Consider the following 56063-nt stretch of genomic DNA (forward strand, 5'->3'; position numbering starts at 1 on the left):
GTCTTGCTGCGGCTCACGTCGAAGACAACATATCCTTCTGACCTTAATTCACTCATAGGGATCTGTCCCTGTCCGGGCTCGAGGGCTTGGGCATACGGAGCCCACCTGGCTACCCAGGTCGAGAGGATTTAAACGTTCTTCACGGTTCGCGCGGCGCCGCCACCTTCTCTCTGTGATGTGCTATCGCTCGCCGCGCGGCGGCTCCCTGCATGAGCACGCGTAGGGGCGGTTCGATGATCCAGGACAAGCATGAACTTCGATCGGCCGCCCGCGCCTTGCGCAAGCGTCTGGCTGAGGCCGATCCGCTGGCCGCCAGTCGGGCGGCGCACAATGCTGATGCGCTTCCTGCCGCTCGGATCGTCGCGCTCTATTGCGCCATGGGGTCGGAGCTGGATACCGACGCCTTGGCTGCGGCGCTGGAGGCGGCGGGCCGCCGACTGTGCCTGCCGGTCGTGGTCCAGCGCGACGCGCCGATGGAGTTCCGCGCCTGGTCGCCCGGCGAGCCGCTGGAGATGGACGCCGCCGGATGCCCCGCGCCGATGCCGCTGGCGGAAGTCGTCATGCCGGACCTGATCCTGACGCCGCTGCTGGCCTTTGACGATCATGGCGGGCGCCTGGGGCAGGGCGGCGGCTATTACGACCGGACCTTCGCCGCCCGACCCGACGCCATCCGCATCGGTTTCGCCTATGCCGGCCAGAAGGCTGAGCGGCTGGCGCTGGAGCCTCACGACATTCGACTGCATGGCGTTCTGACCGAGACCGGCTATACGGCTTTCCAATGAGACTGGCATTTTTCGGCGACGTCATCGGCAAGTCCGGCCGTGACGGCATCAGCGATCATCTTCCGGGCCTGAAGCGGGATCTGAAACTCGACTTCGTGGTCGTGAATGCGGAGAACGCCGCGGGCGGCTTCGGCATCACCGAGAACACGGCGCGCGAGCTGTTCATGGCGGGCGCCGACTGCCTGACGCTGGGCAACCACAGCTGGGACCAGCGCGAGGCGCTGACCTATATCGTGCGCGAGCCGCGCCTGATCCGGCCGGCCAACTATCCGCGCCTGATGGATGCGCCGGGCGCCGGGGCCAATCTGTTCGAGACCCATTCGGGGCGCACGGTCTTGGTCATGAATGTGCTGGGCCGGGTGCACATGGACCCGATGGACGATCCGTTCGGCGCGGTGGAGCGCGAGCTGGCGGCGGCGCCGCTGGGCGCGGTGGCGGACGCCGTTATTGTGGACATGCATGCCGAGGTCACGTCCGAGAAGATGGCGATGGGCCACTTCTGCGACGGGCGCGCGTCGCTTGTGGTCGGCACCCACACCCATGTGCCCACCGCCGACTGCCAGATCCTGCCCGGCGGCACGGCCTATCAGACCGACGCCGGTGGCTGCTGCGACTACGACAGCGTGATCGGCAACGAAAAGGAAGAGCCGCTGCGCCGCTTCACCACCCGGATTTCTGGCGGTCGCTACATGCCGGCCTCCGGACCAGCGACGGTATGCGGGGTCTTCGTTGAGACGGACGACAGGACAGGCCTGGCAGTGCGGGTCGAGCCGATCCGGGTCGGCGGGCGGTTGTCTCAGGCGATCCCGGTCGTCTGACGCGCCCGGCGACGGTCGATCACCGTCTGGCGGACGGCCATCAGCTCGGCCGCGCGGCGCTCGGGCGTATGGGTCGCCAGCACATAGGCCTGGGCGGATTGCGCGAGCGCCAATCGTTCCACGGGTGACGAGATCAGCCGATCCATCGCCGCCGCCAATGTCTTCGGCGTCACCGCATCGACGTAGAGGGCGTGCGGCCCGCTGGCTTCACGCAGACCGCCGCGCCCGGACGAGATCAGGGCCGCGCCTGCCGCATGGGCCTCGATCGCCGTCAGGCCGAACGGCTCGTCCCAGACGGATGGCGTCAGGGCGATGGCGGCCGTCTGCATCCGTCGCCGCACCTCGCCCATAGGCGCGGACTTCAGAACCTCGACCCGGTCGCCATACTTTTCCAGCGGCGCGACATGTCGGGCCACCCAGCGCGCATGATCGTTCCAGTCGTTCAGCATCAGCACGGCGCGCCAGTCAGGATGGGCGTCCAGAACGCCGGGCAAGGCCGCGCACAACACATCGACGCCCTTTTCGGGCATGGCGCGCCCGGCGAAGGCGATCACCGCCTCTCGATCCTCGGGCGAGGCCAGCCAGGCGCCGGCGTCGATGGGGTTGGGCACCGCGAACGCCCGGTCATTCAGATCGGGGAAGGTGCGCACGAAGGCGTCGCGTTCGGCGATGCTGACGAAGACCAGGCCGTCTAGCCGCTCATAACGCGCCCGATAACGCCATCGGTCGATGGGATGGCGCGGCGGGCGCAGGGCGTTGTGGCGATAGAGCAGATGGGCGGTGTCGGGCAGGGCCTGCTGCACCGCCAACGCCTGTTTCACCTGCTGATGATGTTCGATCACATCAGGTCGAAAGGCGCGCAGCCGTTCGATAAGCGTCGGCATGCGGCTACGCCCCGCCGGCAGGGCGTCCACGCTCGCTGAAAAGCCGTCGTCCGCGCCTTGGCAGCAGAAGATGCGCGTCTCGCCACCCTGATCGACGCCCGCCATCGTCCGCACCACCGTCTCCATCGAGTTCGGCTGAGCTTCGGAAAACAGGCATCCCGGCGGGAGCAGTATGGCGGTGCGCAAGGTCGCCTCCAGTGGGAAAGTCGGCGCGACCTATAGACGTTTCGTGGCGGAACGGCGACGGCGCCTTAGCTGTTCGGGTAGCCCAGTTCCGGCTCCATCCTCTCGAAGGTGCGGTTCATGGCGTAGGCGTCCAGATTGGGCAGGGCGATATGGCCGAAGCGCAGCGACAACTGGTCCTCTGCGGCGGACTCTCCGCCCTTCGATACCGCCGCGACGTAGAAGGCCGACGCTAGCCCGGTGCGATCCGATCCGCCGGCGCAATGGATCAAAAGGGGTTTTGGTGCATCGCGCATGATGGCGATCAGGGTGCGGACCTCCTGCGGCGTCAGCTCTTCCTTGGCCGACATGCGAAAGTTGATGTGCTGGATGCCCAAGCGACGACTTTCGGCGACCTCGTCGTCATACCAGGGTGAGCCGGGGTTGTGGCCCCGCAGGTTCAGCACGGTGCGGATGCCGTACTGGCGCTCCATCCGGTCCAGCAGGCCGGGGCGCGGCTGACCGGCCCGATAAATCTCTCCGGTGATGACGGTGTGGACATTGCCGCTCACGGCGACGCCGATGATGTAGGCGATCAGGCAGACGAGACTGACGGCGGCCGAGATCAGCACGAGCTTCAAGGGTGAGAGCCGGCGGATCACGCGGGGCGCGCTCCCGTAAACCATTTGCGATAGTTGGCCGTGGTGGCGATCAGCAGCACGACCAGCAGGCCGAGCAGCGCCGCCGTCGATCCGATCGTGCCCAGGTCCAGTCCGCCCTTGGCGTGCGATTTCGTCAACAGGTCACCCATGGTGGCTCCGAAGGGGCGGGTCAGGACGAAGGCGATCCAGAACAGGACGGTGGTCGAGATGCGGGTGAATTTCCAGGCTAGGATCGTCAGGACGATGCCGCCCGAGATCACGGCGTTGCTCCACAGATACCCCAGGCCCGAGGTGTCGGCCAGAAAGTCGCCCAGGGCCGTACCCAGCGTGTTCGACGCCAGGATGGCCAGCCAGTAGAAGGTCTCCACTCCCGGCTCGCGAATATGATCGACCTTCAACGAGCCATAGGTCAGCCGCCAGGCCGCCAGAACGGCGATCAGGACGCCGGCGATGATCGTCGCACCCGTGGCGTAACCCAGGCCCAGGCTGCGATCCATGAAGTCGGACAGGGTCGTGCCCGCCGTGCTCGTGGCCAGGATCACCAGCCAATAGAGGGCGGGGTGAAACCGCTTTGACCGCAACTGGGCGATCAGGGTGATGACGAAGAAGCCCAGCAGGATCAGCGAACTGACGGCATAACCGACCTTCAGCGTCATCGAGACCAGATCGCCGCCGGTCTCGCCGACCGTGGTGGCGCAGATCTTCATGAGCCAGAAGGCCAGGGTGACCTTAGCCACCTTATCGACCGCGCCCGTGGGCAACTGTTCAGCAGACGTGGCGCTCATCGTGGCGATCCGTGTTCGACAGGGCTGACGACGCGCCGGATTTGCGGCCAAGTTTGGGCTGGATCAGCCGTTGCGCCGCGCCCTCAGCCGCAATCGCATCGGCTCGCGGCTGCGCAGGGTGATCTGGTGGACCGGACGGGGTTCCGCCGTGGTCAGGGCCTCGACATCGGCGACGCCAAGGATGGCGGCCAGGGCGATCATCGCCTCCTGCAGGGCGAAGGCGGCGCCGATGCAGACGCGGGGTCCGGCGCTGAAGGGAATGTAGGCGTAGCGATCGATGGCCTTGCGGTTCTCGGGCAGGAAACGCTCGGGCTGGAAGGCGTCGGGGTCGTCCCACAGCAGCTGGTGACGCTGAAGAATCCACGGCGAGATGATGACGGTGGCGCCGGCCTTGATCGTCTGTCCGCCAATCTCGTCGTCGGCCAGGGCCTTGCGGGCCATGGTCGGGGCGGGCGGAAACAGGCGCATCGTCTCCTCCAGCACGGCGCGGGTCCAGGGCAGGGCCTCGGCCCATTTCGGATCGGAGACGTCGAAGGCGTCGGCCTCGACCTGGAGCCGGGCCAAATACTCCGGCTGGCGCGACAGCAGATGCAGGGTCCAGCCCAGGGCGCGGGCCGTGGTCTCATGCCCCGCCAGGATGAAGGTCAGGATGTTGGCCGCGACCTCTTCGTCGGTCAGGCCCGGACCGCCGTTCTCATCCCGCGCCAGCAGAAGCGCGCTGAGCAGGTCGTCGGGCGGCGCCTCGCCCGTTCCGGCCCCACGCTCGATCCGGGCGCGGCGGGCTTCGACCAGTTTGGTGACGCGCTGCTCGAAGAAGCGGGCCGAGCGGAAGCTGGCCAAGCGGCCCAGGCGCGGGGCCCAGTCCGGCGCGCCCAGCACGTCCAGCGGATCGATGCGCGCGCCATTGGCCAGGAACTGGTTCAGCGCCCGCTCGAACCCGCGCGCTTCGCCGCCCAGCTCGTCCGAGAACATGGTCGCCGACAGAATGTCGAAGGTCAGGCCCGACATTTCGCTGTCGATATCCAGCACCCGCCCGCGCGCCGACAGCGACCAGGCGGCCACGCGCGCGTGACAGACCTCGGCCATTCGGGCGTTCAGCGTCGCCATCTTGGCGGGGGTGAACAGGGGCGCGAGGATACGCCGGGCGCGACGCCAGACCTCGCCCTCGGTCAGCAGCAGGCCCTCAGCCAGCATCGGCCCCAGCACACGCCGTTGCAGATCGCCCTTCACATAGTTGGCGGCGTTCTCGGTCAGGACGTGCCGCACCCCCTCGGGATGGCTGACCACCAGGATTTCGCCAAAGGCTGAGGATCCATGCAGTTGCGGCTCGGTGAAATGCCGCTCGGACCACATCTGGATCGGATCGCGCCAGCTGATCCACAGGAAGGGCAGCAGCGACAGCGGTTTGCCCGCGCGCCGGGGCGGTATGGCAGGGCGGAAGATGGTGTCGGCGGTCGTCGCGTCCATCAGACGCTCCCTGTTCAAGTCGCCGGTTCAGCCAGGCGTATCGCTTCTGAAACGCGCCATCCGGCTCCTGCGTTCATGCGGGATCAATGCTACGTCAACGCGGCGTCAACGCGACGGGCGCGCCCTGCCGATCGCGGCGAGCAACCTCGTCATATCTTCGGCGGCCGGGTCTTTCGCGCGCTGGCTGGAGACGGCAGGTTTCGAAGCCGTCGCTACGGGGGCCGCGGCTTGAGCCGCTCTCTTCTTTTCGCGCCGTTCGAACAGAAAGCGTTGAAGACCCCATACGAGGTGAGGCGTCCACGGCTGGCCGCAGGCGGTGCTCTTGCCGGCCTTGTTCAGCAGGCCGGCGACCTCGTTGGGCCGGGTGAAGCCGCTCTTGAAACAGGCGCGGAGCAGGGGGTCCAGCTCGTCCAGAAACGCCTCTTTGGAGCGATCACGAAAGGCGAAATGCTTCAGTTCGTCTCTGGTGATCTGCGAAGGCTTGGAAGACGGCCGCCCAGTCGACGGGGCCTTGGTGCGGGTGGGCCCCGCTGGCTTTCCGCCGCCGCGATAGGGTCCCTTCGCCAATCTCAGTTCGCCGGAGGGGCGGTCAGCGCCCAGGCCTTCATCTCGGCGACCTCGCGCGTCTGTGTGTCGACGATGGCCTGGGCCATGCGTCGAATTTCCGGGTCGCGGCTGTCGCGCAGGGCGACCTTGGCCATGGCGACGGCGCCTTCGTGGTGAGCGATCATCTTGGCGACATAGGCCTGATCGATCGTCTGACCCGAGGCGGCGGCCATCTTGCGGTGCATCTCGGCTTCGGAGGCGGCGAAGGCCCGATCTCCAGGCGTGGCTCCGGGGGTAGGGCCGCCCATGGCGTGACCGTCATGACCGGCGGCCTGCATCTGTTCGGTCGTGCGCGCCGCCGCGGCCTGGTGGGCGGCTGAAGTGTCACGCAGCGCCTGTTGCACCGGATCGCCGCCGCCGTCGCAGGCGCTCAGCACGCCGAGCAGGGCAAGCGGCGCCAGGACGCGGATCATGCCGCGTCGCCCAGCCAACCCGGCATCCAGCCTTCGTGCCATTCGCGCAGGTGGGCGACGGGGATGCTGAACAGTTCGCCCTTATCGCCCTTGGAGGCGAAGGCGGCGCCGCCCGCATGGCCGACGACCGAAGCGTGCAGACCGGCCTCCCGCGCCTTGGCGATGATGGCGTCAGCGTCAGGGACAGCGACCAGGTAACGGGCCTGGTCCTCGGCGAACAGGAAGATGTGGGCGTGGGCCGCGCTGGAGGCGTCCAGGGTCACGCCGACATCGGAGGCCAGCACCAGATCGGCCGCGGCGCCGATCAGGCCGCCGTCCGAGAGGTCGTGAACCACGGTTAACTCGCCCTGCTCAATCCGGTCGCGCACGAAATCGCCGGTCTTCTTTTCGAGCTTCAGATCGACGGGCGGCGGTGCGCCGTCCTCGCGGCCCAGGACCTCGCGCAGATAGATGGAGGCGCCCAGTTCGCCCTGGGTCTGGCCGATCAGGACCAGCGCATCGCCCTCGGCCATGGTCGAAAAGCCAGTCACCACGTCGTAGTTGGGCAGCAGGCCGACGGCGCCGACGGTCGGGGTGGGCGGAATGGCGACGCCGTTGGTCTCGTTATACAGCGACACGTTTCCGCTCACGACCGGGAACACCAGTTCGCGGCAGGCCTCGGCCATGCCGTCGATGGCGCGCACGATCTGGCCCATGATCTCCGGGCGCTGTGGATTGCCGAAGTTCAGGTTGTCGGTGATGGCGATCGGACGGCTGCCGACGGCCGTCAGGTTGCGCCAGGCCTCGGCCACCGCCTGTTTGCCGCCCTCATAGGGGTCGTTCTGGACATAGCGGGGGGTGCAGTCCGAGGTGACGGCCAGACCCTTGTCCGTACCATGCACGCGCACCACGCCGGCGTCGGCGCCGGTCGACGAGTCCTGCAGCGTGTCGGCCATGACGTGGCGGTCGTACTGTTCCCAGATCCAGCGCTTGGAGGCCATGTCGGGGCAGGCGACGACCTTCATCACCGCATCGGCCCAGTTCTCGGGCGCAGGAATGTCCGAGTGGTTCAGCTTGGGCTCAAGCTCCGGCTGGACCCAGGGACGGTCATACAGGGGCGCGTCGTCGAACAGCGGCGCCAGCGGCACGTCGCAGACGGTCTCGCCGTGATGCTTCAGCACCAGATGGCCGGTGTCGGTGGTCAGGCCGATGATGGCGAAGTCCAGGCCCCACTTCTGGAAGATGCGATAGCCGACGTCTTCATAGCCGGGCTTCAGCACCGCCAGCATCCGCTCCTGGCTTTCCGACAGCATCATCTCATAAGCCGTCATGCCGGTTTCGCGCTGGGGCACCTTGTCGAGGTTCAGTTCGATGCCGACGCCGCCCTTGCCCGCCATTTCGACGGAGGAGGAGGTCAGGCCCGCCGCGCCCATGTCCTGAATGGCGGCGACGGCGCCGGACGCCATCAGCTCCAGTGTCGCCTCGATCAGCAGTTTTTCGGCGAAGGGGTCGCCGACCTGAACCGTGGGGCGTTTGGCCTCCGACTCGTCGTCGAACTCGGTCGAGGACATGGTGGCGCCGTGGATGCCGTCGCGACCGGTCTTGGAGCCGAAATAGACGACGTCATGGCCTGCTTCCGGCGCGGCCGAATAGTAGATTTCGTCGGCGCGGGCCAGGCCGACGCACATGGCGTTGACCAGGATGTTGCCGTTGTAACCCTTATGGAAGTTGGTCTCGCCCGCGACTGTTGGCACGCCGACGCAGTTGCCATAGCCGCCGATGCCCGAGACGACACCTTTGACCAGACGCTTGGTCTTCTCGTGGCTGGGATCGCCGAAACGCAGGGCGTTCAGCAGGGCCACCGGCCGCGCGCCCATGGTGAAGACGTCGCGCATGATGCCGCCCACGCCCGTCGCCGCACCCTGGTAGGGTTCGATGTAGGAGGGGTGGTTGTGGCTCTCCATCTTGAAGATGCAGGCGTCGCCGTCGTCGATGTCGATCACGCCGGCGTTCTCGCCCGGCCCGCAAATGACGCGATCGCCGGTGGTGGGGAACTTGCCCAGGTGGATCTTGGAGGACTTGTAGGAGCAGTGCTCGGACCACATGACCGAGAAGACGCCCAGCTCGACGTGGTTGGGCTCGCGCCCCAGCCGGTCGAGGACGACCTGATATTCATTGGGGGCCAGGCCGTATTCGGCGGCCAGTTCAGCCATGGTCTTCTGCGGAGCGCTCATGGGCGGCGCTTCTAGCCGCAGATGCGCCGAATGTCAGCCCGCGCGGCGCAAGATCGGGGAACATCGTCCATCGCAGGTGGTTGATTCCGTCGACAGCCAAAGGAGCCGCCATGACCGACACGCCCATCGACCCCGCCGCTACCCCCGAAGACGACGACCTGCCCGAAATCGCCGCCGACGACGCCGGCGCCTCCGCCCTGGCCGAACGGGCTCAGAAACAGGCCGATGACGCCGGGGAGGACGAGGCGTGAGCAAGCCGCACACCGACCGCATCGTCCCGGCCTCGGGCCAGCAGATGGATCGTTCGAATGATCCTGAAACCACCGCAGAGATGGACGTCGCGGCGCCGCAAGCGGCTCTGGCCAGCCGTCGTCAACGGCTGACCGGTTCGGCCGTCGGGGTCGGCAGCGTCGGCTTCGATGAAACCGGCGCCTTCGACGTGGGCGCCGATGACCACGCGCCTCAGGATGACGCGGTCACCGACAAACCCTGAGGCTTAGCGAGCGCGTTCGACGCCGGGTCGCAGGCGGAAGGTCAGCAGCAGGCCGCCAATCAGCAGGACGATCGCGCCGGCCAGGGCCGTGAAGGCGACGGTCGGCTTGTCCGCCTGTTCGGCGACGAACGCGCCCAGAAGGCCCCAGGCCGTCGGCAGCGGATAGGCAAGGGTGCGCAGCACCGCCGTCACCCCCAAGGCGAAGACCGTAACGGCGACGATGGCGACGATGGCCCACAGGTCAGGCGACAGGGCGGCGGGCAGGGCGTTGAACGCGGTCGCCGTCGTGATCAGGTTCAACGGCGCAGCCACCGTCAGCCACCCCGCCAAGGCCGCCAGCGGCCAAACAAGGAGGATGCGCTCGCGGTCGAACATCCGCAGCGCGCGGATGTGGCCGGATACGGCGAGCATCGGCAGCAGCAGCGCGATCAGCGAGGCGAAGATCACGCCCACGCTGGCGGCTTTCAGGTTCAGGGCCGCGACGATGATCCAGAAACCGATGCCGAAAAAGGCGACGGCGGACGGCAGCCCCATCCGGCCCAGCAGCGGGCTTTCACCCGTCTGCGGCAGGGCCTGACGGATCGCATAGGCCAGAATGCCGATATAGATCAGACCCCAGATCGAGAAGGCGTAGCCCGCAACGCGCAGGGTGCTGTTGCCGTCCGCAGCGAACTCGGACTGCGTGAGGCCCAGGCCGGACAGGTTCTGAACCAGGGGCACGATGATCGCGAAAAGGGCGGCGGCCAGGACGACCAGACGACGGGTGCGTTGGCGGGGCGTGGGACGGATGATGGAGGACATTCGATTTCCGATGCGACGCTTGTTCCCGCCTTTACGCCTCGCCACGCCAGAAGGTTCACCGCGGCCGGCAGAAAAGTGAAGCTTGCATCGGCGGCCGGCGGCTTCATCCTGACCGACATGACGCTCAAAGCCTCCCTGCCGCCTCTGTTGATCGCGATCGTCGTGGCAGCGGGCCAGGCGTCCGCCCAGACGAGCGGAGCGCCCCTGCCGGCCTCGGTCCAGACTGCCTGGTCACGTGTTCGCGCAGCCCTAACGGCTCAGCAGCAGGCCAATGAGGTGCGGGGTTTCCTGTCGGCGCTCGCCAACGAGAACAGGCGGCCGACGATCCCGGCGCTGGATGCGCGCGATATCGCCTCAGGCCGCGCCGTGTCACTTGATGACCCTGCCCTGGTGCAACGTCCGCAAGCGCATGAGGTCACGGTGACGGTGGATGGTCAGTTCCTGACCTACCGCCCGCTGTCGCGCGCCAGTCTGGAACCGTTTTTCGGCCGTTAGGAACAATCGGCTCGACCGCGTGGTTGTCAGGGGCAGTCCATACTCAAGGAGCCCATCATGGCCGATATCGACAACACTCAGCCCTCGCTCGAAGACGAAGTCGCCGTCAACCGCGCCATTGAACAGGGCCTCGGCGTCGGCGCCCGCGAACTGGCCGCCCAGCGCGAACCGGGCGGCGTGGTTACGCCGGACGAGGACGAAGGTTCTGAAGACGGGATGTCGACCGACGCTGGCGAGCTGGACGAAAGCCTGGCCGTTCAGGGCGTCGACGACGCCGACTGATCAGGCAGCCGCGTAGATGCTCTGGAACAGGGTCGCGCCGTCGGCGGAGCCGAGTTCGGCTTCGAAGGCGCGATCCGGGTGGGGCATCATGCCCAGGACATTGCCGCGCGCGTTCTGGATGCCGGCGATATCGTTGACCGAGCCGTTGGGGTTGTCGACGTAGCGGAAGACGACCTGACCTTCGCCCTCGATCCGGGCCAGGGTTTCGGCGTCGGCGAAGAAGTTTCCGTCGCCGTTGCCCTGGGTCATCGTCACTTCGCGCTGACCTTGATAGCCGGCGGTGAAGCGGGTCTGGCCGTTTGCGACGGTCAGGGCGATGGGCTTGCAGACGTATTTCAAACCCTTGTTGCGCAACAGGGCGCCGGGCAGCATTCCGGCCTCACACAGGATCTGGAAGCCGTTACAGATGCCGACCACGGCGACACCGTCGTCCGCCGCCTTCTTGACCGCCTGCATGACCGGCGACTGGGCCGCCATGGCGCCGCAGCGCAGATAGTCGCCGTAGGAGAAGCCGCCGGGAATGACGATCAGGTCCAGGCCCTGGGGCAGGTCGGTCTCGGCGTGCCACACCATCGAGACCGGCTCGCCGGTGGAGCGTTCGACGGCGACCTTGCAGTCGCGATCACAGTTGGAACCGGGGAAGACGATGACGGCTGCGCTCATGGCGCGGGCCTTTAGCAGGGTTCTTTCGCCTTGTCAGGCCGTCGCGCGCGCCCGACCGGTCAACCAGGCGATCAGGAAGATGACGAATCCTCCCAGCGACAGGCCCATGCCGACCCAACCGGTCGAGGCCCAGCCATAGCCGGCCGCGATCGCCATTCCGCCCAGCAGCGGGCCGATGGCGTTGGCCGTGTTGAACGCCGAGTGATTCAGCGCCGCCGCCAGGGTCTGGGCGTCGCCGGCGACGTCCATCAGCCGTGTCTGCAGGATCGAACCCAGACCGCCTCCGCCGCCGATCAGGAAGACCACGACCATCACGGCCCACAGGTGCGGCGCCGCCAGCGGATAGAGGGCCAGCGCCGCTGCACTCCATAGCAACAGGCCGCCGGCCGCCTTGAATCCCAGATGATCCGCCGCCCAGGCCCCCAGGATGTTGCCGACGAACATGCCGATGCCGAACACGGCGAAGACCCACGGCATCAGGGCTGGGCCGATGCCTGTGACGGACTGCAAGGTCGAGGCGAGATAGGCGTAGACCGCGAACATGCCGCCAAAGCCGATGGCGCCGACGCCCAGCGTCAGCCAGACCTGGCTGCGCTTTAACGCGCCCAGCTCGCGCCACGGGCTGGCGTCGTGATGGGCCGGATCGCGCGGTGCGAACAGGGCGACCAGGACCATGGTCAGAACCGCCAGCATGCCGACGATGGCGAACGTCCAGCGCCAGCCGTGGGCATGGCTGATGATGTTGACGACGGGCACGCCCAGAACGGTGCCTACCGTCAGTCCCATCAGGATGGTAGAAACCGCGCGCGTGCGGAAATGCAGGGGCACGATGGAGGCCGCGACCAGGGCCGCCACGCCGAAATAGGCCCCGTGCGGCAGGCCGCTGAGGAAGCGGAAGACCAGCATCCAGTGATAGGTCGGGGCCAGGGCGCTGGCCACATTGCCGATGGCGAACAGGGCCATGAAGGCGATCAAAAGCAACCAGCGTGGATACCGTGCGCCCAGAACCGCCAGGATCGGCGCGCCGACCACGACGCCGGCGGCATAGGCGCTGATGACATGGCCCGCAGTGGGCGCATCGACGCCTAGACCCGCAGCGAAGTCCGGCAGGACGCTCATGGCGGCGAACTCGGTCACGCCGATCGCGAATCCGCCCATGGCGAGGGCGATCAGCACGAGGGCGACCGCCCCGCGAGAGCGGACGGGAAGGGCGGTGTCGAGGGCGGCGTTTGTCATGTTGCGCTGCACACTAATCAGCGTTCATGACGCCACAAGGGCGACGCCGCCCCGCACCGATCACGCCTTGTTTTCGTAGGTCGCGGTGATCGACGCCTTGGCCAGGGTGTGGAAGTGCAGATTGAAGCCGAACACGGCGCCGGAATCGTCGGCCGTGACCTCCAGGCTCTCCACATCCACGGCGAAGACGGTGAAGATGTAGTGGTGCGGACCATGGCCGGGCGGCGGGGCGGCGCCGCCAAAGCCTGGCTGACCATAGTCGGTGCGGCCCTGGACGGCGGTATGCGGCAGATGCCCGCCCGGCGAGCCGGCGCCGGCCGGCAGCTCGGTCACGTCCGCCGGAATATTGGCCACTGTCCAGTGCCAGAAGCCCGAGCCGGTCGGCGCATCGGGATCATAGCAGGTGATCGCATAGCTCTTGGTCCCCTCCGGCGCGCCGGACCAGGAGAGCTGAGGCGAGGTGTTGCCCTTGGCGTGAACCTGGGCGTCCGGCAGCACGCCGCCGTCCTGGATATCGGTGGAGGTAAGGGTGAAGGTCATGGGCGCTCCGTCAATCAAGCCGTCTGCTTAACTGGCGTCGATATCGAAGGATGCAACTGCCTCCTTCCCGCGACATGGGAAGGGAGACAGCAGAGTTTACGCCGCCTCGATGCGGTAGCTTTCGATCACCGTATTGGCGAGCAGCTGCTCGCACATCTTCCTGGCTTCGCCTTGCGGGTCTTCGGCGCCGGCGAGGTCGAACTCGATCAGCTTGCCGACGCGGGCGTTGGAGACGCCCGACCAGCCCAGGCCCTGCAAGGCGCCTTCGACAGCCTTGCCCTGAACGTCCAGGACGCCGGGCTTGAGGAAGACGTGAACTTTCACCTTCGCCATCAGTGCAGACCTCCCTGGATCACCGTCGGCATGCCCTTCATGATGCCCAGGCGACGCGCGACTTCGGTATAGCTCTCGATGACGTCGCCCAGATCGCGGCGGAAGCGGTCCTTGTCCAGCTTCTCACCCGAGGCCGTGTCCCACAGGCGGCAGCTGTCGGGGCTGATCTCGTCGGCCAGCAGGACGCGGCTGAAGTCGTTTTCCCACACCCGGCCGAACTCGATCTTGAAGTCGACCAGGGTGATGCCGACGGCGCTGAACATGCCCGACAGATAGTCGTTCACCCGCACCGTCATCGCCAGCATGTCGTCCAGCTCCTGGGTCGAGGCCCAGTTGAAGGCGGTGATGTGCTCTTCGGTGACCATCGGGTCGTTGAGCTCATCCTTCTTGTAGTAGAATTCGATGATCGAGCGGGGTAGGGGCGTGCCTTCCTCGATGCCCAGGCGCTGGCTCATCGAGCCGGCGACGATGTTGCGGCACACGACTTCCAGCGGAATGATCTCGACTTCGCGGATCAGCTGCTCGCGCAGGTTCAGACGCTTGATGAAGTGGTTGGTCACGCCGATGCCGTTCAGGCGCGACATGATGAACTCGCTGATCTGGTTGTTCACCACGCCCTTGCCTTCGAGAACGGCCTTTTTCTGCGCGTTGAAGGCGGTGGCGTCGTCCTTGAAATACTGGATCAGGGTGCCGGGCTCGGGTCCTTCGTACAGGATCTTGGCCTTGCCTTCGTAGATCTTCTTGCGCTTGCTGTTCATGGTCCGGTCCCGGCTTACGGGCGCCCTCCAGAAACAAAAATCGCGCGGCCATATGTGGAGGGGGAAGACCCGGTCCTGGCGGCGCGTTTCGGAATCGTTCGGGCAGTCAATCTCGTTCGGGGTCTCCTTAGCCGAAGGCGGCCCTCGATACAAATGAGGATGGCCGGCGCCGCAATCATTGGGGACAGGATGTCCATGCGACGGAAGTCAGGTTGCGTTCACGGGCGGGCGGTCTATAGACGGCGCTTGCCCCGACGTTAGCGGGGTGGACGGAGCTTTGCTGAGCGAAATGACGACCTTCGACGATCGGGAAAAGGCCTTCGAGGCCAAGTTCGCCCTCGATCAGGAGCAGGAGTTCAAGGCCATCGCCCGGCGCAACCGGATGCTGGGCCTGTGGGCTGCCGAAAAGATGGGGCTGTCCAGCGAAAGCGCGGACCAGTACGCCGCCGCCGTCGTGCGCGCCGATTTCGAACAGCCGGGCGACGAGGACGTGTTCCGCAAGGTCGCCGGCGACTTCAAGGCCTCGGGCCTGTCAGTTTCGGAGGGCGAGATCCGCTCCAAGATCGACGAGCTTGCCTCCATCGCCCGCGAGCAAATTCGCGCCGGCGAGTAATCGCCTCGGGTATTTGGACTGATCTGAGAATTCGAAAGGGCCGCACCCGGGGGAAAGTGCGGCCCTTTCTTCTTGCCGGGGACGTTGGGGGATGTCTCACCCGGCGTACTGTGCGTCTCGCGCCCCTGAAGAACACAGGGGACAAGATTTGGTTTCAGGCGTCGCCGCCCGAAACCAAATATTTTTTACGGCATCAGAACCGTGTCGACGACGTGGACGACGCCGTTCGATTGGCCCACGTCGGCTTGGGTGATCGTGGACTTGCCGCCCTTGGCGTCGGTGATGACCCAAGTGTTGTTCGGGCCGGCCGAAACCTTCAGTTCTTCACCCTGAACCGTCTTCAGCGTGGCGGTGCCGCCGTTGGCCTGGGCCTGGGCGGCGATATCGGCGGCCGTCAGGCGACCCGGCACGACGTGATAGGTGAGGATCTTGGTCAGATCCGCCTTCATCGCCGGCTGCATCAGGCTGGTGCGGGTCGCCTCGGGGATCTTCTCGAAGGCGGCGTTGTCAGGGGCGAAGACCGTGAACGGGCCGGGACCCTGCAGCGTTTCCACCAGGCCGGCGGCTTGGACGGCGGACACCAGGGTGCTGAGGTTCGAGGCCTTGGAGGCGTTGGCGACGATGGTCTCGTTGGGGCTCATGGCTGCGCCGCCCACCATCGGATCGGTTGCTGGAGCCATTGCGGCGCCCTCAGCCGGAGCCATGGCGGTGGACTCGGCCGGGGTCGTGGCGGCTGGTTCGTTGTTGTTGCAGGCGCCCAGCGCCATCAGCGCGCCGCCGGACACGGCGACGAGCATCAGATTGCGAAGATTTGTCATTGTGTTTCGTTCCCTTGGGGCCGCTCTCAAGGCGGTAACAGGAACGTTACGCGTCAGACCGAACAATGGATGCGTGTCGCGCGACAAGTTATCGCAGCTTGACCATTCAAATACTATGCGCAGTTTCTTTTGCTGATTTGCAGCGAAAGACTTAGGTCGAGACGATATCTGTCAACGAATTCCACGAGCTGGCCTTGATTGTCATCCCCACCGCATGAGCGGGACTGGACGATGGCAGATCAATCAAGCGAACACCGTTGACGTCGCCAATAATGCGTCGCCCCAGCTTGGCTGCCAGCTTTCCATTGAAGGCTACCGCCCTCAGCGCAGGCAGGCCGTCGATCAGACTTCTAAGATCGGCCGCCTCCGGTGAGCGGATCGCCGCATCCAGACTGCCCGACCGCTCCGCCGACGCAATCACGTCCCATAGACCGACGCCGCGCGCCTTCAATCGGTCGATACGCTGCTCGTAGGGCAGGACCGTAAGGTCTTCGCCCAAAACGCCGCCGATCAGGGGCCAAAAGGCGTTGCGCGGATGAGCGTAGTACTGCGCCGCCTTCAGCGAGGCGTCGCCTGGCAAGCTGCCCAGGATCAAGAGGCGTGTGGCCGCATCGACGACGGGCGGGAAGCCGATGCGGCGATCTGCCGGCAGGGCGGGGGTCACCCCTCTCCGAACACCCGCTTGAACACCACGTCCACGTTCTTGGTGTGGTAGCCGAGGTCGAACAGGGCTTCGAGCTGGTCGGCGGGCAGGGTGACGCGGTCGTCGGCCTTCAGGAAATCCAGGAAGGCGCCTTCGCCACGCCAGACCTTCATGGCGTTTTCCTGAACGGCGGCATAGGCGTCTTCGCGCGACACGCCGGCCTGGGTCAGGGCCAGCATCACCCGCTGCGAGTGCACCAGACCGCCCAGGCGGTCGATGTTTTTCTGCATGTTCTCAGGGTACACGTTCAGCCGCTCGACCACATTGGCCAAACGGTGCAGGGCGAAGTCTAGGTGGATAGTGGCGTCCGGGCCGATACCGCGTTCGACCGAGGAGTGGCTGATGTCGCGCTCGTGCCACAGGGCGACGTTTTCCATCGCCGGGGTCACGGCCGAACGGACCAGACGGGCGAGGCCCGTCAGGTTCTCGGTCAGGATCGGGTTGCGCTTGTGCGGCATGGCCGACGAGCCCTTTTGACCCTTATCGAAGAACTCCTCCGCTTCGAGGACTTCGGTGCGCTGCAGGTGTCGGATTTCTACGGCGAGACGTTCGACCGAGCTGGCGACGACGCCCAAGGCGGCGAAGAAGGCGGCGTGGCGATCGCGCGGGATGACTTGGGTCGAGACAGGTTCGACCGTCAGGCCCATCTGGTCGGCCACATACTGCTCCACCGCCGGATCGACATTGGCGAAGGTGCCGACAGCGCCCGAGATGGCGCAGGTGGCGATCTCTTCCTTGGCGGTGATCAGGCGGCGTTTGGCGCGCTGGAACTCGGCATGATAGCCGGCCAGCTTCAGGCCGAAGGTGACGGGCTCGGCGTGGATGCCGTGCGAACGGCCCACGGTCGGGGTGTATTTATGCTCCTTGGCGCGGGTCTCCAGCGCGGCCAGAACCCGGTCGACGCCCTCGATCAGCAGGTCCGACGAGCGCGCCAGCTGAACCGCGAAACAGGTGTCCAGAACGTCCGAAGAGGTCATGCCCTGGTGCAGGAAACGGGCTTCTTCGCCGACGATCTCGGCGACGTGCGTCAGGAAGGCGATGACGTCGTGTTTGGTGGTGCGCTCGATCTCGTCGATGCGGTCGGCGTCGAAGGTCGCATCCTTGCCCTTGGCCCAGATGGCGTCGGCCGATTCCTTTGGGATCACGCCCAGCTCGGCCATCTTCGTGGCGGCGTGGGCCTCGATCTCGAACCAGATCTTGTACTTGGTGTCCTGGGACCAGATGGCGGCGGCGACGGGGCGGGAGTAGCGCGTGATCATGGGCGGGTCGTGTCGGTCGTGGGGTGCGCGGAGTCAAGGTTTGGCGGGGCCGTGAGACTGACTTTGACAGTCCTTGTTCCAGATTCAGCGCGCTTCTCGTACGCCGCTCGGATCGCGGGCGAGGCCTTGGCGGTGGTTGTGCCGAGGCGGGCGGCGAGCCACTGATGGCGGCGACAGGAGACGCGTGATGGAACTGGTAATCGGCGACAAGGCCTATTCGACTTGGTCGCTGCGGCCGTGGCTGGTGCTGAAACATTGCGGCGCGGTCTTTGACGAGATCGTCGTGCCGCTGAACCAGCCCGACACCGATCAGCGCATCCGCGAGCATTCGCCGTCCGGTCTCGTGCCGGTGCTGAAGGTCGAGGGCGAGGTGATCTGGGATTCGATGGCCATCGCCGTCTGGGCCGCCGAACGCTATCCGCAAGCCCGCCTCTGGCCGTCGGAGGCCCATGCGCGGTTCGGCGGCGTGCGAGATGCACGGCGGCTTCACCGCCTTGCGCACGGCCTGTTCGACCGGCCCGGATCACTGGATGGTCGGCCCCAGCCGCGCACCGGCGCCGGACCATCCGGGCCTGGCCAAGGATTTGCGCCGGATCGTCGAACTGTGGCGGAGCCTGCGTGACCGGTTCGGCGCGAGCGGGCCGTATCTGTTCGGCGACTGGTCCGTGCCGGACGCCTTTTTCACGCCGGTCGCCGCCCGCATCCGCCATTTCCAGCTGGACCTCGCCGCCCACGGAGACGACGGCACGGCCCAGGCCTATGCCGAGACCTTGCTGGCCCATTCGCACTTTCTTGAGTGGGAAGCCGACGCGCTGGGCTTAACGCGCGACAACCATCCCGGCTGACGCAGCGTTAAACGGACGCTGTTATCTCTATAGGGATGACGAGCCCGATCCTGCCCAGCCCTCCAACGCAAGCTGCTGCGCGCGGCCTCAATCCCATCATGGCCTATGGGCTTGCGGCCCTCGTCGGGGCGGCGTTTTGGGCCAGCCTGCTGTTCGCGGTCTTTTAAAAGGTCAGCGCGCGCCTGCGATGGGCGTGGTCTCAGCGATCAGGACCGGCTCGGCCTGCGGCGGCGGGGCCACGTAATCCAGCGCCATCGGAACTGCGCGCGCGCCCGACGCGACGGCGTCCAGCGTCTTCAGCGGGCCGCCGAACAGCCGCTGATAGATCCAGTAGCTGGCCATGACCTTTTCGACATAGTCGCGCGCCTGGGGCACGTCGATCGTCTCGATCAGCAACAGGGGATCGGCGTCCGCGCCCAGCTTCCTGACCGCCGCCAGCATCGGCCCAGGACCGGCGTTGTAGGAGGCCACGGCTCGCAGCAGATCGCCCTGGAAGGCCGGCAGGGCCAGCATCTTGTTGATGTAGGCCTGGCCTAGACGCATGTTCACCGCCGGGACCAGCAGCTTGGTCGGGTCAGAGACGAAGCTGCGATCGCCGGTCATCTCTGCCGCCGTCGTCGGCATGACCTGCATCAGCCCATAGGCGCCGACGCTGGAACGGGCGTTCGGATTGAAGTCGGTTTCCTTGCGCGCCAGGGCGTAGACGAGCGCCCGCTCGATGACGAAGCCGCCTTCGGGCGTCAGGTCCGGCATCGGATAACGGGTCGCGTCGATGCGGCTGGCTTCGGCCGACGTGTTGATCGGCAGGATGGCGCGCGCCAGGGCGGTCCACATCTTGGCCGCATCGCCGACGGCGGTGCGCAGCCCGGACCGCAGCTCGGTCTCGGCATCGGCGTTGCGCCCGACTTCGTAGAAGGCGACGGTGCGTTTGGCGCGGGCGTCGGCCTGGACGAAGGCTTCCAGGGCGGTCGGTTCGACGGCGGCGCTCTGGGGCACATAGGCCGCGCGGCGCAGGCGGGGCTCGGCTTCGTAGGGGCGGGGGCCCATGTTCTCGATCGTCGGCTCTTCTCCGAGCTGACGCAGGGCGATCTGGCCATAGAAGGTGGCGGGCCACTGGGCCGACAGGCGCAGATAGTCGGTGACGCGATCCTGACGACCCGACTGGGCGGCGGCGCGCGCGGTCCAGAAGGCGGCGCCTGCGCGGACCCAGGCATCCTCGGTCGGATCGTTGGCGACGCGTTCGAAGGCGGCGAAGGATTCGTGGAACTGGCCCAGACGCCATTCCGCCAGGCCGACCGTCCACCAGTCGCCGATCTGGCGCCCCAGGGCCGAGGCGCCGGTCAGGTCGTCGTTGTTATAGGCGACGCGCGCCGCCTTCATCGGATCGGTGACGCCGCCTCCGCCGGACACGGCGGTGACCAGACTGTTCCAGGTGCGGCCGATCACGCCGCCGGGACGCACCGGCTCGGGGGCGCCGTCGGGTCGACGACGCAGCGCCAGCGTGTAGACGCGGTCCGCGCACGGCAGATCCGAATAGGTCTCAAGCCAGGCCGTCAGCTCTTCATAGGTGGCGACATGGTCGGGATGGAACAGGCTTTCGAACTCGACCTGACCCAGAAGCACGCGGTCCTGCGCCTGGCGCGCGGCGGTGCGAGCGGTCTCAATGTCGCCGCGGCGCAGGGCGTCGAAGGCGGTTGTGTAGGACAGTCGGTCGGCGGAACTCAGCGCGGTGGGGCGCACGGAACCGGCGCCGGCTTCAGCGGTTGACCCGTAAGGCGTTTCGGCGGTCGCGGCCGTCGTGGCGGCGCAGAACGCAAGAACAAGCGTCGGCGCGAGGAACGCGCGGCGGAACAGGAACATAAAGCGGCGGCCCCCTCGTTGGCGACGCGCATGGGATACAGGCGCGTGTATGGCGATCGGTCGTCAGCATGCGAGCATGCCGCGATTAGCCTTGTTCTTCAACCGAGTCCGTTTCAAGGCGAACGGCCAGAGAAAGCAGGTCCGCCCACACCTGCCGTTTCGCTTGTGGCTGACGCAGTAAGAAGGCGGGATGCAGGGTCGGCATGACGGGCGCCGACAGGGCCCCTTCCAGCAAACGCCATTCCTTCCAGTTGCCGCGCAGCTTCATGATGCCCTCCTCGGCGCCAAGCACCGACTTGGCCGAGGCTGCGCCCAGCAGCAGTACGGCCCTCGGCTTCAGCAGGGCGAAGGCGCGCTCGACGAAAGGCGCGCAGACCGCCTGTTCCTGCGGGCTGGGGGTGCGGTTGCCGGGGGGGCGCCAGAAGACGGTGTTGGTGATGAAGACCTTGTCGGTCAGGCCCGCCGCCGCCAGCATCCGGTCCAGCAACTGCCCGGCCTTGCCGACGAAGGGCTGGCCCGCCCGGTCCTCATCTCCGCCTGGACCTTCGCCGATAATCAGGATCGAGGCGTTGGGGTTGCCGCGTCCGAACACCGATTGCGTCGCGCCCATGCCGCGCAGCGGACAGCCCTCGAACGCCGCGACCGCCGCCGCCAGATCCTGAAGCGTCGCGGCGCCAGCGGCGAGCCGCCGCGCCTCGGCTAGGGCGTCATCGGCGTTGACGCCGGCCAGAGGCATGACGACCGAGGCCGTCGCCCTCTGCACCGCCTTTACGGCCGGCGGCGGGGCGACATGGGTGTGATCGACGGGCGCATCGCCATAGCAGGCGTCGACCCCCGCATCCCGCCAGAAGGCGAGCAGGCTTTCGACTGCAGCGATGTCATGGGGTTGCGCGTTCATGTCTTGGACTACCGATAAGCCTTGACCGCCCTCGCGTCACCTTCCGATAAGCGGCATAACCACACAGATAACCGGGATTCAGGGGAAACCATGGCCGAAGACGCCATCGAAGGCGGCGCGGAAAACGCCCGTCAGGACGCCATCATCGACAATCTGCCGCCGCTGGAGGCGCTGAACGGCGTCGAGCGCGAGATCATGGAATATGATGTCGTGATCGTCGGCGGCGGTCCGGCCGGCCTGTCAGCGGCCATCCGCCTGAAGCAGCGCGCGGAAAAGGACGGCAAGGAAATCACCGTCGCCGTCCTGGAAAAGGCGGCCGAGGTCGGCGGTCACATCCTGTCGGGCGCGGTCATCGATCCCAAGGCGCTGAACGAGCTGTTCCCCGACTGGAAGGAACGCGGCGCGCCGCTGGAGACGCCGGTCACCAAGGACAAGTTCCTGCTGCTGGGCCCGCAAGGGTCGGCGTCGCTGCCCATGCCGCTGATGCCGCCCTTCATGCACAATCACGGCTGCTACATCGCTTCGCTGGGCAACGTCACACGCTGGCTGGGTGAGCAGGCCGAGGCGCTGGGCGTCGAGGTCTATCCCGGTATGGCCGCCAGCCACGTCGTCTGGGAAGAAGAGACCGGTCAGGTGAAGGGCGTCGTCGCCGGCGTCTTCGGCATCGACCGCGAGGGCAAGCCGACCGGCGACTTCCAGCCCGGCATCGAACTGCACGGCAAATACGTCTTCGTCGCCGAGGGCGTGCGCGGCTCCCTGGCCAAGACCATCATCGCCAGGCACAAGCTTCAGGACGGCAAGTCGCCCCAGAAATACGGCATCGGCCTGAAAGAATTGTGGCAGGTGCCGGCCGACAAGCATCAGCCCGGCCTGGCCCAGCACACGACCGGCTGGCCGCTGGACGAACACACCGGCGGCGGCAGCTTCCTGTATCACTTCGGCGATCGCTACGTGGCCGTCGGCTATGTGGTTCACCTGAACTACGAGAACCCGTTCCTGTCGCCGTTCGACGAGTTCCAGCGCTTCAAGCACCACCCTGAGATCGCTCAGCACCTGGAGGGCGGAACACGCATCTCCTACGGCGCGCGCGCCATCACCGAGGGCGGCCTGCAGTCGATCCCGAAGCTGAGCTTCGCCGGCGGCGTGCTGATCGGCTGTTCGGCCGGCTTCGTGAACGTGCCCCGCATCAAGGGCAGCCACAACGCCATGAAGACCGGCATGCTGGCCGCCGACGCCGCTTACGACGCCGTTCAGGCCGGGCGCGCGGGCGACGAACTGGTCGAATACCAGACCGCCTTCGAAAAGAGCTGGGTCTACAAGGAGCTGTCGGTCGTCCGGAACGCCAAGCCCCTGCTGTCCAAGTTCGGCACGACGCTGGGCGGGGCGCTGGGCATGTTCGACATGTGGTGCCGCACCCTCTTGGGCGGCCTGTCGCCGATCCCGACGCTGAAGCACGAAAAGACCGACGCCGCCTCGACCGGCCTGGCCGCCGACCACAAGGCGATCGCGTACCCCAAGCCGGACGGCAAGCTGTCGTTCGACAAGCTGTCTTCGGTGTTCATCTCCAACACCAACCATGCCGAGGACCAGCCGGCCCACCTTAAGCTGCTGGATCCGTCGATCCCGATCCGCGTCAACCTGCCCAAATACGGCGAGCCGGCGCGGCTTTACTGCCCGGCCGGCGTGTACGAGGTGGTCTATGGCGACGAGGCGGCCAAGGCCGATCCCCGCTTCGTCATCAACGCCCAGAACTGCGTTCACTGCAAAACCTGCGACATCAAGGATCCGTCGCAGAACATCGTCTGGACCACGCCCGAGGGCGGCGGCGGTCCCAACTATCCGAACATGTGACGGAATGGGGCAGGGGCGGCGTTCCGCCCTTGCCCGCCGCTGCAAAAGCGTGAAGGGTCCGGGCATGATCGCCTCCCGTTCTCGCCTGTTCGCCGCCTCCCTGACCGTCCTCGCCGTGGCGCTTGCCGGCCATGCCTCGGCTCAGGAAACGACCCCGCCCGCCCCGACGCCGGACACCCACCCGCCGGCCGTCATCCTGGAGCCGGGCCAGACGGCGCCGGGCCAGGCCACACCGAGTCAGGCGCCGACCGAGGCCGCCCCCGATCCTCACATCATCATCACTGACACGCCCGCGACGCCGGCGATCCCGGCCGTCTGGGCGCCGATCCCGACGAACGCCGAGGGCCGCAGCGCCTACGGTCTGTATCTGGCGGGCAAGCTGGCCCTGATGCAGGGCGAGGGGGCGACCGGCTCGGACTATCTGGCCCAGGCGGAACGACTGACGCCGGAACAGCCGCGCGTGCGCGAACAGGCCTTCACCTCCGCCCTGCTGACCGGCGATCTGGACGTGGCGGCCGCCCTGGCCCCGACCGATGCGACCGCGTCTCCGGCGTTTGTGGAGGGCGGGCGACTGGTGCGTCTGGTTCAGGATTTCGTGCGCGGCGACGCCAGGGCGCCGAACGCCGAACTGGCCCGTCAGCCCATCGGCGCCCCGCACGCGCGCGCCGGTCTGCTGGTCGCGCCGTGGATCGCGGCGGCGGCGGACGACTGGACCCGGGCGCTTCGGCCGGTGCCGACCGCCGGCGATCCCCTGACCCTGGCCTTCGCCCGGATCAATCGCGCCGCCCTGTTGGAGAAGCGCCGCGACTATGCTGAGGCCGAGGTCGAGCTGAAGACCGCGTCCGAAGTCGCCGGCGTCGGCGCCCTGTTCAAACGCCCTTATGGCGAGTTTCTGGAACGGCGGGGACGCCGCGACGACGCCGTCGCCCTGTATGAAGCCGCCATGGCGGTGCAACCCGTCGATCCGGGCGTGGCCCGCGCGCTGCAACGGCTGAAAGACGGCGGCCGGCCGCCCGCCTTGCCCGACGTCCGCGAAGGCGCCGCCCAAGGCCTGATCACCGCCGCCGCCCAGGCTTCGGCCGAGCGCGGCAACGAGTTCGCCGCCGTCTATCTGCGCCTCGCCCAGAACCTGCACGACGATGACGAGACGGAATATCAGCTGGCCCAGGTGCTCTCCCGCGCCGGTCTGAAGTCCGCCGCCCGCAACGCCCTGTCGCGGGTCGGAACCGCCGATCCGCAGCTCTACGCCGCCGCCCGCGCCCAGTTGGCCGTGGGGCTGGAAGAAGACGGTCAGTCGCAGGACGCGCTCACCGAGCTGCGTCGCGCCGCCGCCGCCAGCCCCGACGATCGGCAGATCGCCTTGGTCTTGGCCGGTCAGCTGATGCAGCTGAAACAGCATGACGAGGCGCTCACCCTGCTGGACGGGCCGCTTCTGAACACCGCCGATCAGGGCGCCAGCGTCCACTTCCTGCGCGGCGCCGCCTATGAGGCGCTGGGTCGTGTTCCCGAGGCGGAGGCCGAACTGTGGGCCGCGCTTCAGACCGCGCCGAACGACGCCGACATGCTGAACTACCTCGGCTATCTCTGGGTCGATAAGGGGCTGCGGGTTCAGGAAGGCGCCGAGATGATCGCCCGCGCCCATGCGTTGGAGCCCGACAACGGCAATATTCAGGACTCGCTGGGCTGGGCGCAGTTCAAACAGGGCCAGTACGAGACCGCCGTCAACACGCTGGAAGAGGCTGTGGACAAGGAGCCGTCCAACGCCGAGATCAATGATCACCTCGGTGACGCCTACTGGAAGGTCGGCCGTCAACGCGAAGCCGTCTGGCTGTGGAACCGCGTCCTGGTTTTGGAGCCCGAACCCGAACGTCGGGCCGAGGTCGAACGCAAGATCGCCAATGGGCTGGACAGCGCGCCGAGCGCTAAGGGCGTCGCGCAATAGGTCATGCCTGCCCTGACCGCCCTGGCGCCGGCCAAGATCAATCTGTTCCTACACGTCGGCGCGGTGGACGCTGACGGCTATCATCCGCTGTCCAGCCTGGTCGCCTTTGCCGATGTCGGGGATCGCGTTTCGGTCGAGCCGGCGGATCGTCTGTCGTTGACGGTCGACGGGCCTTTCGGCGCCGGACTGGGGGCGACGGAGGACAATCTGATCCTGCGCGCGCTGCGTCAGCTGGGCGAGGCCTGCGGTATTGGAGAGCCGAAGCTCAAGGTCACGCTGGACAAACGCCTGCCCATCGCGGCGGGGCTGGGCGGCGGATCGTCCGATGCGGGCGCGGCGCTGAAACTGGCGCGCGACGTCCTGGCGCTCGATCTCGACGACCACGCGCTTGAGGCGGTTGCGGGCGTCGTCGGCGCGGACGGGCCGATGTGTCTGCGGATGCGCACGGCCTGGGCCGAGGGGAGGGGAGATGTGCTGACTGACGAACCCCGCCTGCCGCTGCTGCCGGCCGTTCTGTTCAATCCCGGCGTCCCGTCGCCGACCGGCGCCGTCTACCAGGCCTATGACGCAGGGCCGGTCAGATCGGCGAACCGCCCGGCGCCTCCCACAGACTGGAGCGTGGAGGCGGTGATCGACCGGCTTTCGGTCCAGCGCAATGATCTGGAGGCGCCGGCGGTGTCCCTGACGCCCGCCATCGCCGAGGCCCTGCGCGCCGTCGCCGACACGCCGGACGTGGCCCTGACCCGCATGTCCGGCTCGGGCGCGACCGTGTTCGGCCTTTATCGGACGGATGCGGCGGCCAATGCGGCGGCGGCGATCCTGGCCGAAATCCACCCGTCCGCCTGGGTTCGCGCAACCTGCCTGGCTGCGTCTTAGCGCCGTTCATCGCTCCACGCCGCCAAATGGCCGGGCTCAGCGTGTTGAAGCGAACGGCGGCGGGCCCTATGGTCCGCCGTCGTTTTTGCAGCCCCTCCCCACGAGCCCGATTTGACCACCTCGACCGAGCCGCTTGCGTTTCAGGACCTGATCCTGACGCTCCACCGCTATTGGGGCGAGCAGGGCTGCGCCATTCTACAGCCCTATGACATCGAGGTCGGGGCCGGTACGCTGCATCCCGCCACCGTCCTGCGCGCGCTAGGCTCCAAGCCGTGGAAGGCCGCCTATGTCCAGCCCAGCCGCCGCCCCGGCGACGGTCGCTATGGCGAGAACCCCAACCGCCTCCAACACTATTACCAATACCAGGTCATCCTAAAGCCGAACCCGGACAATCTTCAGGCGCTGTATCTGGGGTCGCTGGCGGCCATCGGCATCGATCCGAAACTGCACGACATTCGCTTCGTGGAGGACGACTGGGAAAACCCCACCGTGGGCGCCTGGGGTCTGGGCTGGGAGGTCTGGTGCGATGGGATGGAGGTCACGCAGTTCACCTATTTCCAGGGCGTCGGCGGCATCGAGGTCGATGTGGTGTCGGGCGAGCTGACCTACGGGCTGGAGCGTCTGGCCATGTACGTCCAGGGCGTGGACAACGTCTATGATCTGAAGTTTACCAAGGAGGGCCTGACCTATGGCGAGGTCTTCCTGGAGAACGAGCGCCAGCAGTCGGAAGCCAACTTCCACGGCTATGACGTGGACGGTCTGAAGCGCCGGTTCGAGGACATGGTGAGCGAGGTTCAGCGCCTGCTGGATATGCGTGGGCCGCAGGATCAGCCGCTGGTCCTGCCCGCCTACGATCAGGTTCTGAAGGCCAGCCACCTGTTCAACCTGATGGACGCCCGCGGCGCCATCGCCGTCGCCGAACGCCAGAGCTACATCGGCCGCATCCGCGAACTCTGCAAAGCCTGCGCCCTCGCCTACGTCGAACAAGAGCGGAAAACCGCCTGATGCCCCAACTCCTCCTCGAAATCTTCTCCGAAGAAATCCCCGCCCGGATGCAGCAGGGCGCCGCGCGCGACCTGGAGCGTATGGTCTCCGACCGGCTCAAGGCCGCCGGCCTGACGTGGGACGCGCTGACGACCTATGCCGGTCCGCGCCGCCTGACGCTGGTCATCGACGGCTTGCCCACGGCCACGCCGGACCGCGAGGAAGAGGTCAAGGGCCCGCGCGCCTCGGCCCCGGAACAGGCGCTGGAAGGCTTCCTGCGCAAGACCGGCCTGACGCGCGATCAGCTAACCGAGCGCGACGGCGTCCTGTTCGCCGTCCTGTCGTCCAAGGGCCGCGCCACGACCGACCTAGTCGCCGAGACGGTCGATCAGGTCATCCGCACCTTCCCCTGGCCCAAGTCGATGCGCTGGGGGTCCGGCACGCTGCGCTGGGTGCGTCCGATCAAGCGCATCCTGTGCCTGTTCGACGGCAAGGTCGTGCCGTTCGAGATCGACGGGATTCAGAGCGACGCGATCACCGAGGGCCACCGTTTCCTGGGATCCGGCGAGCTGCTGCGCGTCAGCGACTTCGTCGATTACCGCACCCAACTGGAAAAAAACTTCGTCCTGCTGGACGTCGCCGACCGCAAGCTGCGCATTCTGGAACAGGCCAAGGCCGCCTGCGCCGCGCGCGGCCTCGCCCTGGTCGACGACGACGGCCTGCTGGACGAGGTGGCGGGCCTGGCGGAATGGCCGACCCCGATCCTGGGCGACATGGACCCGCAGTTCCTGGCCCTGCCGCCGGAAGTCGTGCGTCTGTCGATGAAGGTCCACCAGAAGTATTTCGCCGTCCGCGATCCGTCCAGGGATGGCCTGGCGCCCAACTTCCTGGTCGTCGCCAATGTCGAGGCGACCGACGGCGGCAAGGCCCTGGCCGCCGGCAACAGCCGCGTCCTGTCCGCCCGTCTGAACGACGCCCGCTTCTTCTGGGACGAGGATCAGAAGGTCGGCTTCGACGCCTGGAACGCCAAACTGTCCGGCGTCACCTTCCACGCCAAACTGGGCACCCTGGCCGAGCGCGTCGAGCGCATCGCCGCCCTGGCCCGCGAGATCGCGCCGCTGGTCGGCGCCGACGCCGACGAGGCCGAAACCGCCGCCCGCCTGTCCAAGGCCGACCTGCTGTCGGGCATGGTCAGCGAATTCCCGGAACTGCAGGGGATCATGGGCGGCTATTACGCCCGCCTCGCCGGCCATTCCGACGCGATCGCCGACGCCGTGCGCGACCACTACAAGCCCCAAGGCCCCGCCGACACGGTCCCGACCGCGCCCGTCACGGTCGCCGTCGCCCTGGCCGATAAGCTGGACACCCTGGTCGGCTTCTTCGCCATCGACGAAAAGCCCACGGGGTCGAAGGATCCGTTCGCGCTGCGCCGCGCGGCGCTGGGGGTGATCCGTCTTATCCTCAACGGAGGATTCCGCCTGTCGCTGCTGGATGTCGTGTTTGCGACGGACGCAGCGTTCATCAGCCATCACCGCGAAACAGCGGCAGACAACATCCGTTATGCCGACGCGATTTCAGAATTAACTCGCGGTGCTTACGGCGTGAGAGCAACGGACTCCCTAACGCGCATAATGATTGCGGGGGCGACGACCTTCGTTGGGGCGCATTTGGCGAGGATGCAAACCGCCCCCTTAGTTGTGCTTGAGTTCTTTACTGACCGCCTGAAGGTCCTCCTCCGCGATCAGGGCAAGCGCCACGACCTGGTGGACGCCGTCTTCGCTCTGGGCGACGACGACCTCGTCCGCATCGTGCGTCGGGTCGAGGCGCTGGACGTCTTCCTCGCCACTGACGACGGGGCCAATCTGCTGGCCGGCTACAAGCGCGCCTCCAACATCCTGCGCGCCGAGGAGAAGAAGGGGCCTATCCCGACCGGCATGGTCCAGACCGGCCTGCCGAACCAGCCCGAGGCCGAGACCGAACTGGCCTTCGCCGTCGGCGCCGCGCGCACCGCCGTGGAGGCCGCGCTGGAGACCGAGGACTTCGCCGCCGCCATGACGGCCTTGGCGCGCCTGCGCGCGCCCGTGGACCGCTTCTTCGACGACGTTCTGGTCAACTCCGACATCCCCGCCGAACGCGACAACCGCCTGAAGCTGCTGGGCCAGGTCCGCGACGTCATGGGCCAGGTCGCCGACTTCGGCCAGATCGCGGGGTAATCAAACCGCATACCCTCTCCCGGTGGGAGAGGGCTTGAGCGCACGGCGGCGACTGCCGTCGTTCTGGCGCGAAAGGGTGAGGGCCGAGCGTGCGAGCTGGCCCGTCAGCCGACCCTCATCCGGCCCTTCGGGCCACCTTCTCCCAATGGGAGAAGGCTAAATGCATTTGGCCTTAAGGAAACCGCAAACCCCCTCACGCATTGTTACATCCGCAATGGTCAAGGCCGCTCTCACGCGCTAGATCATGCTGCATGTGCGAGCGGGGCCAACCCGCCGGACGATCCGAAAAGCTCAGGGACTGCATGATGACTCAGTGGGTGTACGGCTTCGGCGGAGTCTCCGCCGACGGCGACGCGTCGATGAAGAACCTTCTCGGCGGCAAGGGCGCCAATCTGGCGGAAATGTCGTCGCTGGGTCTGCCGGTTCCCCCGGGCTTCACCGTCACCACCGAGGTCTGCACCCACTACTACGCCAACAACGAGACCTATCCGGCCGATCTGGACGCCCAGGTCCAGGCCGCCCTGGCCAAGGTCGAGGGCGTGGTCGGCAAGACCTTCGGCGATGTCGACAACCCGCTGCTCGTGTCGGTGCGGTCGGGCGCACGCGCGTCGATGCCGGGCATGATGGACACGGTCTTGAATCTAGGCTTGAACGACCAGACGGTCGAGGGTCTGGCGAAACTGTCGGGCGACCGTCGCTTCGCCTTTGACAGCTATCGCCGCTTCATCACCATGTATTCCAACGTCGTGCTGGGCCTCAGCCACGACGATTTCGAAGAGGTGCTGGACCAGCACAAGGATCGCCTGGGCGTCACGGTCGATACCGACCTTACCGCCGCAGATTGGGAGAAGGTGGTCGCCGACTACAAGGCCGTGGTCGAGCGCGAACTGGGTCACGCCTTCCCGCAGGATCCCAAGGACCAGCTGTGGGGCGCCGTGGGCGCCGTGTTCGAAAGCTGGATGAACGACCGGGCGAAATTCTATCGCCGCATGCACGACATCCCCGAAAGCTGGGGCACGGCCGTCAACGTCCAGTCGATGGTGTTCGGCAATATGGGCGAGACCTCGGCGACCGGCGTGGCCTTCACCCGCAACCCCTCGACCGGCGAGGCGCGCCTGTATGGCGAGTTCCTGATCAACGCTCAGGGCGAGGACGTGGTCGCGGGCATCCGCACGCCGCAGTCCCTGACCAAGATCGGCCGTGAGGAGATGGGCGAGACCGCCCCCTCGATGGAAGAGGCCATGCCCGAGGTGTTCGCCCAGTTCGTCGACGTCGTCGGCAAGCTGGAAAGCCACTATCGCGACATGCAGGACATCGAGTTCACGGTCGAACAGGGCCGGCTGTGGATGCTGCAGACCCGCAACGGCAAGCGCACCGCCAAGTCGGCGCTGAAGGTCGCCGTGGACCTCGCCGCCGAGGGCGTGATCTCTCAGGAAGAGGCCATCAGCCGGGTCGAGCCGTCGGCGCTGGACCAACTGCTGCACCCGACGCTGGACCCCAATGCGGCGCGCACCGTGGTCGCCGCCGGCCTGCCGGCCTCGCCCGGCGCCGCGACCGGCAAGATCGTCTTCGACGCCGACGAGGCCGAGCGCATGTCGGGTCTGGGCGAAGCAGTCATCCTGGTGCGCGAAGAGACCAGCCCCGAAGATATTCACGGCATGCATGCGGCGCGCGGCATCGTCACCGCCCGCGGGGGCATGACCAGCCACGCCGCCGTCGTGGCGCGCGGCATGGGGCGGGCCTGCGTCTCCGGCGCCGGCGAGATCCACATCGACGAGGCCAAGGGCGTGTTCACCGCGCGCGGCCGCACCTTCAAGGCCGGCGAGGTCATCACCATCGACGGCTCCAAGGGCGAGGTGCTGGACGGCGCCGTGCCGATGATCGAGCCCGAACTGACCGGCGACTTCCAGACCCTGATGGGTTGGGCCGACAAGGTGCGCCGCCTCAAGGTCCGCGCCAACGCCGAGACCCCGCTGGACGCCAAGACCGCGCGCGGCTTCGGCGCCGAGGGCATCGGCCTGTGCCGCACCGAGCATATGTTCTTCGACGACACCCGGATCGCCGCCGTGCGCGAGATGATCCTGGCCGACGACGAGAAGGGCCGTCGCGCGGCGCTGGCCAAGATCGCGCCGTTCCAGAAGTCGGACTTCGTCGAACTGTTCGAGATCATGGCCGGCCTGCCGGTGACGGTGCGCCTGCTGGACCCGCCGCTGCACGAGTTCATTCCCCACACCGAGGAAGACATCGACGCCCTGGCCGCCTCGTCCGGCATCGACGCCGAAAAGCTGAAGCGCCGCGCCAAGGAGCTGCACGAGACCAACCCCATGCTGGGCCACCGCGGCTGCCGCCTGGGCGTCGCCTATCCCGAAATCTACGAGATGCAGGTCCGCGCCATCATCGAGGCGGCGCTGGAGGTCAAGCACAAGTCGGGCGCCGCGCCCCTGCCGGAGATCATGCACCCGCTGGTCGCCCTGGGCCTTGAGATGAAATATCTGCGCGAGCTGACCGACCGCACGGCCAAGGCCGTGTTCGAGGAGACGGGCCAGAGCATCGACTATCTGGTCGGCACGATGATCGAACTGCCGCGCGCCGCCATCCGCGCCGGGGATCTGGCCGAATACGCCCAGTTCTTCAGCTTCGGCACCAACGACCTGACCCAGACGACGTTCGGCATTTCGCGCGACGATTCCGGCCGGTTCCTGCAGGCCTATCTGGACAAGGGCATCTTCGAGACCGATCCCTTCGTGCGCCTGGACCAGGACGGCGTCGGCGGCCTGATCGAGATCGCCGCCGAACGCGGGCGCAAGGTCCGGCCCGAGGTCAAGCTGGGCATCTGCGGCGAACATGGCGGCGACCCGTCGTCGATCGCTTTCTGCGAACAGGCAGGGCTGGATTACGTCTCCTGCTCGCCCTACCGCGTGCCGATCGCCCGTCTGGCGGCGGCCCAGGCTGCCCTGAACGTGGAGCGCGAGAAGGACCGCTAAAAGCTACCCAAGACCCGTCATCCTCGGGCTTGACCCGAGGACCGGCGGTTCCGCCGCTGGTGCTATGACGGCGACGCACAGTCTGTCTGATGTCCGATCCTCGGGTCGAGCCCGAGGATGACGGATAGCAAGATGAAAGGGCGGTCTTGATCGAGGCCGCCCTTTTTGCTGCGGCGCCACAAAGTCGCCGATCTTGATGGAACGCTGTATGTGTCCCGAAGTCCACAGGCATTCGTCGTGTTTTCGCGCCTCTGGAACAGATGACGCCGTGACCTATTTAAGCACTCGCTGGATGGGGCTGATGATCGGCTCGGTCATCACATCTAGGAGTTAATAAGAAACAATGCGTAACATTCTTCTCGCCGCTGTCGCCGTTTCCGCAATCGCCGCTCCGGCCTTTGCTCAAACCAATCCTGAGCCGCGTGGTTACGGCTCGCTGGGCTACACTCATCTTGAAGGCGACAATGCAACGACGGGCGCTGTCACCGGTCGTCTTGGCGTCAACCTCAACCGTTACATCGCTGTGGAAACTGAAGCCTCGGTCGGCGTGAAGCATGACGACTTCACCGTCGCGGGCGTCGATGGCGAGATCAAGCACGAGTGGGACGCCGCCGGTTACGTGGTCGGCAAGGTGCCGGTCTCTGACAAGCTGGAACTGTTCGCACGCGGCGGCTACGGCCACACCGAGCTGAAGCAGAAGTTCCCGGGCGCCAACACCGACGTGGGCGGCGACAGTTGGAACTACGGCGCCGGCGCCAACTACTACCTGGACGGCGTCAACGGCGTGCGCGCCGACTGGACCCGTCGCGACTACCGCGACAACGGTGGTGAAGCCGACGCCTATTCGGTCAGCTACATCCGTCGCTTCTGATCTGATCGATCAGTCCTAACGACGAAGGCGCGCTCCGCAGGGAGCGCGCCTTTTTCGTTCAGGACATTCAAATCAGCCGAAGTCGCCGGCCAGGGCCCAACGCTGCGAGCCTTCGCCGAACGGGCGAACGAACCAGTCGCGATAGTATTCAAAGGTCTCGATGATCTTTTGTCGAAGATCGGGCGGGTTGACCGCCTCGCCGCGCTGGCGCTTCATCGCCGCCACGCAATCGACCACCATGTTCTGGTGCGCCGAGCCACCCATGCTCTTCAACACGGTGGCGATATCATGAGCCAAGCTTTCCAGGACCTGCTTGGGCGTCTTGTGAGCCATCTGGGACATCCCCTGTTCTCGACAGGAGAATGCGTGACAAAAAGTCGTGAAAGATTCAAGCGTGGCCGGGCGAGAATCATCATGGATGCGAATTAACCTGACATAACGCGGGTCGCGCGGTTTGGTTCTCTCAAGGGAGAAAACCATGACGAATTTCGATCCGGCGGCCGCGACGGCCCAATGGCTGGCGACTTTGTCGCCCCAGGAAACGGCACGCGCCATCGCCTATACCCACGGTTCGCACTGGCTGATCCTGTGGAGCTTCCTGGTTTCGGCCTTGGTCGCCTGGATCATCGTGCGTACCGGCCTGCTGGTCGCGATCCGCAGCCGGATCGAACGTCGCCGTCGTCGGCCGATCCTGGCCAGTTTCGCCGTCGCCCTGGTCTATTCGGGCATGAGCTGGGCGCTGACCCTGCCGTGGGCGATCTATCAGGGCTGGTGGCGAGAGAAACAGTATGGACTGACCAGCCAGGCCTTGGGCGGCTGGCTGGGCGAGGCCGTGATCGGCGCGGCCATCTCGGTCGTGGCGACCTCGCTGCTGCTCGTGGCGATCTATGCGCTGATCCGGCGTGCGCGCCGGTTCTGGTGGGCCTGGGCGGCCGGAGTGACGGCGGCCTTCATCGTCATCGGCCTGGTGCTTGCGCCCCTGGTGATCGAACCGATCTTCAACACCTATACGCCCGCTCCGAACGGGCCGGTGCGCGACGCCGTCGTGACCCTGGCCAAACAGACGGGCACGCCGTCGGACAAGATTTTCATCTACAACGGCTCCAAACAGTCCGACCGCTACACCGCCAATGTCTCGGGCCTGTTCGGCACGGCGCGGGTGGCGATGAGCGACACCATGTTTAAACAGGGCGCGGATCTGGCCGAGGTGCGCGGCGTGGTCGGCCACGAGATGGGCCACTATGTCCGGGCGCACATTCTCTGGACCGTCGGCATTCTGGTCCTCCTGTCGGTGCTGGCCTTCTGGCTGACCGACCGGCTCTATCCAGTGGCGCATCGTCTGCTGAGGGCGGATCGCGTGGGCGACATCTCCGACCCTGCGGGCCTGCCGGTCCTGGCCCTGGTGCTGGCCTTCCTGGGCGTGCTGGGAACCCCGGTCTTCGCCACCATGACTCGCACGATGGAGGAGGACGCCGACCACTTCTCGCTGGTTCACGCCAACGAACCGGACGGTCTGTCCAAGGCCCTGATCAAGACCGCCGAATACCGCGCCCCGTCGCCGTCGGCGATCGAGGAGTTCCTGTTCTACGATCACCCCAGCGTCGAGAACCGCATCCGCCGCGCCATGGAATGGAAGGCGACGCATCCAGCCAAAGCCTCGGCAGGGCAACCGACCCGCCCGTAGGGCATTGAAGGCTTCGCCTTTCCAAGCGGAGCCTTCCCCCTCATGATCGACCTCTATCGCGGCCTCGGCCTGGGCGTTCCGGCGCTGATGGACATCGCGCCTTTGATCGCGCGGGTCGTGGTCGGGGGCATGTTCTTCCTGTCCGGCTTCTACAAGCTGTTCACCCCGGCCCAGGCCGAGAAGATGCAGAAGACGATGGTCGAGGTCGGGATCGCCGCGCCCCGCCAGACCGCCAAGTTCGTCTCGGTGTGCGAGTTCGCCTTCGGCGTCCTGCTGATCATGGGCCTGTTCACCAGCCTGGCGGCCTTGGTGCTGCTGATCATCAGTCTGGTCGCCCTGGTGACCGTGGCGTCAAAGTCGGTGGAGGGGACCAGCCTCGGCTATCGCCTCTCCAGCTATTTCGACCTGCCCGAGACCCTGCTGATGGTCATCCTGGTCTGGCTGATCGCCAATGGACCGGGGCTCTGGAGCCTGGACTTCGTCCTGTTCCTGCCCCGGCTTTAACGCGTCAGGCGGCACGCTTCCTGACGAAGATCGTCCCGGCCGAATAGCCGGCGCCGAAGCTGCAGATCAGTCCCGTATCGCCCGCCTCGAACCCGTCGTTGTGCAGGTGGAAGGCGATGATCGACCCGGCCGAGGAGGTGTTGGCGTATTCGTCCAGGATGATGACGTTCTCATCGGCCGAGGGCTCGCGACCCAGCACCTTCTTGCCGATCATGGTATTCATGTTGATGTTGGCCTGGTGCAGCCATAGGCGCTTTAGCTCGTGCGGATCCAGGCCCAGTTCGCCGGCGTGATCCACGATCATATCCGACACCATCGGCACCACGTCGCGGAAGACCTTGCGGCCCTGCTGGATGAACAGCTTGTCGTTCTGGACGCTGTCGTCGGCCTCGGGGCTGTCCAGATGCGCGGTGTCACGCGCGTTGCGATTCAGGAAGCCGAAGTTGTTGCGGATATTGTTGGAGAAGGTCGTCTTCAGCCGCGTGCCCAGCACGTCCCAGCCGCCCGGCCCCGCCGTATCCGACGACTCCACGATCACCGCCGTCGCCACGTCGCCGAAGATGAAATGGCTGTCGCGGTCGGTGAAGTTCAGGTGGGCCGAACAGACCTCAGGATTGACCATCAGCACCGCCTTAACCGAGCCGCCGGCGATGAAGTCCGCCGCCGTCTTGATGCCGAAGGTCGCCGAGCTGCACGCCACATTCATGTCGAAGGCGAACCCCTCGATGCCCAGGGCCTGCTGAACCTCGATCGCCATGGCCGGATAGGCGCGCTGCATGTTCGACGCGGCGCACAGGACGGCGCCGATTTCCGAAACAGGCTTGCCCCAAGCCTCGATCGCCTGACGCGCAGCCTTGACCGCCATCTCGGCCAGGATCGAAATCTCGTCATTGGAGCGTTCCGCCAGGTTCGGGGCCATCCGCTCGGGATCGATGATCCCGGCCTTGTCCAGCACGAACCGGCTCTTGATGCCCGAGGCCTTTTCGATGAACTCGGGCGAGGAATGCGATTTCGCCTCCAGCTCGCCGGCCTCGATCTGGGCGGCGTGGCGGGCGTTCCAGCCGTCAGCCCAGGCGTTGTAGCTGTCGACCAGTTCGGCGTTTGAGACCGACTGTTCGGGGGTGAAGAGGCCGGTGGCGGCGATCACTGCATTCGACACTTTGTGGTTCCTATCGCTCGACGCGCGGCGTCTCGCTGCTTGAGGAGTGTGTTCCTATCGCTCGGCCCGCGGGACCTTGCTGCTTGAGGACAGTCCGTTTCCTATCAGAACGCGTCAATAGGACGGCGGCGGCTTGCGGTCGAGACTGGCGATGATCCCGGCGGCCCAGCGCTGCACCTGGCCGCGCGGCGCCTTGGGCGTCGGCTGGTCGCGCGCGGCGATCAGCCGGTCCACAAGATCCTCGGCCTCGCAGGGCCAGCCCTCGGGCGTGACATAGAGGGGATAGGCGATCAGGGCGGCGTGGACCAGGTGATCGACGCCGGCGCGGCGGCTGCGGCGCTCGAAGGTCAGCCGATCGTCGGTCAGCCCCCATCCGGCATAGAAGGGCCGGCCATAGACCGACACCGCCTTGCCCCGCATCAGGGCCTCGAACCCGGTCAGGGAGGTCAGGGTCGCCACTTGGCGACAGGCGCTCAGACAGTCGATGATATCCAGCCCGTCGCCCACAGCATCGACCGAGGCCATGGCCCCGGCGTCCAGTCGCCCGGGCCGGTTGCCCGCCAGCACGTCGGGGTGATTGCGATAGACCAGAAAGGCGTCCGGATGATCGCGCCGCGCCGCCTCCACCAGGGCCGAGTTGGTGTTCAGATCCGGCGCACAGCCCAGCAGGATCGACTTGTCGTTCTCGACTTGGCCGACCACCAGCAGGATGTCGCGATCAACGGGCCAGTCCGTCGGCGCCTGACCCCTCAGATTGTATTTCGACAGGCCGGCATCGACCACGCGCGTCCGCAAGGCGGCGGCCCGCGCCAACTGCACCGGCGACAGGTCCGAGGTCTCGATGAGGGTCTCCAGCCGCGAGGGCCGCGACGGATCGTAATAGACGCCCTGATCGTCCAGGGCGACCGACAGGGCGCCGACGAAGTCGGACCCCAGGCCCCGCGAACGGATAAAGCCGTCCTCCATCCGCACCGTCGGGCCGTCGAAATCGGCCGCCGCCTGACGCGTCGCCTCGCTCTCCTTGCCCGCCCACCAGATCAGCCGGCCGTCGCTCGCCTTGGCATGGGCGGCGGCGCGCGAGGGCGACATGAAATAGCGCATCGACGCCTTGGGCGAGTTCAGCAGGCGGCGCACCGGCGGACGCTTTGCCGGCGCGAACCCCACCGCTGACCACGAGCCCGCCAGCCGGTCGGCCCGGTCGCGCAACGCGATCAATCGCTCCAGCGCCTGTTCGGCCTCGCACCGTTCGCCGGTGACGGGATCGACATAGCGGCTGTAGGCGATCAGAGCGGCGGCGGCGACCTGTTCGATCGACCGCATGACGCCGCGCCGCCCCGTCTGGACCGCATCGGTCGTCAGACCCCAGCCGGAATAGAAGGGCGCCCCGAAACACCGCACCGGCAGGCCGCGCAACAGGGCCTCGAAGCCCAGGGCCGAGGTGACACAATAGACCGCATCCACCGCCGCCAGCAGGTCGGCGGGCCGTACATCCGTATCGACCAGGGTGACGCCGGCCAGGTCCGTCACGCAGCCGCGCTTCTTGCCCGCCGCTACCGCCGGGTGGCGTTTGACGATCAACTGGGCGTCCGGCTCGTCGCGCCGGGCGGCGGCGATCATCTCGTCAAAGCTCTGGGCCGTCGCGAGGCCACAGGCGATGGAGGCGTCTCCAAACGTCTGGTCCACGATCAGCACACGCCGACCGGGTTTCAGCAGGCCCGGATCCAGCGGCCCGCCCATATTGGTCTTGGACACGCCCGAAGCCACGATCCGGTCAATCAGCCCGCGCGCCCGCCCGATCATGGCCGCGTCGCACCAGTCGTCGGCGCTGGCGATCAGATGCTCCAGCCGACTGGGCCGGGTCGCATCGTAATAGACGCCCAGATCGTCGACGATCAGGCTGAGGCTGGTCGCTCCCGCCTCGCCGATCCCGACCGAGCGCAGGAACCCGTCCTCCAACGCCACATAGGGCCGCCCGTTCTTTTGCGCCCACCTTCGCCCCGCCGCCGCCGTCGGCTTCATCCCCCAGCCCAGCACCGCCTGCACATCGTCGCCTGGCAAGCGACGCAGGTCGTAGTCGGCCAGAAACACGTCGAGGAACGGGACCTTCAGCACGCCGGGCGCGCAAACCCAGGCCGGGATTTTCAAAGGCGTGTCGAAGGGTAGGGGCAAGTCGGGTCCGCTGAAGTTCGACGCGAGCTTTACGGCGGTTGCGTCACACCCGCCAGTCTCCTCACCATTTCATGGGGAGGTGGCTCGAAGCGCAGCGAGAGACGGAGGGGCTCTTCAAATCATCACAGGCGTCTGTAGGACTTCCAGAGCCCCTCCACCGCTTCGCGGTCCCCCTCCCCACAAGTGGGGAGGATACAGGCTAGTCCGCCCGCGCCAGCAAGGCCTTCGCCTGCTCCAGATGCAGCCGTTCGACCATCGCCCCGTTCACGCGGATCGCGCCTCGGCCCTCGGCGTCCGGCGCGTCGAAAGCGGCGACGATCGCCCGTGCATCGGCGATCTCGGCTTCGGACGGCGAGAAGGCGGCGTTGGCGGCCGCGATCTGCGACGGGTGGATCAGGCTCTTTCCGTCGAACCCGTACAGTCGTCCCTGCAGTGCCTCGGCCGCCAGGCCTTCGGCATCGTCGATCCGGTTGAACACCCCGTCGATGGCCAGCAAGCCATTGGCCCGCGCGGCGGCGACCAGCATGGCCAGCCACGGCTTGAAGGGCTCGCGATCCGGCGACGCCCCCGTCCCCAACGCCTTGGCGAGGTCGTTGACCCCCAGCATCAGCCCGTCCAGCGCCCCATCCGACGTGGCGATGTCGGCCAGGGCCATCAGCGCGCGCGGCGTCTCGATCATCGCCCACAGGGCGCAGCCCTTGGCCAGACCGGCGGACAGGGCGTGCACGGCCTCGGGCGTCTCCACCTTGGGCGCGACGACCAGCGTGGCCCCCGCCGCCTTCATCGCCGCCAGATCGTCCAGCCCCCAGTCGGTGTCCAGCCCATTGATCCGCACGCCCAGGCGCGGCCCGAAGCCGCCGTCCCGAACCGCCGCGACGGCGGCGTCGCGGGCGTCAGCCTTGGCCTCGGGCGCCACGGCGTCTTCCAGGTCCAGCACGGCGACATCGCAGTCCAGCGTCCGCGCCTTCTCGATCGCCCGTGCATTGGAGGCGGGCAGATAAAGGACGCTGCGGACCCGGTCGCTGCGCATCAGACGCGGCCCGTGACGGGCACCAGGGCGCCGGTCATGGCTCGGCTCTCGGGCGAGGCCAGGAACAGGATCACCGCCGCCAGATCGGCCGGCGCGACCCAGGTCGCCGGGTCGGCGTCGGGCATGTCATTGCGGTTCGTCGGCGTGTCGATGATCGACGGCAGGACGGCGTTGACCGTCACCTTTGTCGTCTTCAACTCCTCGGCCAGCGCCTGGGTCAGGGCGTGGACCCCGGCCTTGGCGGCCCCATAGGCCCCCATGCCGGCCGCGGCTTTCAACGCGGCGGCCGAGCCAACGTTGACGATCCGACCCTCGGACGAGGCCTTCAGGGCATCCAGCGCCGCGCGGCTGGCGTTTACGGCGGTCGCGACGTTCAGCGCATGCATCCGGTCCCACGCCGGTTCCGCATCGTCGGTCGTCTGCCAGACGAAGCCGCCGGCGATGTTCAGCAGGGCGTCCAGCCGCCCGAACCGCGCGATCACGGCGTCGACGGCCTTCTGCGCCTGGCTGGCGTCCGTCAGATCGACCCCGCCGACCTCCAGCACGCCCTCGGGCACGGCATGGCCCGAGGCATGGTCGATGACCGCGACCTGCCAACCGGCCTTCAACGCCGCCTCCAGCACCGCCCGGCCCAGGACGCCGTGTCCGCCCGTGATTGCGACTGTCCGCTGCATCATCCGATCCTCCATGTCGCCGGGGACCATAGAGCCGGACACGGCCGGATCAACCAGCCCCGATCAAGCGTCGGCGAACACCTTCGCCATCAGCCGTTCCAGCGCCTCTTTATCGTCCGTATCGAAGGCGGCCGGCGTCGTCGCATCCACGTCGAACACCGCGATCAGCGTGCCGGATGCGTCGCGCACGGGCACCACAATCTCGCTGGCCGAACGGCTGTCGCAGGCGATGTGGCCGGGGAAGGCGTGCACGTCTTCGACCAACTGCGTCTGGCCCGTCGCCGCCGCCGCGCCGCACACCCCGCGCCCGAACGCGATGCGCAGGCACCCCAGCGTTCCCTGATAGGGCCCGACCACCAGTTCGTCCGCCTTATCCGGCGCCACGACATAGAAGCCGGTCCAGAAATAGTGCTCGAACGCATCCGCCAGCATCGACGCCACCGTCGCCATTCGCGCCGTCACATTCGGCTCGCCATCCAGCACGGCCAGGATCTCCGCCTCGACCTCCAGATAGCGCGCCGCCTTGTCGGCGGGACGATCGTTACGGGCGACATAGGCCATCGAAAAACTCCGGAGCGGGACAGGCTGGCGATATAGGCGAGCGGCCGGCCGAAGGGGAGGGGCGCCGTCAATCGCCGCCGCCTGGCCGGGAACGCTTCCATGCGCCCCCGTGTTGGCGCTGGGAGACAACGACGGAGGCTCCCGTGACATCAACCCCTTCACGATCGCTCAGCCTGATGGCCGCCCTGATGCTGTCGGCCGCCGCGGCCGCCTGCGGTCAGGACGCCGGCGCGCCTGGGCCAACTGACGCGACTCAGACCCCCGCGCCGTCCGCGCCAGAGCCCACAGCACCGCCCCCGGAACCGGCCAAGACCGGCGCAAGCTCCGCTACCTCGTTGTCAGAACCCGCGACGCCGGCGGCGTCGCGCAAGTCCTGCTATCTCTCGGTCGACGGCAAGGTTCTGCTCGATGAGCCCTGCCTCGTCTATCCGTTCGGCGACGGCGGCTACACGATGAACGCGTGGTCCGAGGGCAAGCCCAAGAACTCGCATTTCGCCGTCGTTGCCCTGATGGCCGACGGCTCGGCCGACGCCACCTGGAACGCCGACCCCGACGACGACAAGGCCGGCGATCGCTTAGGGACCGTGCGCCTCAGCGACGGCTGCTGGATCAACGACCGCGCGCGTATCTGTGTGGAATAACCGTGTTCAATAGGGCCGGGCAGGATCCAATCCGTGCCTAAAGCTTGAGCGCAAGCGCATGATCTATCCCAAACAAAACCACTGGGACGAAACGTCTCAAGGCTAAAATGTGGTTGACGACAACGCAAAACACCTACGATTTGTACGTCTGAGTTGCGTCATGGGGGCGCAGAAGACGAGTTGTCGGCCACAGGCCGCAGGGGGTTTGTTTTGGGTTTTAGTTTCAAGGGCGGGCTTCTGGCCGCAGCGGCTGGCGTCGCGATCATGGTGGGCACGACGGCTGTGGCGCAGACCGCTCCGGCTCCCACGGCGCCGACCGGCGGTTTCTACATGGCCAACGGAACGCGCACGACGAACTATCAAACGGCCATCGCCTCCTGGCGTGCGGACAGCCAGTTCGCCGTCGACTATTCCAAAGGCTTCCTGGGGCTGGAACACGCCTACGCCATGGGGCTGAGCGGACGCGGCCAGACGGTCGGGGTCAATGACGCCGGCGTCTATGTCGATCACCCGCTGTTCGGATCGGCCGGCAAGGTGACGGGCCTGCGCACCGAGGCGGTCGCCGGCTACGGCAATGACGGCCTGATCAACCCGCGCCGCCGTTGGGAAGGCCACGGCACCCACGTGTCCGGCACCATCGCCGGCGACCGCGTGGCGGGACAGACGATGTTCGGCAACGCCTTCAACGCCAAGCTCTACGCCGCCACCGCCAACTTCTCGGCTGGCGACTTCCTTTGGTACAAGGACGCGATCATCGACGGCAAGATCGTCGCCACCCAGAACCAGAACATCGTCGACCTGGCCAATACGGGCCAGGTGCGCATCATCAACAACAGCTGGGGCAGCGGCAACAGTCTGCCATTCAACGCCTCGCTGCCCACCGTGCTGGCGTCGTTCAACCGCAACTACGGCGACTTCTACAAGCCGGTGCTGGACAAGGACGTCCTGGTCGTCTTCTCCGCCGGCAATGGCTATGGCGTCCATGCCGGGATCGATGCGGCCGCGCCGCTGAACGACCCGCGCCTGCGCTCCAACTGGCTGTCGGTCGCCAACTATTCCAGCTTCACCGCCGCCGATCCCTCGACCAGCTTCTGCGGCCAGACGGCGACCTGGTGCGTCGCCGGACCGGGCTCGAGGGTGATCTCGTCGGTGCCTGCCTATACGATGGACCGGGCGGGCATCCTTGCGCTTTATCCGCGCGCCAACTATGCCAGCCTATATTCGGCGACTACGGTTTCGGCGCTGGAGACGGCGTCGGTCAATCAGTTCCTGGGCGTTCTGAACGCCTATCTGAACGCCCGTCAGACTGGCGGCCCCACCTACAACGAAGATGCGTGGCGTCGTGAGGTCGCGCGCCAAGCGGCGGCCATCACCCTGGTTTCGGGGGCGCGCCTTGGCGATCCGGACGGCTTCACCTCGCGTCTGGCCGGGCTGCTGGTTTCGACCGGAAACATGGCGATCCTGACTCCGGCCTTCTCCAGCGCCGTGCTGCAATATGCCAACGACGAGCTTCAACGCGTCCTGAACCAGTACATAAAATACACCGGCGCGGGTTATGCGGCCTACACCGGCACCTCGATGGCGGCGCCGAACATCTCGGGCTTCGCGGCCCTGCTGATGGAGAACTTCCCCGAATATTCGACGGCTCTGATCTCGGATATTCTGGTGTCCAGCTCCAAGGATCTGGACACGCCGGGCGTCGATCTGCGCTCGGGCTGGGGCGCGCCGCAGATGGACGTGGCCCTGCGCGGACCGACGGCGCTGCGCGACACCCGCGACGTCACCGTCGCCGTGGGCACGGTCGATATCTGGAGTAACAACATCGGCGATGCGCGCGACCGCTATTCGGCCGAGGTCAAGGCCAACTTCGGCAATGACATCGGCGGTCTGGTCAAGAAGGGCGGCGGTCAGCTGATCCTGACGGGCGCCAACGACTACAGCGGCCCGACCCGGGTCGAGGGCGGCCTGCTGACCGTCAACGGCAGCCTGCTGCGTTCCAGCGCCACCGTCGGCGGCGTCGGCATGATCGGCGGCACGGGCACGCTGGCGAACTTGACGGCGGAAAGCGGCGGCGTGGTGTCGCCCGGCGACGGCGTCAATCCGTTCGGAACCCTGACGGTCGCGGGCAATCTGAACTTCAAGCCCGGCTCCTTCCTGTGGATCCGCTCCAACGTAAACGGCGCGGCCTATTCTCGCCTGAACGTGGGCGGCACGACCAAGATCGACGGCGGCCAGGTCATCCTGAAAGCCGACAACGGTGAATGGAATCTGCGGACGCAGATGAACATCATCAACTCGACCGGCGCGGTGACGGGCACGTTCAGCGGCGCCCAGAGCGATCTGGCCTTCCTGGCCCCGGTGCTGACCTATTCGACCAACGGCGTGGTCCTGACGGTGCGGCGCAACGACGTGACCGTGGCTTCGCTGGGTCGGACGGACAATCAGCAGTCGGTCGGCAGTGCGCTGGACGTCATGATCAACAACACCGCGACCGGGACCAACCGCGATCTGTCGCTGGAAAACGCCCTGCTGGACGCCAGCGTGCCGGCGGTTCAGGGCGCGCTCAGCGGCCTGACCGGCGAGGTCCACGCCATCTTGGGCGGCCTGGCCGTTTCGGACACCCGCGTCATCCGCGACGCCATGTCCGAGCGCGGACGCAGTCAGGGCGGCGCGGCCACCTACGTCGGCAACGGCGTGTCGGTCTGGGGCAGCGGCGTCTTCGGCAACGGCCGGGGCTCGGCGCATGACGGCCTCGCGGGCTTCCGCAACGAAGCCTCCGGCTATCTGGTCGGGGCCGAAAAGGCGCTGGCGAACGACGTCCATGTCGGCGTGGCGCTGGGCGAAACCCGCTCGGAACTGCGCTCGCCGCGTCTGCGCTCGACCGGCCGGGTCACCAGTGAACAGATCGGCGTCTATGGCGGCGCCGGCGTCGGCGACTTCCAGATCCGCGTCGGCGGATCCTGGGCCAGCGCCGATGTCCGCACGGATCGTACGGCCCAACTGAACGCCTTCACCAACGCCTTGGTCGGCGACTATGACGGCGACGTCTGGCAGGCCTATGGCGAGGTGGCGTGGAGCCGCGCCGTCGGCGGCACGATGTTCGAGCCCTACGCCGCCTACAGCCACGTCGAATACGACGCCGATGTCGTTGAGACGGGCGGCGACGCCGCTCTGTCGGGCAATGTGAAGCAAAAGGCCGATCTGCTGACCGCCGGCTTCCGCACCCGCACCGTGCTGGCGGGCGGCGAGGGGCGTCCGCGTCTGTCGGCGGTGACCCACCTGGCCTACACCCACGACCTGAATGGCGACGGCCCGGTCTTCGACGCCGCCTTCGCCGATGGTCCGCGCTTCCTGATCGACGGAGCCAATCCTGGCGACGACGTGATCTCGGGCGGACTGGGCTTCAACATCCAGGCGACCGAACGCACCGCGATCGAGCTGGGCTATACCGGGCTCTACAAGGACGAATATCGCGACAACCGCATCTATGGCCGGTTCAGCGTCAAGTTCTGATCTGACGGCAGGATAAGACGGCGGCGGCCCCGATCGACGATCGGGGCCGTTGTTGCTTTGGAGTCTAGTTCGTCTGGGCGGACAGGGCGTCGTTGTCCTGGGTGAACGGTCGATCTCGCTCGGACGTGCGGTTTTCGATCCAGACTCCGCTGCGACCCGTCACCCGCTCGACCGCCTCCACCGCGCTGCGGATGAAGACGTCCGGGCTTTCCGCTTCATTGGAGCGTCGAACGGGTATCGCCGGATCGCCCTCCAGCAGGGTCGAGGCATAGACGTTCAACTGATGCCCCCGACGTCGCCCGTCGCGATAGGGAAACAGGCACAGGGTGTAGTGCTGCTCGATCCGCGCCTGCAGACGCTGAACCGCCTCGGCGCGCCAACTCGCGCCCTTGCACACCACCGTTCGGGGCGCGCTCAGCCACCCGGCCGGCGCGCGGGTCGCCGGCCCTTGCAGACCAAACGCGCTTTGCGCTGTCGGATCGACCAGGGTGAAGCGGCCGGGCGAGCGCGGCGCATCGGCCACGCTCAGCTGACGATAGGTCACTTGCATCGGCAAGCGATCGAGATGACGCTGCAGGGCTTGCGCGATTTCACGACCGCTGCGCGACGTCTGGAAATCCACGATCGCATAGGCCTGATCGATGCTGTGCCGATCGGCCCGCGCGGACTGAGCCTGAGCCTGAGCGCCCGACGCCTGACCCAGCGCAACCAGAGTCACAAGCGCCACAGACCGTCGAAAGATCGCCATAGGCCATGACGTTCACGACCGACCGATCTGTCAAGGTTGCGCACGACAAAGATTTGGTAGGCCCGGAGGGACTCGAACCCCCAACCAGACCGTTATGAGCGGTCGGCTCTAACCATTGAGCTACAGGCCCCCAAGACGCGCCTCGGCGGTAGGGGTTTCGCCTAGCAGGCGCGGGCGCGACTTGCCAAGCGGGAGCGGGCAAGAAGGCCATCTTTCGGCGATTTCACGAAGATGAACGGAAACTGCCACGGCGCACGGGCGTTGGTTCAGGCGAGAACGGCCAAGGTCGTTGCAACGGATCGGCGAACGCGCCGGTCCCGGATCGCTTACGGAGAAGACTGCATGACCCGCACCCTGGCCGCCGCCCCCCTGAAGACCGTTTCGTTGAAGACCGTCGCTTTCGGCGGCGCCGTCGTCGCCGCCGCCTTCCTGGCCGCCGCCACGCCGCGCGCCATGGCCCAAACCGCCGAACCCTCGATGGGAGCCATGCACATGATGCAGCCCGCGCCGTCGCTGAATCTGTCGGCCTATGGCGAGGTCAAGGCCGCGCCGGACATGGCCACCATCACCTTCGGCGTCCAGACCGAGGCCGTCACGGCTCAGCAAGCCATGCGCGACAACGCTGCGCAAATGACGCGCGTCGTCGCCGCTCTGCGCCGCGCTGGCATCGCCGAACGCGACATCCAGACCTCGGGTTTGAACCTGTCGGCGCAATACGACTACGTCCAGAACGAGCCGCCCAAGCTGCGCGGCTATCAGGCGGTCAACCGCGTGACGGTGGTCATCAATGACCTGAGCAAAGTCGGCACGACGGCCGACGCCGTGGTCGCCGCCGGCGTCAACCAGATCGACGGCATCAGCTTCGGCCTGAAGGATCCGACCGCCGCCGAAAATCAGGCGCGCCAGCTGGCCGTGCGCAACCTGCAGGCCAAGGCCCAGCTGTACGCCCAGTCGCTGAACGTCCAACTGTCGGGCATCCGCAACCTGACCGAGGGTGGCGGCTATACGCCCCAGCCGCCGATGCCGATGTTCGCCGCCCGCGCTGTGTCGATGGATCGGGCCGAGAGCACCCCGGTTTCCGCCGGCGAACTGACGGTGCGGATCGACATCACGGGCGTCTACGACATCGCCCGCTGATCGCATCGACCGGATGAAGAAAAGGCCCGCCGTCGCCGGCGGGCCTTTTTGCATTTCTAGAGCCGAGAGACGCCTCAGCCGGCGTTCTTGATCGCGTTGGCGTCGTCCAGCAGGACCACGTTCGGGTTCCACTGGCGGGCTTCTTCCTGGGGCAGTTGCCCATAGGTGACAACGATCACCTTGTCGTTCTTCTGCACCAGACGGGCGGCGGCGCCGTTGACGCCGATGACCTTGGAGCCGCGCGGCGCCTCAATCGCATAGGTGGTGAAGCGCGCGCCATTGGTGATGTTCAGCACATCGACCTGCTCGTGCGGATAGATGCCGGCGGCGTCCAGCAGGTCCATGTCGATGGCGATCGATCCCTCGTAATCGAGATCGGCCTGGGTCACCGTGGCGCGGTGCAGCTTGGACTTCATCAGGGTGACCAGCATCGTGCGGTCTCCAGCAAGAAAAACGCGGGGCGCAGGCCCTCGCTCACAGGCGGCTCATATAGGGATTTCCAGCCCCCGCATCAATCCGCACGCTGCGCCGCAGCAATCGGGTGCGGCTGCGAACGTCATGTCAGCAGACGGATTGCACGCGCGTCATTTGACGACGGCCCGCGTCCCCCTATGCTGGCGACGCCATTTCCGGCCTGCGAGCGCGCGTTTTCCCTCCGATGAAGCAATTCTTCCTGACGGTCCTTGGTGTCTTCACCGGGCTGATCCTGTTCGTGGTCGTCATTCCCGTGGTGCTGTTGACGGTCGCCGTCGCCTCGTCGTCCAAGCCGACGACGCCGGCGACCACCGTGCTGGAGCTGGACTTGCGCGGCGGCGTCAGCGACCAGCCGTCGTCCAATCCGTTCGCGGCCTTCGGCAGTTCGGGCCTGGCCCTGACGGACGTGGTCGATGGCCTGCATCAGGCCCAGGGCGACAGCAGCGTCAAGGCTCTGCTGATCCGCCTGCCGGAAAGCGGCATGACGCCCGCCACCGCCGACGAACTGCGCCAGGCGATTCATCGCTTCCGCAACGCAGGCAAGCCGGTCATCGCCCACAGCCAGGGCTTCGCCCCGTCGGGCGCGGTGATGTCCACCTATATGGTCGGGGCCTCGGCGTCGGAGCTGTGGATGCAGAACACCGCCGGCTTCCAGGCCACGGGCTTCTCGGCCGACAGCCTGTTCCTGGGCCGCGCCTTCCAGAAATACGGCGTCAAGCCCGAGTTCGAACAGCGCTACGAGTACAAGAACGCCGTCAACGAATACACCCAGAGCGATTACACCGGCCCACACCGCGAGGCGATGACGGCCTGGATGACGTCGATCTACGACACCGCCCTGGCCAACGCGGCCAAGGACCGCAAGACGACGGCCCCGGCGCTGAAGACGGTGATCGAGGCCGGCCCCTATTCGGCCGAGCAGGCGCTCAGCAACCGGCTGATCGACAAGGTGGGCCAGGTCGAAGAGGCCGAGATCGCCATCAAGACCCGCGCCGGCAAAGGCGCCAAGATCGTCGAGTTCGGCAAATACGCCAGCCAGAAGGGCGAACGCACGGGTTCGGGCAAGAACGCCATCGCCATCGTCGGCGGGGAGGGGGCCATCGTCACCGGGCGCGGCGGCGGCGCCAGCTTCGGCGGCGGCTCGTCCATCCATTCCGACGACACGGCCGAGGCTATCTATGACGCGATCGAGGACAAGAGCGTCAAGGCGATCGTCTTCCGCGTCTCATCGCCGGGCGGTTCGCCTGAAGCGTCCGAGCAGATCCTGGCCGCCGTGCGCGCGGCGCGGGCGGCGGGCAAGCCGGTGGTGGTGTCCATGGGCGCCTATGCGGCCTCGGGCGGTTACTGGATCAGTTCCGAGGCCGACTGGATCGTGGCCCAGCCGACGACCCTGACCGGCTCGATCGGCGTGTTCGGCGGCAAGTTCGTGCTGGCCGATGCGCTGGGCCGGTTCGGCGTCGACATGCGTGAGCTGACGGTGGGCGGGGAATACGCCGACGCCTTCTCGCCGACGCAGGCGTTCACGCCCCAGCAGCGCGCGGCCTTTGCCGGTTCGATGGACCGGATCTACGACGACTTCATCACCCGTGTGGCGACGGGCCGCAAACTGTCGCCGGACCGGGTGCGCGAAATCGCCAAGGGGCGCGTCTGGACCGGCGCCCAGGCCCTGCCGTTGGGCCTCGTCGACCAGCTGGGCGGAGTGACCGAGGCGGTGAACAAGGCCCGCCAACTGGCCAAGATCCCCGACAACGAGCCCGTCCGCTTCAAGCATTTCCCCAAGCAGCAGTCGCCGTTCGAGGCCCTGTCGGAAATGTTCGGCGTCCAGACCGAGGCCGCCAAGGCCCTGGTCATGCTGGGCGGCGTCATGGCCGATCCCCAGGCCCAGGCCGTGATGCGCCGGATCGACGGCGACCGCATGCGCAGCCAGGGCGCGGTGGTTCTGGCCGATCAGCCGATCTTTTGACGGGGCGCGGCGCACGCGACCGTGCGTCGCGGTCCATTGACCGCAGGCCCCGATGGACCGACATTGCGTATCAGGCGTTCCGCGGATCGCCTGAAAGGATGATCCATGTTCCAGTCTGAACGTCTCGCCGCCATCGGCCATGCCGCCCGCCGCCGTCCCAACGGCCTGGTGGCGTCCGTCATGTGGGTCGCCGGCATGATCGCCGCCGTCTGCGCCATGGCGGTCGGCGCCGTCCTCGCCGTCTTCACCGCTGCGGCCGTGGCGGTGATCGCCCTGTTCGCCGGCGTTCTGGTCTTTCTGGTCGGCCTGGTCATGCGCACCCGCCGCAATATCGCGCCGCGTCGTCGCAACAACGATCCCGACCTGATCGAGGCCCACAAGGTGGACGGCGCCTGGGTCGCCTATGGCTGGGAGCGCAACGGCCGCTGAGCCGACGCCGCCCATGACGTCCTACATCGACGCGCCTTCGCCCAACTTCGACGCGCGCCGTGCGCCGCCGGACATGCTGGTGTTGCACTACACCGGCATGCAGACCGGCGAGGCCGCTCTGGCCCGCCTGCGCGACCCCGAGGCCAAGGTTTCGGCCCACTATCTGGTCGAGGAAGACGGCCGCGTCTTTCGGCTGGTGCCCGAGGAGCGCCGCGCCTGGCACGCCGGTCGCGGCGTCTGGCAGGGCGAGGACGACTGCAACGCCGCCTCCATCGGCATCGAGATCGTCAATCCTGGCCATGAGTTCGGCTATCGCGCCTTCCCCGAAGCCCAGATTGCGGCCGTCATCGCCCTGATCTCCGATATTCGCAGCCGCTGGACCATCGCCGACAACCGCATCATCGCCCATTCCGACCTGGCGCCGGATCGCAAGGAAGATCCGGGCGAACTCTTCCCCTGGAAACGTCTGGCAGAGGCTGGGCACGGCCTGTGGTTCGAACCGGCGGCCGAACGGGTGCAGGCCTTGGGCGGCCTCCTGCAGAAAAGCGATCAGGGCATCGGCCCGATGGTGCTCAGCGCCGGCCTGCATCGGCTGGGCTACGGCCTGAAGGCCAGCGGCGACTACGACGCCGCCGTCGAAACCGCCGTTCGCGCCTTCCAGCGTCATTGGCGCCCGGCCCACGTCGACGGCGTCGCCGACGGCGAAACCCGCGCCCGCCTGGTCGGCCTGCTCCAACTGGCCAGCGCCGAGAGTGTCACGGGCGTGCTCAACTAGGGTTCGGATCGGTCTTGGAAGGGCCCGAAGACGCGGATGATCGAAATGGTGCGGTTCCCGTCGTCGATCCGATACAAGATGCGATGGCCCTCGACGGGGCGTTCTCGAACGCCTGCGACATCGCCCTCGGGCCATCTGAACGGTGTGAACTGCAGTTCGACAATTGCGCGCGTGATGCGGGCGGATCGCAAGCGCGCCCTCAGGCCGCTCCCAGGCTGATATAGCCAGCGCCGCACCGCCAGCAGATCGACGCGCGCCCGAGCGGTGAAGCCGACCTGATAAGGCCCACTCATTTAGCTGAGGGTGGGGTTTTCGAGATCTTCGCCCGCCGCCCAGTGATCCAGCCATTCCAGAGCTTCATCGCCGAAAATGACGCGTCCGGCGGCAATGTCAGCGTCTGCTTCTGCGATGCGTGTACGCTCCCAAGTCAGGCGGCGTTCACGCTGCTCGACGCTTTCTTGATCAGCAATGTTGGAGGCGGGTTCGGCCATGGGTGGATCATATCCCATTTCCCCTGCCTCTGCATCCGTTGGTTGACCTCGGCGCCGCTAACGCGCATCTAGCGCGCGCCAGACGGCTGGGCGGTCGCGGCGGACTTCGCGTCCGTCGAGGAAAGTCCGGGCTCCACGGTGAAAAGGCGGCGGATAACTTCCGCCCGGGGTGACCCGAGGGATAGCGCCACAGAAAGCAAACCTCCGGCCTTGCGAGGCCGGTAAGGGTGAAAGGGTGGGGTAAGAGCCCACCGCGGACCTGGCAACAGGGACGGCATGGCAAGCCCCGCCTGGAGCAAGACCAAATAGGGACATCGCGCGGGCTCGCTCGCGGGGCTCACCGCCTCAGATGTCCGGGTAGGTCGCGAGAACCGATCAGCAATGGTCGGTCCAGAGGAATGATCGTCGCCGATCCGGGCCTCGGCCTCGGATCGGAACAAAACCCGGCTTACAGGCCGTCTGGCATTTTTCTCGGCCTACCGCGCTTCGCGCTGCTTGAGGCCGGCTTTTTCTTTGGGCCTATCGGCCTTTGGCCTACTTGAGGCCGGCTTTTTCTTTGGGCCTATCGGCCTTTGGCCTACTTGAGGCCCGTGGGGTTGGGCGTTGGCGCCCTCCCTAAGCGCGTCGCCGAATCCGAGTTCGGATTATCCCCGCATTTCAGCGTTCTGGTGGCGCTCCCATGCGTTGGCGGGCGTTAACCTATTGTCTGGCAATGGAAGGTTAGAACGCCGCACAGCCTGTGAATACTTTGTTTGTTCCGTGTATGTTCCAGCTGTTAAAGCGTGCTTAAGTCGCCACACGTCAAAACATGGTTAAATCTTGGCTTCGATCCCATTGAGGCCCATTTCATCCCATGCTATCCCAGCATCATGATTTGGGGCTGAGAGGCGGGCGCGGCGGGCGTTCGTCAGGGCATCTAGGGACGGGCCGAAGGGCTCGATTGGACAGGGCGTGTTTCTCTCGACCTATGAGAAGCAGCTGGACGGCAAGCGCCGTCTCCTCATCCCCAACGATTTCCGCACGACCGAAAACGGCGCCGCTGGCGGCGTGTTCATCTTCCCTTCGATCGAGGCCGACTGTCTGGAAGCGGGCGGCGACCGCCTGTTCGCCGTCTATGCCGAAATGATCGAAGCCCTGCCGTTCGGCTCCGAGGAGCGTTCGGCGCTGGAGTGGCAGGTGATGGGCGAGCAGGTGCGTCTGGCCTACGATTCCGGCGGTCGGATCACCTTGCCTGAGGCGCTGTGCGCCGAGGCGGGTTTGGGCGACACCGTCGTCATCGTCGGCCTGAACGACCGCTTCCAGATCTGGTCGCGAGAAAAATGGGCGGCCCGCCGCGCCGAACAGCGCGCCTTGGCCAAGGCCGGCATGGCCCAGATCGGCGCCCTGAAACTGGCGGCCCAGATGAAGCTGGCTGGAGGCGGATCGTGACTGACGCTCCCCACGCCCCCGTCCTGCTGGCCGAGGTGATCGAGGCCCTGGCGCCCGCGCCCGGCGACGTCGTGATCGACGCCACCTTCGGCGCCGGCGGCTACACTCGCGCCATCCTGAAAACGGGCGCCCAGGTCGTCGCCCTGGATCGCGACCCGACGGTCCAGCTGCACGCCGACGCCGTCGCCAGCGACTTCCCTGGCCAGTTCCAGCTGATCCGCACCCCCTTCTCGGGTCTGGCTCAGGCGTTCGCCGACAGCGGCAAGGCGAAGCTGGACGGCGCCGTCTTCGACATTGGCGTCTCGTCGATGCAGCTGGATCAGGCCGAGCGCGGCTTCTCCTTCATGCGCGACGGTCCGCTGGACATGCGCATGTCCGATGAAGGCGCGACCGCCGCCGACATCGTCAATACCTGGGACCACGGTCCCCTGGCCCACATTTTCAAACTGTATGGCGAAGAGCGCCAGTCGGGCCGCGTCGCCACCGCCATCCTGCGTCGCCGCGTCGAACAGTCGTTCACCCGCACCCTGGATCTGGCCGAGGTGGTCGAAAAGGCCCTGGGCGGCCGTCGCGGCGCGCCCATCCATCCGGCGACGCGGGTGTTCCAGGCCCTGCGCATCGCGGTCAACGACGAACTGGGCGAGCTGGAGCGCGGTCTGGAGGCGGCCGAGGCGACGCTCGCCCCCGGTGGACGCCTCGCCGTCGTCACCTTCCATTCGCTGGAAGACCGCATCGTCAAGGCCTTCCTGACCGAGCGCACGGGCAACAGCCCCGCAGGTTCGCGTCATGCGCCGATGGCCGTCGATCCGCGCAAGCCCAGCTTCACGCTTCAGTTCAAGGGCGCGCGCGAGGCGGGCGACGAAGAGCGTTCCACCAACCCCCGCGCCCGCTCGGCCAAGCTGCGCGCCGCCGTCCGCACCGACGCCCCCGCCTGGGGCAAGATGGCGGGGAGGGCTGCGGCATGACCACGGCGCCCTTCTTCACCTATTCCCGCACCGCCCTTCAGCGCCTGTTCGACTGGAAGGTGCGGGGCGTGCGCTGGGTCGAGATCATCGGCGTGGCCCTGGTCGCGATCATGATCGTGTCGGTCTATGCCGCCAAGGCCGCCGCAGCGCGTGAGAGCAGCCGCATCGCCCAGATCGAACAGGACATCCGTGAGAACGGACAGCGCGTCCGCCTGCTGCGCGCCGAGGTCGCCCGGCTGGAGCAGCCCGCCCGTCTGGAAAGCCTGTCTCGCCAGATCGGCATGGCGCCCGTCGCGGTCGCCCGTCAGGCCAAGGAAGGTCAGCTGACCGCCCTTAAACCCGTCCCCGCTCAACCCGCCGCATCTGCTCCCGCAGCCGCGCCGGCGCCCACCGCCGTCGCCGATGACGCACCCGTCCCAACGCCTTCGCCGGAGCCGGCGCAATGAGCGTTCAGGATCATCGCTATCACCGCCCCGCGCCGGGCGCCGATTTCCAGGAACGGCTGCAAGGCCGCCTGTCGCCCTTCTGGCGCTGGCTGACGGAACTGGTCTGGCGGCTGGAGCACGGCTTCGAGCGCGCCCGCGCCGACGCTCGCCCGGAAGAGGACACGCGCGTCCGCATCTTCCTGATCCTGATCGTCTTTTCCTGCGTCTTCGGCGGCCTGGCCATCGGCGCATCGTATAAGGCCCTGTTCGCCCCGGCCAACGGCCTGGGACGCGGCGTCAATCCGAACGCCCTGGTGCGCGGCGACCTGACGGACCGCAATGGCGAGCTTCTGGCCACCAACATCGTCCACTACGGCCTCTACATCGACCCGGCCGAGATCTGGGATCGCGATCTGGCCTATCGCCAGATCCGCCGCGCCCTGCCGCGCATCTCGGCTGAGCGTCTGAAAAGGGTGCTGGGCGGCGACCGTCGTCTGATCGCCCTGACTGGCCTGACGCCTCAGGAAAAGGCCGCCGTCCACGACCTGGCGCTGGGCGGCGTCACCTTCGAGCCCGAGGACCGTCGCGCCTATCCGCTGGGAACCTCGGCCGTCCACCTGATCGGCGACGCCGACACGGGCGGGCAGGGCGTCTCGGGCGCCGAGCTGGCCTTCAACGACGAGATCCGCGCGGCGGGTCAGCGCGGCGAGGCCTTCCCCCTGTCCATCGACCTGCGCGTGCAGGGCGTGCTGGAAAACGAACTCGCCGCCGCCGCGATCAAGAACCAAGCCAAGGGCGCCGTCGGCATCGTCACCGACGTCCAGACCGGCGAGGTGCTGGGCATGGCGTCCTGGCCGACCTTCAACTCGGCCGATCGCGGCGCGGCGCCCGACGGCGCCACCCTGAACCGCGCCGTCTCGGGCCACTACGAAATGGGCTCGGTGTTCAAGACCTTCACCGTCGCCGCCGGCCTCGACACCGGTCGGGCCGACATGAACACCCTGTTCGACGCCTCCCAGGCCTTCCAGATCGGCGATCGCAAGATCAAGGACTTTCACGCCCAGAACCGGGTGATGACCCTGGAAGAGGTCTATCTGCACTCCTCCAACATCGGCACGTCGCAACTGGCGGTGCAGATGGGCCCCAACACCATGCGCGACTATTTCCGCCGCCTGGGCCTGCTGGACGCCGCAAAGATTGAGCTGAAGGAATCGGCCAAGCCCGTCGTGCCGCGTCGCTGGGACAACTCGACCCTGGCGTCGCTGTCCTTCGGCTACGGCATCATGATCACCCCGGCCCAGATGGTTCAGGCCATGGGCGCCCTGACCAACGGCGGTCGGATGATCCCGCTGTCGCTGCGCAAGGGCGGCGCCCGCAACGTCCAGCCGCAACAGGTCGTCACCGAAGAGACCTCGCGCGCCATTCTCGACCTGCTGCGTCGCAACGTCGTCAAGGGTTCGGGCGGCTTCGCCGATGCGCCGGGCCTGCGAGTCGGCGGCAAGACGGGCTCGGCCAACAAACTGGTCGGGGGTCGCTACGACCCCAGCCACGCCCTGGGCTCCTTCGCGGCGGTCTTCCCCGTCGACGGCCCGCTGAACGGCAAGCGCTACGCCATCCTGATCGTGATGGACGAGCCGGGGACCTATCCCAAGACCGGCGCCTATGTCGCTGCGCCCGCCGTGCACAATATCGCCGACCGCATCGCCGGCTTCCTGGGCGTCGAACGCCGCGACGACCGCTGGCGCACGGCCTCGGGCGAGAAGATCCCGCAGTATCAGGACGTGGCGGGGGACGGGCTTTGAGCGCGCTTCACCTGTCCGACCTGCTGCGCCGCGACGTGTCCTCGGACCCCGTCATCACCGGCGTCACCGCCGACAGCCGCAAGGTCTCGCCCGGCGCCCTGTTCGTCGCCCTGCCGGGCACGGCCGCCGACGGCCGCGCCTTCATCCCCCAGGCGCTGGCGCAAGGGGCCGCTGCGGTTCTGGCGCCGACCGACACGCCGGATGGTGCGGCGCCCGTTCTGGTCACCTCGGGCGACGTGCGCCGGGCCTACGCCATCGCCGCGCGCGGCTTCTACGGCGCCCAACCCGAGACCTGCGTCGCCGTCACCGGCACCAACGGCAAGACTTCGGTCGCCACCTTCTGCCGCCAGATCTGGGCCGGGATCGGCCACAAGTCCGCCA

57 protein-coding genes, 1 tRNA gene and 2 other RNA genes (1 of these 60 running past the window's edge) are annotated in these 56063 nt (G+C 66.9%); 31 read left to right on the top strand and 29 right to left on the bottom strand.

What is annotated here, in order from left to right; genetic code table 11:
* From ssrS to JX001_RS06265, 3 genes are all read left to right on the top strand, one after another.
* Positions 1 to 161: non-coding RNA, 6S RNA (gene ssrS, locus JX001_RS06255), on the top strand.
* Positions 162 to 209: 48 nt separating this feature from the next.
* Complete coding sequence (locus JX001_RS06260; RefSeq protein WP_241004787.1) at positions 210 to 782, top strand: 5-formyltetrahydrofolate cyclo-ligase; 573 nt, start codon at positions 210 to 212, stop codon at positions 780 to 782.
* Positions 779 to 1600, top strand: a complete 822-nt coding sequence (locus tag JX001_RS06265) for a TIGR00282 family metallophosphoesterase (protein ID WP_045809851.1) — start codon at positions 779 to 781, stop codon at positions 1598 to 1600. The genes JX001_RS06260 and JX001_RS06265 overlap by 4 nt, the downstream gene beginning before the upstream one ends.
* Here the strand turns inward: JX001_RS06265 and JX001_RS06270 are convergent.
* The 7 genes from JX001_RS06270 to purL form a co-directional block, all read right to left on the bottom strand.
* Positions 1579 to 2670: a glycosyltransferase family 4 protein gene (locus JX001_RS06270; RefSeq protein ID WP_241004788.1), complete on the bottom strand. Its 1092-nt coding sequence runs from the start codon at positions 2668 to 2670 to the stop codon at positions 1579 to 1581. The two genes, JX001_RS06265 and JX001_RS06270, sit on opposite strands and share 22 nt — an antisense overlap.
* A 65-nt stretch (positions 2671 to 2735) precedes the next feature.
* Positions 2736 to 3278, bottom strand: coding sequence for a tyrosine-protein phosphatase (locus JX001_RS06275; protein WP_241004822.1), 543 nt, complete (start codon positions 3276 to 3278; stop codon positions 2736 to 2738).
* A gap of 26 nt (positions 3279 to 3304) precedes the next feature.
* A complete protein-coding gene (locus tag JX001_RS06280) occupies positions 3305 to 4093 on the bottom strand; it encodes a COG4705 family protein (protein WP_205682762.1) in 789 nt (262 codons plus the stop codon).
* A 63-nt stretch (positions 4094 to 4156) separates the two neighbouring features.
* On the bottom strand, positions 4157 to 5560 hold the full coding sequence (locus JX001_RS06285; protein ID WP_205682763.1) for a cytochrome P450: 1404 nt from the start codon (positions 5558 to 5560) through the stop codon (positions 4157 to 4159).
* 105 nt (positions 5561 to 5665) lie between these two features.
* Entirely contained in the window at positions 5666 to 6127 is a 462-nt protein-coding gene (locus JX001_RS06290) for a hypothetical protein (protein ID WP_205682764.1), read from the bottom strand.
* A 2-nt stretch (positions 6128 to 6129) separates the two neighbouring features.
* Positions 6130 to 6579, bottom strand: coding sequence for a DUF305 domain-containing protein (locus tag JX001_RS06295; RefSeq protein ID WP_205682765.1), 450 nt, complete (start codon positions 6577 to 6579; stop codon positions 6130 to 6132).
* On the bottom strand, positions 6576 to 8792 hold the full coding sequence (gene purL, locus JX001_RS06300) for a phosphoribosylformylglycinamidine synthase subunit PurL (protein WP_205682766.1): 2217 nt from the start codon (positions 8790 to 8792) through the stop codon (positions 6576 to 6578). The genes JX001_RS06295 and purL overlap by 4 nt, the downstream gene beginning before the upstream one ends.
* Positions 8793 to 8902: 110 nt before the next feature.
* Here purL and JX001_RS06305 point away from each other — a divergent pair, with 110 nt between their 5' ends.
* Both JX001_RS06305 and JX001_RS06310 read left to right on the top strand, forming a co-directional pair.
* The gene (locus JX001_RS06305) at positions 8903 to 9043 is read left to right on the top strand and encodes a hypothetical protein (RefSeq protein ID WP_205682767.1); all 141 of its coding nucleotides are present in this window, start codon (positions 8903 to 8905) and stop codon (positions 9041 to 9043) included.
* Positions 9040 to 9285, top strand: a complete 246-nt coding sequence (locus JX001_RS06310) for a Tat pathway signal protein (RefSeq protein WP_205682768.1) — start codon at positions 9040 to 9042, stop codon at positions 9283 to 9285. The genes JX001_RS06305 and JX001_RS06310 overlap by 4 nt, the downstream gene beginning before the upstream one ends.
* Before the next feature lie 3 nt (positions 9286 to 9288).
* Here JX001_RS06310 and JX001_RS06315 read toward each other — a convergent pair whose 3' ends face one another.
* A complete protein-coding gene (locus JX001_RS06315; protein WP_205682769.1) occupies positions 9289 to 10086 on the bottom strand; it encodes a TspO-related membrane protein in 798 nt (265 codons plus the stop codon).
* Positions 10087 to 10161: 75 nt separating this feature from the next.
* On the opposite strand from JX001_RS06315, the gene JX001_RS06320 reads away from it, so the two are divergent.
* Both JX001_RS06320 and JX001_RS06325 read left to right on the top strand, forming a co-directional pair.
* Positions 10162 to 10581 carry a hypothetical protein gene (locus JX001_RS06320; protein ID WP_205682770.1) on the top strand — a complete coding sequence of 140 codons (420 nt, stop codon included), beginning with the start codon at positions 10162 to 10164 and terminating at the stop codon, positions 10579 to 10581.
* A 57-nt stretch (positions 10582 to 10638) separates the two neighbouring features.
* Positions 10639 to 10863, top strand: a complete 225-nt coding sequence (locus JX001_RS06325; protein WP_205682771.1) for a hypothetical protein — start codon at positions 10639 to 10641, stop codon at positions 10861 to 10863.
* On the opposite strand, the gene purQ is transcribed toward JX001_RS06325, so the two are convergent.
* The 5 genes from purQ to purC form a co-directional block, all read right to left on the bottom strand.
* A complete protein-coding gene (gene purQ, locus JX001_RS06330; protein WP_205682772.1) occupies positions 10864 to 11526 on the bottom strand; it encodes a phosphoribosylformylglycinamidine synthase subunit PurQ in 663 nt (220 codons plus the stop codon).
* 33 nt (positions 11527 to 11559) lie between these two features.
* Complete coding sequence (locus tag JX001_RS06335) at positions 11560 to 12762, bottom strand: MFS transporter (protein WP_205682773.1); 1203 nt, start codon at positions 12760 to 12762, stop codon at positions 11560 to 11562.
* A 60-nt stretch (positions 12763 to 12822) separates the two neighbouring features.
* Positions 12823 to 13302 carry a YbhB/YbcL family Raf kinase inhibitor-like protein gene (locus tag JX001_RS06340; protein WP_205682774.1) on the bottom strand — a complete coding sequence of 160 codons (480 nt, stop codon included), beginning with the start codon at positions 13300 to 13302 and terminating at the stop codon, positions 12823 to 12825.
* 96 nt (positions 13303 to 13398) lie between these two features.
* Positions 13399 to 13635 carry a phosphoribosylformylglycinamidine synthase subunit PurS gene (gene purS / locus JX001_RS06345; protein WP_205682775.1) on the bottom strand — a complete coding sequence of 79 codons (237 nt, stop codon included), beginning with the start codon at positions 13633 to 13635 and terminating at the stop codon, positions 13399 to 13401.
* Complete coding sequence (gene purC / locus JX001_RS06350; protein ID WP_017504770.1) at positions 13635 to 14393, bottom strand: phosphoribosylaminoimidazolesuccinocarboxamide synthase; 759 nt, start codon at positions 14391 to 14393, stop codon at positions 13635 to 13637. The genes purS and purC overlap by 1 nt, the downstream gene beginning before the upstream one ends.
* Positions 14394 to 14682: 289 nt before the next feature.
* Here purC and JX001_RS06355 point away from each other — a divergent pair, with 289 nt between their 5' ends.
* Positions 14683 to 15006: a DUF1476 domain-containing protein gene (locus JX001_RS06355; protein WP_205682776.1), complete on the top strand. Its 324-nt coding sequence runs from the start codon at positions 14683 to 14685 to the stop codon at positions 15004 to 15006.
* 185 nt (positions 15007 to 15191) lie between these two features.
* Here JX001_RS06355 and JX001_RS06360 read toward each other — a convergent pair whose 3' ends face one another.
* From JX001_RS06360 to purB, 3 genes are all read right to left on the bottom strand, one after another.
* Positions 15192 to 15824: a fasciclin domain-containing protein gene (locus JX001_RS06360; RefSeq protein ID WP_205682777.1), complete on the bottom strand. Its 633-nt coding sequence runs from the start codon at positions 15822 to 15824 to the stop codon at positions 15192 to 15194.
* Positions 15825 to 15975: 151 nt separating this feature from the next.
* The gene (locus tag JX001_RS06365) at positions 15976 to 16488 is read right to left on the bottom strand and encodes a DNA-deoxyinosine glycosylase (RefSeq protein ID WP_434082631.1); all 513 of its coding nucleotides are present in this window, start codon (positions 16486 to 16488) and stop codon (positions 15976 to 15978) included.
* The gene (gene purB / locus JX001_RS06370; RefSeq protein WP_205682778.1) at positions 16485 to 17786 is read right to left on the bottom strand and encodes an adenylosuccinate lyase; all 1302 of its coding nucleotides are present in this window, start codon (positions 17784 to 17786) and stop codon (positions 16485 to 16487) included. Before purB ends, JX001_RS06365 begins: the two co-directional genes overlap by 4 nt.
* Before the next feature lie 187 nt (positions 17787 to 17973).
* Between purB and JX001_RS06375 the strand changes: the two genes are divergently transcribed.
* Positions 17974 to 18408 (top strand): glutathione S-transferase N-terminal domain-containing protein, encoded by a 435-nt coding sequence (locus tag JX001_RS06375; protein ID WP_350354486.1) that lies wholly within the window; start codon positions 17974 to 17976, stop codon positions 18406 to 18408.
* Positions 18371 to 18631, top strand: a complete 261-nt coding sequence (locus JX001_RS16460) for a glutathione S-transferase family protein (RefSeq protein ID WP_350354487.1) — start codon at positions 18371 to 18373, stop codon at positions 18629 to 18631. Before JX001_RS06375 ends, JX001_RS16460 begins: the two co-directional genes overlap by 38 nt.
* 171 nt (positions 18632 to 18802) lie before the next feature.
* Here the strand turns inward: JX001_RS16460 and JX001_RS06380 are convergent, their stop codons facing one another.
* Both JX001_RS06380 and JX001_RS06385 read right to left on the bottom strand, forming a co-directional pair.
* A complete protein-coding gene (locus JX001_RS06380; RefSeq protein ID WP_241004789.1) occupies positions 18803 to 20371 on the bottom strand; it encodes a lytic transglycosylase domain-containing protein in 1569 nt (522 codons plus the stop codon).
* A gap of 205 nt (positions 20372 to 20576) precedes the next feature.
* Complete coding sequence (locus tag JX001_RS06385) at positions 20577 to 21389, bottom strand: uracil-DNA glycosylase (RefSeq protein WP_205682780.1); 813 nt, start codon at positions 21387 to 21389, stop codon at positions 20577 to 20579.
* 195 nt (positions 21390 to 21584) lie between these two features.
* On the opposite strand from JX001_RS06385, the gene JX001_RS06390 reads away from it, so the two are divergent.
* From JX001_RS06390 to JX001_RS06420, 7 genes are all read left to right on the top strand, one after another.
* On the top strand, positions 21585 to 23240 hold the full coding sequence (locus JX001_RS06390; protein ID WP_205683102.1) for an electron transfer flavoprotein-ubiquinone oxidoreductase: 1656 nt from the start codon (positions 21585 to 21587) through the stop codon (positions 23238 to 23240).
* A 64-nt stretch (positions 23241 to 23304) separates the two neighbouring features.
* Positions 23305 to 25182, top strand: a complete 1878-nt coding sequence (locus tag JX001_RS06395; RefSeq protein ID WP_205682781.1) for a tetratricopeptide repeat protein — start codon at positions 23305 to 23307, stop codon at positions 25180 to 25182.
* Positions 25183 to 25185: 3 nt separating this feature from the next.
* Positions 25186 to 26058 carry a 4-(cytidine 5'-diphospho)-2-C-methyl-D-erythritol kinase gene (locus tag JX001_RS06400; protein ID WP_205682782.1) on the top strand — a complete coding sequence of 291 codons (873 nt, stop codon included), beginning with the start codon at positions 25186 to 25188 and terminating at the stop codon, positions 26056 to 26058.
* A gap of 111 nt (positions 26059 to 26169) precedes the next feature.
* The gene (locus tag JX001_RS06405) at positions 26170 to 27063 is read left to right on the top strand and encodes a glycine--tRNA ligase subunit alpha (RefSeq protein WP_205682783.1); all 894 of its coding nucleotides are present in this window, start codon (positions 26170 to 26172) and stop codon (positions 27061 to 27063) included.
* Positions 27063 to 29255, top strand: coding sequence for a glycine--tRNA ligase subunit beta (glyS, locus tag JX001_RS06410; RefSeq protein ID WP_205682784.1), 2193 nt, complete (start codon positions 27063 to 27065; stop codon positions 29253 to 29255). Before JX001_RS06405 ends, glyS begins: the two co-directional genes overlap by 1 nt.
* 302 nt (positions 29256 to 29557) lie before the next feature.
* Complete coding sequence (gene ppdK / locus JX001_RS06415) at positions 29558 to 32239, top strand: pyruvate, phosphate dikinase (RefSeq protein WP_205682785.1); 2682 nt, start codon at positions 29558 to 29560, stop codon at positions 32237 to 32239.
* Between the two features lie 343 nt (positions 32240 to 32582).
* The gene (locus JX001_RS06420) at positions 32583 to 33110 is read left to right on the top strand and encodes a porin family protein (protein WP_039244441.1); all 528 of its coding nucleotides are present in this window, start codon (positions 32583 to 32585) and stop codon (positions 33108 to 33110) included.
* Positions 33111 to 33182: 72 nt separating this feature from the next.
* Here JX001_RS06420 and JX001_RS06425 read toward each other — a convergent pair whose 3' ends face one another.
* A complete protein-coding gene (locus JX001_RS06425; RefSeq protein WP_105625219.1) occupies positions 33183 to 33443 on the bottom strand; it encodes a hypothetical protein in 261 nt (86 codons plus the stop codon).
* A gap of 145 nt (positions 33444 to 33588) precedes the next feature.
* On the opposite strand from JX001_RS06425, the gene JX001_RS06430 reads away from it, so the two are divergent.
* Entirely contained in the window at positions 33589 to 34794 is a 1206-nt protein-coding gene (locus tag JX001_RS06430) for a M48 family metallopeptidase (RefSeq protein ID WP_205682786.1), read from the top strand.
* Positions 34795 to 34836: 42 nt separating this feature from the next.
* Positions 34837 to 35298 carry a DoxX family protein gene (locus JX001_RS06435; protein WP_205682787.1) on the top strand — a complete coding sequence of 154 codons (462 nt, stop codon included), beginning with the start codon at positions 34837 to 34839 and terminating at the stop codon, positions 35296 to 35298.
* Positions 35299 to 35302: 4 nt separating this feature from the next.
* On the opposite strand, the gene JX001_RS06440 is transcribed toward JX001_RS06435, so the two are convergent.
* The 5 genes from JX001_RS06440 to JX001_RS06460 all read right to left on the bottom strand — a co-directional run bounded on the left by JX001_RS06440 (position 35303) and on the right by JX001_RS06460 (position 40891).
* Complete coding sequence (locus tag JX001_RS06440) at positions 35303 to 36457, bottom strand: beta-ketoacyl-ACP synthase III (protein WP_205682788.1); 1155 nt, start codon at positions 36455 to 36457, stop codon at positions 35303 to 35305.
* A gap of 114 nt (positions 36458 to 36571) precedes the next feature.
* Entirely contained in the window at positions 36572 to 38626 is a 2055-nt protein-coding gene (locus JX001_RS06445) for a capsule polysaccharide biogenesis protein (RefSeq protein ID WP_241004790.1), read from the bottom strand.
* Positions 38627 to 38825: 199 nt separating this feature from the next.
* Positions 38826 to 39656: an HpcH/HpaI aldolase/citrate lyase family protein gene (locus tag JX001_RS06450; protein WP_205682789.1), complete on the bottom strand. Its 831-nt coding sequence runs from the start codon at positions 39654 to 39656 to the stop codon at positions 38826 to 38828.
* Entirely contained in the window at positions 39656 to 40333 is a 678-nt protein-coding gene (locus tag JX001_RS06455) for an SDR family NAD(P)-dependent oxidoreductase (protein WP_205682790.1), read from the bottom strand. The genes JX001_RS06450 and JX001_RS06455 overlap by 1 nt, the downstream gene beginning before the upstream one ends.
* A 60-nt stretch (positions 40334 to 40393) precedes the next feature.
* Positions 40394 to 40891, bottom strand: a complete 498-nt coding sequence (locus tag JX001_RS06460) for a GAF domain-containing protein (protein WP_205682791.1) — start codon at positions 40889 to 40891, stop codon at positions 40394 to 40396.
* A gap of 176 nt (positions 40892 to 41067) precedes the next feature.
* Here JX001_RS06460 and JX001_RS06465 point away from each other — a divergent pair, with 176 nt between their 5' ends.
* Together JX001_RS06465 and JX001_RS06470 are read left to right on the top strand one after the other, a co-directional pair.
* Positions 41068 to 41532 (top strand): hypothetical protein, encoded by a 465-nt coding sequence (locus tag JX001_RS06465; protein WP_205682792.1) that lies wholly within the window; start codon positions 41068 to 41070, stop codon positions 41530 to 41532.
* Positions 41533 to 41742: 210 nt separating this feature from the next.
* Positions 41743 to 45045, top strand: a complete 3303-nt coding sequence (locus JX001_RS06470) for a S8 family serine peptidase (protein ID WP_205682793.1) — start codon at positions 41743 to 41745, stop codon at positions 45043 to 45045.
* 64 nt (positions 45046 to 45109) lie between these two features.
* Here the strand turns inward: JX001_RS06470 and JX001_RS06475 are convergent, their stop codons facing one another.
* The gene (locus JX001_RS06475) at positions 45110 to 45772 is read right to left on the bottom strand and encodes a hypothetical protein (protein ID WP_205682794.1); all 663 of its coding nucleotides are present in this window, start codon (positions 45770 to 45772) and stop codon (positions 45110 to 45112) included.
* A gap of 75 nt (positions 45773 to 45847) precedes the next feature.
* Positions 45848 to 45923, bottom strand: a tRNA-Ile gene (locus JX001_RS06480).
* 212 nt (positions 45924 to 46135) lie between these two features.
* Between JX001_RS06480 and JX001_RS06485 the strand changes: the two genes are divergently transcribed.
* On the top strand, positions 46136 to 46930 hold the full coding sequence (locus JX001_RS06485) for an SIMPL domain-containing protein (RefSeq protein WP_205682795.1): 795 nt from the start codon (positions 46136 to 46138) through the stop codon (positions 46928 to 46930).
* Positions 46931 to 47004: 74 nt separating this feature from the next.
* On the opposite strand, the gene panD is transcribed toward JX001_RS06485, so the two are convergent.
* The gene (gene panD, locus JX001_RS06490; RefSeq protein ID WP_017504542.1) at positions 47005 to 47361 is read right to left on the bottom strand and encodes an aspartate 1-decarboxylase; all 357 of its coding nucleotides are present in this window, start codon (positions 47359 to 47361) and stop codon (positions 47005 to 47007) included.
* 227 nt (positions 47362 to 47588) lie between these two features.
* Between panD and sppA the strand changes: the two genes are divergently transcribed.
* From sppA to JX001_RS06505, 3 genes are all read left to right on the top strand, one after another.
* Positions 47589 to 49367 (top strand): signal peptide peptidase SppA, encoded by a 1779-nt coding sequence (gene sppA, locus JX001_RS06495; protein ID WP_205682796.1) that lies wholly within the window; start codon positions 47589 to 47591, stop codon positions 49365 to 49367.
* Between the two features lie 105 nt (positions 49368 to 49472).
* The gene (locus JX001_RS06500) at positions 49473 to 49796 is read left to right on the top strand and encodes a hypothetical protein (RefSeq protein ID WP_205682797.1); all 324 of its coding nucleotides are present in this window, start codon (positions 49473 to 49475) and stop codon (positions 49794 to 49796) included.
* Between the two features lie 13 nt (positions 49797 to 49809).
* Positions 49810 to 50571, top strand: coding sequence for an N-acetylmuramoyl-L-alanine amidase (locus JX001_RS06505; protein WP_205682798.1), 762 nt, complete (start codon positions 49810 to 49812; stop codon positions 50569 to 50571).
* Here the strand turns inward: JX001_RS06505 and JX001_RS16375 are convergent.
* Entirely contained in the window at positions 50568 to 50864 is a 297-nt protein-coding gene (locus JX001_RS16375; protein ID WP_205682799.1) for a type II toxin-antitoxin system RelE/ParE family toxin, read from the bottom strand. The genes JX001_RS06505 and JX001_RS16375 overlap by 4 nt on opposite strands.
* Positions 50865 to 51062, bottom strand: coding sequence for a hypothetical protein (locus JX001_RS06515; protein ID WP_205682800.1), 198 nt, complete (start codon positions 51060 to 51062; stop codon positions 50865 to 50867).
* Positions 51063 to 51140: 78 nt separating this feature from the next.
* On the opposite strand from JX001_RS06515, the gene rnpB reads away from it, so the two are divergent.
* From rnpB to JX001_RS06545, 6 genes are all read left to right on the top strand, one after another.
* Positions 51141 to 51529, top strand: an RNA gene (rnpB, locus tag JX001_RS06520) — RNase P RNA component class A.
* A 484-nt stretch (positions 51530 to 52013) separates the two neighbouring features.
* Complete coding sequence (locus JX001_RS16510; RefSeq protein WP_017504538.1) at positions 52014 to 52490, top strand: division/cell wall cluster transcriptional repressor MraZ; 477 nt, start codon at positions 52014 to 52016, stop codon at positions 52488 to 52490.
* Positions 52487 to 53455 (top strand): 16S rRNA (cytosine(1402)-N(4))-methyltransferase RsmH, encoded by a 969-nt coding sequence (gene rsmH / locus JX001_RS06530; RefSeq protein ID WP_205682801.1) that lies wholly within the window; start codon positions 52487 to 52489, stop codon positions 53453 to 53455. Before JX001_RS16510 ends, rsmH begins: the two co-directional genes overlap by 4 nt.
* Positions 53452 to 53901, top strand: coding sequence for a cell division protein FtsL (gene ftsL, locus JX001_RS06535; protein WP_205682802.1), 450 nt, complete (start codon positions 53452 to 53454; stop codon positions 53899 to 53901). Before rsmH ends, ftsL begins: the two co-directional genes overlap by 4 nt.
* The gene (locus JX001_RS06540; RefSeq protein WP_205682803.1) at positions 53898 to 55682 is read left to right on the top strand and encodes a peptidoglycan D,D-transpeptidase FtsI family protein; all 1785 of its coding nucleotides are present in this window, start codon (positions 53898 to 53900) and stop codon (positions 55680 to 55682) included. The genes ftsL and JX001_RS06540 overlap by 4 nt, the downstream gene beginning before the upstream one ends.
* A protein-coding gene (locus JX001_RS06545) for a UDP-N-acetylmuramoyl-L-alanyl-D-glutamate--2,6-diaminopimelate ligase (protein ID WP_205682804.1) crosses the window boundary here: on the top strand, positions 55679 to 56063 show its beginning. The gene runs 1076 nt beyond the window's last position; only the first 385 of its 1461 coding nucleotides appear in the window; the start codon lies at positions 55679 to 55681; the stop codon falls past the right edge of the window. The genes JX001_RS06540 and JX001_RS06545 overlap by 4 nt, the downstream gene beginning before the upstream one ends.

Source organism: Brevundimonas fontaquae (assembly GCF_017086445.1).
Lineage (GTDB): Bacteria > Pseudomonadota > Alphaproteobacteria > Caulobacterales > Caulobacteraceae > Brevundimonas > Brevundimonas fontaquae.

Coding starts and splice junctions, on each gene's coding strand:
- JX001_RS06260 (WP_241004787.1), top strand. CDS start 210: ATGAGCACGCGTAGGGGCGGTTCGATGATCCAGGACAAGCATGAACTT.
- JX001_RS06265 (WP_045809851.1), top strand. CDS start 779: ATGAGACTGGCATTTTTCGGCGACGTCATCGGCAAGTCCGGCCGTGAC.
- JX001_RS06280 (WP_205682762.1), bottom strand. CDS start 4,093: ATGAGCGCCACGTCTGCTGAACAGTTGCCCACGGGCGCGGTCGATAAG.
- JX001_RS06285 (WP_205682763.1), bottom strand. CDS start 5,560: ATGGACGCGACGACCGCCGACACCATCTTCCGCCCTGCCATACCGCCC.
- JX001_RS06295 (WP_205682765.1), bottom strand. CDS start 6,579: ATGATCCGCGTCCTGGCGCCGCTTGCCCTGCTCGGCGTGCTGAGCGCC.
- purL (WP_205682766.1), bottom strand. CDS start 8,792: ATGAGCGCTCCGCAGAAGACCATGGCTGAACTGGCCGCCGAATACGGC.
- JX001_RS06305 (WP_205682767.1), top strand. CDS start 8,903: ATGACCGACACGCCCATCGACCCCGCCGCTACCCCCGAAGACGACGAC.
- JX001_RS06315 (WP_205682769.1), bottom strand. CDS start 10,086: ATGTCCTCCATCATCCGTCCCACGCCCCGCCAACGCACCCGTCGTCTG.
- JX001_RS06325 (WP_205682771.1), top strand. CDS start 10,639: ATGGCCGATATCGACAACACTCAGCCCTCGCTCGAAGACGAAGTCGCC.
- purQ (WP_205682772.1), bottom strand. CDS start 11,526: ATGAGCGCAGCCGTCATCGTCTTCCCCGGTTCCAACTGTGATCGCGAC.
- JX001_RS06335 (WP_205682773.1), bottom strand. CDS start 12,762: ATGACAAACGCCGCCCTCGACACCGCCCTTCCCGTCCGCTCTCGCGGG.
- JX001_RS06340 (WP_205682774.1), bottom strand. CDS start 13,302: ATGACCTTCACCCTTACCTCCACCGATATCCAGGACGGCGGCGTGCTG.
- purS (WP_205682775.1), bottom strand. CDS start 13,635: ATGGCGAAGGTGAAAGTTCACGTCTTCCTCAAGCCCGGCGTCCTGGAC.
- purC (WP_017504770.1), bottom strand. CDS start 14,393: ATGAACAGCAAGCGCAAGAAGATCTACGAAGGCAAGGCCAAGATCCTG.
- JX001_RS06355 (WP_205682776.1), top strand. CDS start 14,683: ATGACGACCTTCGACGATCGGGAAAAGGCCTTCGAGGCCAAGTTCGCC.
- JX001_RS06360 (WP_205682777.1), bottom strand. CDS start 15,824: ATGACAAATCTTCGCAATCTGATGCTCGTCGCCGTGTCCGGCGGCGCG.
- purB (WP_205682778.1), bottom strand. CDS start 17,786: ATGATCACGCGCTACTCCCGCCCCGTCGCCGCCGCCATCTGGTCCCAG.
- JX001_RS06375 (WP_350354486.1), top strand. CDS start 17,974: ATGGAACTGGTAATCGGCGACAAGGCCTATTCGACTTGGTCGCTGCGG.
- JX001_RS06385 (WP_205682780.1), bottom strand. CDS start 21,389: ATGAACGCGCAACCCCATGACATCGCTGCAGTCGAAAGCCTGCTCGCC.
- JX001_RS06390 (WP_205683102.1), top strand. CDS start 21,585: ATGGAATATGATGTCGTGATCGTCGGCGGCGGTCCGGCCGGCCTGTCA.
- JX001_RS06395 (WP_205682781.1), top strand. CDS start 23,305: ATGATCGCCTCCCGTTCTCGCCTGTTCGCCGCCTCCCTGACCGTCCTC.
- JX001_RS06400 (WP_205682782.1), top strand. CDS start 25,186: ATGCCTGCCCTGACCGCCCTGGCGCCGGCCAAGATCAATCTGTTCCTA.
- glyS (WP_205682784.1), top strand. CDS start 27,063: ATGCCCCAACTCCTCCTCGAAATCTTCTCCGAAGAAATCCCCGCCCGG.
- ppdK (WP_205682785.1), top strand. CDS start 29,558: ATGATGACTCAGTGGGTGTACGGCTTCGGCGGAGTCTCCGCCGACGGC.
- JX001_RS06420 (WP_039244441.1), top strand. CDS start 32,583: ATGCGTAACATTCTTCTCGCCGCTGTCGCCGTTTCCGCAATCGCCGCT.
- JX001_RS06425 (WP_105625219.1), bottom strand. CDS start 33,443: ATGGCTCACAAGACGCCCAAGCAGGTCCTGGAAAGCTTGGCTCATGAT.
- JX001_RS06430 (WP_205682786.1), top strand. CDS start 33,589: ATGACGAATTTCGATCCGGCGGCCGCGACGGCCCAATGGCTGGCGACT.
- JX001_RS06435 (WP_205682787.1), top strand. CDS start 34,837: ATGATCGACCTCTATCGCGGCCTCGGCCTGGGCGTTCCGGCGCTGATG.
- JX001_RS06450 (WP_205682789.1), bottom strand. CDS start 39,656: ATGCGCAGCGACCGGGTCCGCAGCGTCCTTTATCTGCCCGCCTCCAAT.
- JX001_RS06455 (WP_205682790.1), bottom strand. CDS start 40,333: ATGATGCAGCGGACAGTCGCAATCACGGGCGGACACGGCGTCCTGGGC.
- JX001_RS06460 (WP_205682791.1), bottom strand. CDS start 40,891: ATGGCCTATGTCGCCCGTAACGATCGTCCCGCCGACAAGGCGGCGCGC.
- JX001_RS06465 (WP_205682792.1), top strand. CDS start 41,068: ATGGCCGCCCTGATGCTGTCGGCCGCCGCGGCCGCCTGCGGTCAGGAC.
- JX001_RS06485 (WP_205682795.1), top strand. CDS start 46,136: ATGACCCGCACCCTGGCCGCCGCCCCCCTGAAGACCGTTTCGTTGAAG.
- panD (WP_017504542.1), bottom strand. CDS start 47,361: ATGCTGGTCACCCTGATGAAGTCCAAGCTGCACCGCGCCACGGTGACC.
- sppA (WP_205682796.1), top strand. CDS start 47,589: ATGAAGCAATTCTTCCTGACGGTCCTTGGTGTCTTCACCGGGCTGATC.
- JX001_RS06500 (WP_205682797.1), top strand. CDS start 49,473: ATGTTCCAGTCTGAACGTCTCGCCGCCATCGGCCATGCCGCCCGCCGC.
- JX001_RS06505 (WP_205682798.1), top strand. CDS start 49,810: ATGACGTCCTACATCGACGCGCCTTCGCCCAACTTCGACGCGCGCCGT.
- JX001_RS16375 (WP_205682799.1), bottom strand. CDS start 50,864: ATGAGTGGGCCTTATCAGGTCGGCTTCACCGCTCGGGCGCGCGTCGAT.
- JX001_RS06515 (WP_205682800.1), bottom strand. CDS start 51,062: ATGGCCGAACCCGCCTCCAACATTGCTGATCAAGAAAGCGTCGAGCAG.
- ftsL (WP_205682802.1), top strand. CDS start 53,452: ATGACCACGGCGCCCTTCTTCACCTATTCCCGCACCGCCCTTCAGCGC.
- JX001_RS06540 (WP_205682803.1), top strand. CDS start 53,898: ATGAGCGTTCAGGATCATCGCTATCACCGCCCCGCGCCGGGCGCCGAT.